50 protein-coding genes and 4 tRNA genes (2 of these 54 only partly in view) are annotated in these 57671 nt (G+C 73.5%); 38 read left to right on the top strand and 16 right to left on the bottom strand.

What is annotated here, in order from left to right; translation table 11 throughout:
- Positions 1-93, bottom strand: the start of a protein-coding gene (locus ACGFZP_RS08300; RefSeq protein WP_392929896.1) for a helix-turn-helix domain-containing protein. Its footprint begins 1146 nt before the window's first position; 93 of the gene's 1239 nt are visible here — the first part of the coding sequence; the start codon lies at positions 91-93; its stop codon lies beyond the left edge, outside the window.
- On the bottom strand, positions 90-518 hold the full coding sequence (locus ACGFZP_RS08295) for a putative quinol monooxygenase (protein WP_392929894.1): 429 nt from the start codon (positions 516-518) through the stop codon (positions 90-92). Before ACGFZP_RS08295 ends, ACGFZP_RS08300 begins: the two co-directional genes overlap by 4 nt.
- 508 nt (positions 519-1026) lie before the next feature.
- Here ACGFZP_RS08295 and ACGFZP_RS08290 point away from each other — a divergent pair.
- From ACGFZP_RS08290 to xerC, 14 genes are all read left to right on the top strand, one after another.
- A complete protein-coding gene (locus ACGFZP_RS08290) occupies positions 1027-1275 on the top strand; it encodes a hypothetical protein (protein ID WP_392929893.1) in 249 nt (82 codons plus the stop codon).
- Positions 1272-1634 carry a WhiB family transcriptional regulator gene (locus ACGFZP_RS08285; protein WP_392929891.1) on the top strand — a complete coding sequence of 121 codons (363 nt, stop codon included), beginning with the start codon at positions 1272-1274 and terminating at the stop codon, positions 1632-1634. Before ACGFZP_RS08290 ends, ACGFZP_RS08285 begins: the two co-directional genes overlap by 4 nt.
- Positions 1635-1725: 91 nt before the next feature.
- Positions 1726-2715 (top strand): DUF2637 domain-containing protein, encoded by a 990-nt coding sequence (locus tag ACGFZP_RS08280; RefSeq protein WP_392929888.1) that lies wholly within the window; start codon positions 1726-1728, stop codon positions 2713-2715.
- Positions 2712-3065 (top strand): hypothetical protein, encoded by a 354-nt coding sequence (locus ACGFZP_RS08275; protein WP_392929886.1) that lies wholly within the window; start codon positions 2712-2714, stop codon positions 3063-3065. The genes ACGFZP_RS08280 and ACGFZP_RS08275 overlap by 4 nt, the downstream gene beginning before the upstream one ends.
- A gap of 4 nt (positions 3066-3069) precedes the next feature.
- On the top strand, positions 3070-3450 hold the full coding sequence (locus tag ACGFZP_RS08270; protein WP_392929883.1) for an RRQRL motif-containing zinc-binding protein: 381 nt from the start codon (positions 3070-3072) through the stop codon (positions 3448-3450).
- 43 nt (positions 3451-3493) lie between these two features.
- Positions 3494-4273 (top strand): NUDIX domain-containing protein, encoded by a 780-nt coding sequence (locus tag ACGFZP_RS08265; RefSeq protein ID WP_392929880.1) that lies wholly within the window; start codon positions 3494-3496, stop codon positions 4271-4273.
- A gap of 84 nt (positions 4274-4357) precedes the next feature.
- The gene (gene traA, locus ACGFZP_RS08260; RefSeq protein WP_392929877.1) at positions 4358-4906 is read left to right on the top strand and encodes a plasmid transfer protein TraA; all 549 of its coding nucleotides are present in this window, start codon (positions 4358-4360) and stop codon (positions 4904-4906) included.
- Positions 4907-4924: 18 nt separating this feature from the next.
- Positions 4925-6982, top strand: a complete 2058-nt coding sequence (traB, locus tag ACGFZP_RS08255) for a plasmid transfer protein TraB (RefSeq protein ID WP_392929874.1) — start codon at positions 4925-4927, stop codon at positions 6980-6982.
- A 137-nt stretch (positions 6983-7119) separates the two neighbouring features.
- On the top strand, positions 7120-7551 hold the full coding sequence (locus tag ACGFZP_RS08250) for a hypothetical protein (protein ID WP_392929871.1): 432 nt from the start codon (positions 7120-7122) through the stop codon (positions 7549-7551).
- A 96-nt stretch (positions 7552-7647) separates the two neighbouring features.
- Positions 7648-8307: an SAM-dependent methyltransferase gene (locus tag ACGFZP_RS08245; RefSeq protein ID WP_392929869.1), complete on the top strand. Its 660-nt coding sequence runs from the start codon at positions 7648-7650 to the stop codon at positions 8305-8307.
- 104 nt (positions 8308-8411) lie between these two features.
- On the top strand, positions 8412-9266 hold the full coding sequence (locus tag ACGFZP_RS08240) for a bifunctional DNA primase/polymerase (RefSeq protein ID WP_392929867.1): 855 nt from the start codon (positions 8412-8414) through the stop codon (positions 9264-9266).
- 2 nt (positions 9267-9268) lie between these two features.
- Positions 9269-10744: an ATP-binding protein gene (locus tag ACGFZP_RS08235; RefSeq protein WP_392929865.1), complete on the top strand. Its 1476-nt coding sequence runs from the start codon at positions 9269-9271 to the stop codon at positions 10742-10744.
- A gap of 420 nt (positions 10745-11164) precedes the next feature.
- A complete protein-coding gene (locus tag ACGFZP_RS08230) occupies positions 11165-11353 on the top strand; it encodes a helix-turn-helix domain-containing protein (RefSeq protein ID WP_392929863.1) in 189 nt (62 codons plus the stop codon).
- Positions 11353-12558, top strand: a complete 1206-nt coding sequence (gene xerC / locus ACGFZP_RS08225; protein WP_392929861.1) for a tyrosine recombinase XerC — start codon at positions 11353-11355, stop codon at positions 12556-12558. Before ACGFZP_RS08230 ends, xerC begins: the two co-directional genes overlap by 1 nt.
- An 88-nt stretch (positions 12559-12646) precedes the next feature.
- Here the strand turns inward: xerC and ACGFZP_RS08220 are convergent.
- The 4 genes from ACGFZP_RS08220 to ACGFZP_RS08205 form a co-directional block, all read right to left on the bottom strand.
- Positions 12647-12720: transfer RNA gene (locus ACGFZP_RS08220), tRNA-Phe, on the bottom strand.
- A 33-nt stretch (positions 12721-12753) separates the two neighbouring features.
- A tRNA-Asp gene (locus ACGFZP_RS08215) sits at positions 12754-12827 on the bottom strand.
- Between the two features lie 54 nt (positions 12828-12881).
- Positions 12882-12954: transfer RNA gene (locus tag ACGFZP_RS08210), tRNA-Glu, on the bottom strand.
- A gap of 115 nt (positions 12955-13069) precedes the next feature.
- Positions 13070-13411, bottom strand: a complete 342-nt coding sequence (locus tag ACGFZP_RS08205; protein WP_392930999.1) for a metallopeptidase family protein — start codon at positions 13409-13411, stop codon at positions 13070-13072.
- Positions 13412-13481: 70 nt separating this feature from the next.
- On the opposite strand from ACGFZP_RS08205, the gene crcB (ACGFZP_RS08200) reads away from it, so the two are divergent.
- The 7 genes from crcB (ACGFZP_RS08200) (at position 13482) to ACGFZP_RS08170 (ending at position 23587) form a co-directional block, all read left to right on the top strand.
- A complete protein-coding gene (gene crcB / locus ACGFZP_RS08200; protein WP_392929859.1) occupies positions 13482-13973 on the top strand; it encodes a fluoride efflux transporter CrcB in 492 nt (163 codons plus the stop codon).
- Positions 13970-14344 carry a DUF190 domain-containing protein gene (locus ACGFZP_RS08195; RefSeq protein WP_392929856.1) on the top strand — a complete coding sequence of 125 codons (375 nt, stop codon included), beginning with the start codon at positions 13970-13972 and terminating at the stop codon, positions 14342-14344. The genes crcB (ACGFZP_RS08200) and ACGFZP_RS08195 overlap by 4 nt, the downstream gene beginning before the upstream one ends.
- On the top strand, positions 14341-14715 hold the full coding sequence (gene crcB, locus ACGFZP_RS08190; RefSeq protein WP_392929853.1) for a fluoride efflux transporter CrcB: 375 nt from the start codon (positions 14341-14343) through the stop codon (positions 14713-14715). The genes ACGFZP_RS08195 and crcB (ACGFZP_RS08190) overlap by 4 nt, the downstream gene beginning before the upstream one ends.
- Positions 14716-15036: 321 nt before the next feature.
- Positions 15037-15774: a hypothetical protein gene (locus tag ACGFZP_RS08185; protein ID WP_392929851.1), complete on the top strand. Its 738-nt coding sequence runs from the start codon at positions 15037-15039 to the stop codon at positions 15772-15774.
- A gap of 195 nt (positions 15775-15969) precedes the next feature.
- Positions 15970-18270, top strand: a complete 2301-nt coding sequence (locus ACGFZP_RS08180; RefSeq protein WP_392929848.1) for a DEAD/DEAH box helicase — start codon at positions 15970-15972, stop codon at positions 18268-18270.
- A 270-nt stretch (positions 18271-18540) separates the two neighbouring features.
- The gene (locus ACGFZP_RS08175; RefSeq protein WP_392929845.1) at positions 18541-22560 is read left to right on the top strand and encodes a hypothetical protein; all 4020 of its coding nucleotides are present in this window, start codon (positions 18541-18543) and stop codon (positions 22558-22560) included.
- 190 nt (positions 22561-22750) lie between these two features.
- Entirely contained in the window at positions 22751-23587 is an 837-nt protein-coding gene (locus tag ACGFZP_RS08170) for a TIGR02452 family protein (protein ID WP_392929842.1), read from the top strand.
- Between the two features lie 60 nt (positions 23588-23647).
- On the opposite strand, the gene ACGFZP_RS08165 is transcribed toward ACGFZP_RS08170, so the two are convergent.
- On the bottom strand, positions 23648-24790 hold the full coding sequence (locus ACGFZP_RS08165) for a hypothetical protein (RefSeq protein WP_392929840.1): 1143 nt from the start codon (positions 24788-24790) through the stop codon (positions 23648-23650).
- A 123-nt stretch (positions 24791-24913) separates the two neighbouring features.
- Between ACGFZP_RS08165 and ACGFZP_RS08160 the strand changes: the two genes are divergently transcribed.
- Complete coding sequence (locus ACGFZP_RS08160) at positions 24914-25372, top strand: RICIN domain-containing protein (RefSeq protein ID WP_392929837.1); 459 nt, start codon at positions 24914-24916, stop codon at positions 25370-25372.
- A 29-nt stretch (positions 25373-25401) separates the two neighbouring features.
- Here ACGFZP_RS08160 and ACGFZP_RS08155 read toward each other — a convergent pair whose 3' ends face one another.
- A complete protein-coding gene (locus ACGFZP_RS08155; protein ID WP_392929835.1) occupies positions 25402-26127 on the bottom strand; it encodes a tyrosine-protein phosphatase in 726 nt (241 codons plus the stop codon).
- A 214-nt stretch (positions 26128-26341) separates the two neighbouring features.
- Here ACGFZP_RS08155 and ACGFZP_RS08150 point away from each other — a divergent pair, with 214 nt between their 5' ends.
- Positions 26342-27055, top strand: coding sequence for a DNA polymerase beta superfamily protein (locus ACGFZP_RS08150; RefSeq protein WP_392929833.1), 714 nt, complete (start codon positions 26342-26344; stop codon positions 27053-27055).
- Between the two features lie 88 nt (positions 27056-27143).
- Positions 27144-27216: transfer RNA gene (locus ACGFZP_RS08145), tRNA-Lys, on the top strand.
- Between the two features lie 46 nt (positions 27217-27262).
- Here the strand turns inward: ACGFZP_RS08145 and aspS are convergent.
- From aspS to ACGFZP_RS08110, 7 genes are all read right to left on the bottom strand, one after another.
- A complete protein-coding gene (gene aspS / locus ACGFZP_RS08140; protein WP_392929831.1) occupies positions 27263-28579 on the bottom strand; it encodes an aspartate--tRNA(Asn) ligase in 1317 nt (438 codons plus the stop codon).
- Between the two features lie 334 nt (positions 28580-28913).
- Positions 28914-30122, bottom strand: coding sequence for an amino acid--tRNA ligase-related protein (locus tag ACGFZP_RS08135; protein ID WP_392929829.1), 1209 nt, complete (start codon positions 30120-30122; stop codon positions 28914-28916).
- Positions 30123-30289: 167 nt separating this feature from the next.
- Positions 30290-31138 (bottom strand): class I SAM-dependent methyltransferase, encoded by an 849-nt coding sequence (locus tag ACGFZP_RS08130; RefSeq protein WP_392929826.1) that lies wholly within the window; start codon positions 31136-31138, stop codon positions 30290-30292.
- Between the two features lie 71 nt (positions 31139-31209).
- A complete protein-coding gene (locus ACGFZP_RS08125) occupies positions 31210-32283 on the bottom strand; it encodes an LD-carboxypeptidase (RefSeq protein WP_392929824.1) in 1074 nt (357 codons plus the stop codon).
- Between the two features lie 44 nt (positions 32284-32327).
- On the bottom strand, positions 32328-33590 hold the full coding sequence (locus tag ACGFZP_RS08120; protein ID WP_392929822.1) for an MFS transporter: 1263 nt from the start codon (positions 33588-33590) through the stop codon (positions 32328-32330).
- Positions 33591-33671: 81 nt separating this feature from the next.
- Complete coding sequence (locus ACGFZP_RS08115; protein ID WP_392929819.1) at positions 33672-35765, bottom strand: hypothetical protein; 2094 nt, start codon at positions 35763-35765, stop codon at positions 33672-33674.
- A gap of 100 nt (positions 35766-35865) precedes the next feature.
- The gene (locus ACGFZP_RS08110; protein WP_392929817.1) at positions 35866-36879 is read right to left on the bottom strand and encodes an amino acid--tRNA ligase-related protein; all 1014 of its coding nucleotides are present in this window, start codon (positions 36877-36879) and stop codon (positions 35866-35868) included.
- Positions 36880-37512: 633 nt separating this feature from the next.
- Here ACGFZP_RS08110 and ACGFZP_RS08105 point away from each other — a divergent pair.
- Together ACGFZP_RS08105 and ACGFZP_RS08100 are read left to right on the top strand one after the other, a co-directional pair.
- The gene (locus tag ACGFZP_RS08105; protein ID WP_392929814.1) at positions 37513-38895 is read left to right on the top strand and encodes a cation:proton antiporter; all 1383 of its coding nucleotides are present in this window, start codon (positions 37513-37515) and stop codon (positions 38893-38895) included.
- A gap of 58 nt (positions 38896-38953) precedes the next feature.
- Positions 38954-40339, top strand: a complete 1386-nt coding sequence (locus ACGFZP_RS08100) for a tryptophan 7-halogenase (RefSeq protein WP_392929812.1) — start codon at positions 38954-38956, stop codon at positions 40337-40339.
- 40 nt (positions 40340-40379) lie between these two features.
- Here the strand turns inward: ACGFZP_RS08100 and ACGFZP_RS08095 are convergent, their stop codons facing one another.
- Positions 40380-41312, bottom strand: a complete 933-nt coding sequence (locus tag ACGFZP_RS08095) for a LuxR C-terminal-related transcriptional regulator (protein ID WP_392929809.1) — start codon at positions 41310-41312, stop codon at positions 40380-40382.
- A gap of 306 nt (positions 41313-41618) precedes the next feature.
- On the opposite strand from ACGFZP_RS08095, the gene ACGFZP_RS08090 reads away from it, so the two are divergent.
- The 12 genes from ACGFZP_RS08090 to ACGFZP_RS08035 form a co-directional block, all read left to right on the top strand.
- Positions 41619-41903, top strand: a complete 285-nt coding sequence (locus tag ACGFZP_RS08090) for a hypothetical protein (protein ID WP_392929807.1) — start codon at positions 41619-41621, stop codon at positions 41901-41903.
- Positions 41904-42115: 212 nt separating this feature from the next.
- On the top strand, positions 42116-42265 hold the full coding sequence (locus ACGFZP_RS08085; protein ID WP_392929804.1) for a hypothetical protein: 150 nt from the start codon (positions 42116-42118) through the stop codon (positions 42263-42265).
- A gap of 45 nt (positions 42266-42310) precedes the next feature.
- Complete coding sequence (locus ACGFZP_RS08080; protein WP_392929802.1) at positions 42311-44167, top strand: amino acid adenylation domain-containing protein; 1857 nt, start codon at positions 42311-42313, stop codon at positions 44165-44167.
- Complete coding sequence (locus ACGFZP_RS08075) at positions 44164-45468, top strand: cytochrome P450 (RefSeq protein ID WP_392929800.1); 1305 nt, start codon at positions 44164-44166, stop codon at positions 45466-45468. Before ACGFZP_RS08080 ends, ACGFZP_RS08075 begins: the two co-directional genes overlap by 4 nt.
- Positions 45469-45568: 100 nt before the next feature.
- Positions 45569-48727, top strand: a complete 3159-nt coding sequence (locus ACGFZP_RS08070) for an amino acid adenylation domain-containing protein (protein ID WP_392929798.1) — start codon at positions 45569-45571, stop codon at positions 48725-48727.
- A 53-nt stretch (positions 48728-48780) separates the two neighbouring features.
- Complete coding sequence (gene hppD, locus ACGFZP_RS08065) at positions 48781-49893, top strand: 4-hydroxyphenylpyruvate dioxygenase (protein WP_392929795.1); 1113 nt, start codon at positions 48781-48783, stop codon at positions 49891-49893.
- A complete protein-coding gene (locus tag ACGFZP_RS08060) occupies positions 49890-51017 on the top strand; it encodes an alpha-hydroxy acid oxidase (protein WP_392929793.1) in 1128 nt (375 codons plus the stop codon). The genes hppD and ACGFZP_RS08060 overlap by 4 nt, the downstream gene beginning before the upstream one ends.
- Positions 51011-52327, top strand: coding sequence for a PLP-dependent aminotransferase family protein (locus ACGFZP_RS08055; protein WP_392929791.1), 1317 nt, complete (start codon positions 51011-51013; stop codon positions 52325-52327). The genes ACGFZP_RS08060 and ACGFZP_RS08055 overlap by 7 nt, the downstream gene beginning before the upstream one ends.
- Positions 52328-52602: 275 nt before the next feature.
- Positions 52603-54366 (top strand): LCP family protein, encoded by a 1764-nt coding sequence (locus ACGFZP_RS08050; protein ID WP_392929790.1) that lies wholly within the window; start codon positions 52603-52605, stop codon positions 54364-54366.
- A gap of 293 nt (positions 54367-54659) precedes the next feature.
- Positions 54660-55445, top strand: a complete 786-nt coding sequence (locus ACGFZP_RS08045; RefSeq protein WP_392929787.1) for a VOC family protein — start codon at positions 54660-54662, stop codon at positions 55443-55445.
- A 102-nt stretch (positions 55446-55547) separates the two neighbouring features.
- Positions 55548-56300: an HAD family hydrolase gene (locus tag ACGFZP_RS08040; RefSeq protein ID WP_392929786.1), complete on the top strand. Its 753-nt coding sequence runs from the start codon at positions 55548-55550 to the stop codon at positions 56298-56300.
- A protein-coding gene (locus tag ACGFZP_RS08035) for a glycoside hydrolase family 65 protein (protein ID WP_392929785.1) crosses the window boundary here: on the top strand, positions 56297-57671 show its 5' portion. It continues 1034 nt past the right edge of the window; the window shows 1375 of its 2409 coding nt (coding positions 1-1375); its start codon is at positions 56297-56299; its stop codon lies off the right edge, out of view. Before ACGFZP_RS08040 ends, ACGFZP_RS08035 begins: the two co-directional genes overlap by 4 nt.

The raw sequence follows: 57671 nt of genomic DNA, 5'->3' as shown, positions 1-57671 counted from the left end.
GATGGCGGCAGCTAGCTGATCCTGCTTCAGTCCGCGTTCCTTGCGGAGCTGCGCGACCCGCGCACCGAAGACCTTGCGTTCGTCAGGAGTCATCGAGAGCCTTCCAGTCCAGTGCCCTTGCTCGCGACCTCGTTGAGGAACGTCACCTCGAACGACCGGAGGAACTGCCCGCGCTCCGCGAGGAACCGCTTGACGTGCGGCTGCTGCTCATGGGCCTCGAACGCGTCGCGGTCGCGGTAGAGCTCATAGAAGACCCGGACTGCCGGTTCCCCAGCGACGGTGTGGTTGGCGTACACGAGCGTTCCGGGCTCCAGCTCGTGGATGCCCCTCAGAGCCTCTGCCGCAAGTGCATCGAAGGCGTTCGCGGCCTCTTCATCGTGAGCGGTGAAGCGCACTACCAGACCGAATCCCATGGCCACAGCCCCTCTGTCAGCTTTTGGCTCCAGTGTCGCACGGTCGCTGATTCTCTGCGACTCGCAGAACTTCTTGACTCGCAGAAACACTGCGACTAACTTCATGAGTGTCGACGCGGCGGAAGGTCGCAGAGGCAAGAGGGGCCTTCTTTGGGCTGCTCTGACCTGCACAAACGCACTCATCTGGGCGGCATGACCGCGCTCGGGAGGGGTGTGAGCTGAGGCGGAGGACGCTGCAATCTCCGCAAAGGCCAGGGGATAGGGGTTCGGCTAGGTCCGGCCCTGACTGGCGAGGTGGCCCGGCGACCGCGAGCAACGGCCGGAGAGTGGGGGCGTCGTGGCCCCCCTTGCAGTGAGTTTCCCCTGATCGCTCGAACCGAGGAGGTGTCCGATGTGCTTGATCGACCGCGAGAGACATAGGTCGCCTCGCCTGGCCGTTGCCGGCCGGTGAGGCTGCTCTACCAGCGTTCACGGTTCCCGGCGTGCACCGCTTCGGCGGCGGTACGTCGGGTCCGCGCGGCCGCTCGTCGAGCGTTCGATCCGCCTTACGGCTGCGGCTCCGGTGCTGGAACACCGGAGCCGCTCAGGGCCGTCCGATCAGAGGACACGACCCATGAAACTGATTGTCGCAGGCCAGGATGCCGCGACGCCGGACGAGTTCGCGGAACTCGCGTTCGGCTTCGGGCTCGACGCCGAGTTGTTCACCGGCAGCGAGACGGAGACCGCCGAGGAGCGGCGGGTCCGGCTCGACGCCGCGCGGGACATCCTGCGGGACCTGGACCCGCCGGCCGCCCGCTTCGCGTCCGCGCTGATGCGGACCGCCGAGCGCCGCCGGGTGCAGACCTGGAGGGCCGCCGCATGACCGCCCGCCGCACACTCCACCTCACCGGTACCCGCGCCCCGCACCGGACCGCCCGCCCGGCCGCCGCCGTGCTCGCCGAGTTCGCCCCGGCGCCGGACGGCGGCCTGCCCGGCGCCGCGTGCGTCGGTGTCGACACCGACCTGTTCTTCCCGGACCCCGCCGAGATCGGTGAGCGGGCCGCCCGGTGGGCCGAGCGGCGGGCGCGGATGATCTGCGCCGGGTGCCCGGTGCGCCTGATGTGCCTGGCCCAGGCGCTGGAGCGCCGCGAGCCGCACGGCATCGTCGGCGGCCTCAACGCTGCCGAGCGGGCCAGTATCCGGCGCAGCCAGCAGCGGGCCCGGGTCGGCGGTGGCCGATGAGCACCGTCGCGCTCACTGCGCTCACGGGCGCCCTGTCCGCGCTCACCGCCCGCTCATCCCGGCGGGGGCGGTGGTCGTGGTGAGGGGCCCGGTGAGTCCGGCACAGATCCGGTCGGCCGAGCAGGCGCTGAGCGTGGGGACGTGGACGATCACGTTCGGCGCTGTCCTGTACAGCGTGCTCACGGTGACCCCGCTGATGTCCGGACACAGTCCGGCGGGCTGGGAGTGGACGGCGCCGATCCTGCCGCTGGTCGTGGACGCGGCGGTGGTGATCGTGGTCCGGCTCGACAGCACGCTCGTGCGTCTCGGCGGGGACGGCGGGCGCTGGCCGGTGGTGCTGCGCTGGATGACCGGCCTCATGACGGTGCTGCTCAACACCGGTCAGTCGGCGCTGGACCGGGACCCGGTCGGTGTGGCGGTGCATGCGGTGGCGCCTCTGCTGCTGATCGTCACGGCGGAGGCGTCGCTGGCCTACCGGCGGGCGATCGCAGCTGCGTTGGCCGCCCGTGAAGCGGCTGAGCGCGCCGAGCGGGAGGGGCGCGAACGCCTCGCCGAGGACAAGCGCCGACAGGCCCGCGAGGACCGGCTGGCCGAGTTCGCCGCGGCCGAGCGGCGCGAGCGTGAGCGCCGTGAGCACGAGGAGCGCATGGCCCGTGATCAGCGTGAGCACGAGGCCCGGATGGTGCGCGAGGAACGGGCCGAACGGTCCCAGCGGGAGGCCGCCGACCGGGTCGAGCGCGAGGGCCGTGAGCACGCGGTGAGCGAGCGTGAGCGCCGTGAGCGCGAAGCAGCCCAGACCCGTGAGCAGCGTGAGCGGGAGGCCGCCGCGCGGGCCCGCGAGGAGTTGCTGTCCGGCGGGCCGGCCGCCGAGCGGCTCCCGGAGGAACGCGCCCGCGAGATCGCCAAGGGCGCGTTCGCGGCGGGCCTGCCGCAGCGCTCGGCCGTTGAGCTGACCGGCTGGTCCGTCGGGTGGATTGCAGCCCGCTACCAGGAACTGCGGACCGCCCAGGCCGAGCGGCCCGCCCTGCACGCGGTGCCGGCCACCGGCACCACGAGCGACGTCGAGGAGAAGGCATCGTGACCACCACCGAGAACGCCGCCACCGCGACCGGCCAGCTCAGCGCGGCCGGCGCCCTGTTGGCCATCCTCAGCGCCCACACCGACCTGCCCACCCCCACCGCGGGGCTGAAGCAGTTCATGAAGCCGGGCACCGACATCCCGTGGGGTTCGTGGGGCGTGACGCTGTCGCTGCACGGCGGCCTGAGCGAGTTCGAGCAGTGGCGCGAAGCCCTGGGCCTGGACCCCGCCACCGCCGACAGCGGCGAGTGCGACACCACCCACTGGCTGACCGCATACGGCACCCGCCACGGCGTCCCCGTCGAGGTCAACGGCTTCTACAACCTGCCCGACACCGACGGCACCGGCGAGTAGCGCCATGGGCATCCCACGCTTCTGGGACCCGACCGGCGACCGGCACGGCGGCACCCCCACCTATCCGTGGCGGATGGCACCCACCGGCTACCTCACCAAGCGGCAGCTGCGCGCCCGGGGCCTGCGCCCCGGCGGGCAGGAGGTGGCCGGACAGATCCTGTGGCGCTCGCGCCGCAGCACCGGCGGTGTGCGGGCTGCCTACCTCTACCGCCTCCACCTCGCCAAGCCCGTCAGGCCCATGACCCCCGGCCGGGAACGGGCCCTGGCCGCCGCCAATCGGGCGCGCCGAACCTGCCCCGGCTGCGGCCGCGACGCCGGATACGTCCTGCCCGCGCACCTGGGCACCTGCCTCCCCTGCGCCGGCAGCACTGCCCTCGCGGCCTGAAACACACCAACCCACCTGCACCAAAGCCATCTTGGAGATCCTCGTGAGTGAGATCACCGAAACCGTACCCGCCGGACGACGTTGCTGGTCGGCGGCCTGGGAGGCGTACGCGCCGCTGGACGTCACCCCGCCGGAGCTGGAGCCGCAGGCCCTGGCCCGCGAGGTGCCCGCCTGGGCCGAGGGCGCCGCCACCCCGACCGACGTCACCGACTGGCCGGAGCGCCGGGCCGCCGCCCTCGTGCCCTTCGAGCTGGACGAGCGGGGCTGGCCGCTCCACCCGGCCGGCCGCACCGGCAAGTGCGGCAAGAACCTCGGCCGCTGGGGCGAGAACGCGGCTGCCGACCCGATCGTGGTCGCGGGCACCGGTGCCGAGCGGCGAATCCTGCTGATCACCCGGGACGACATCCGCCAGGAGGCGATCCCCGGCGGGATGGTCGACCCCGGCGAGACCGCCCCGGCCGCCCTGGTCCGTGAGCTGCGCGAAGAGACCGGCGTCGACCTGGCGGGCCACCGGCCCGTCATCCTGGGCCGGGACCTGGTGGACGACTGGCGCCAGTCGGACCACGCGTGGGTGGCCTCCACCAGCGCCCTGTACGTCCTGCCCGCCACCGTCACCGCGACGGCCGCCGACGACGCCCTGGACGCCACCTGGTACCCGGCGTGCTCGGTGGCCGATCTGGAGAGCGCCATCACCGCCGCCGGACGCACCCTGTACGCCGCCCACCGGCCCCTGATCGCCCGCGCCCTCGCCCACCTCGACCTCGACAAGCCCGTCGTCGAGCGCACCGCCGCCGGCAGCGCCGACACCGCCGCGCGGGGCTGACGGCTGCCCGTCCCTGCTCGGCCCTGACGGGTCGGGCGGGGGTGGGGAGCCGGGACAGTCCCGGCCCGCAGGGGAGGCACCGCGATGAGCGTGAACTCGACGTCGCCGAACAGCGGCACGAACAACAGCAGCGCCGGCGGCGCGCGCAACGGCTTCGGGGCCGGTGCGACGTTCGCCCCCGGGATCAGCATCAACGTCAGCAAGAACACCGCGTCCGGCGGCGCCGCCCCCGCCGGCGGTGCGCCGAAGGCGGGCGCCGCGGCGAACCCCGGCACCGGGGTCAACCGCACCTCGGCGCTGGCCCTGCCCGAGCCCGCGTTCTACTCGGCCGCCGACGTCCGCTCCTACTGCGAGGCGCTGCGGGCGTTCGGCGCCTACTCCGCGATCGAGGTGGAGGTTGCGGCCGAGATCCTCAAGGCCGCGCTGGAGCAGGCCCCCGGCGCCCCGGGTGACCACGTGTTCCAGAAGAAGATGCGGGCCCGCGCCGTCGCCAAGAAGCTCTCCAAGGCCGCCGACGCCCTGACCGATGCCGCGAAGGACGCCGCCGCCGCGTGGGCCGCGTTCCAGCGCGAGTACGCCGACGTCATGACCCCCCGCCCCGCCCCGCAGCAGCACCGCCCCTTCCAGTTCTGATCCGAAAGGAGCACGGCCGTGGCGAAGACCAACACCGACCCCGACCAGCAGCACCGCGAGAACCTCGAAGGCGCCAGCACCGGCAAGGGCGTCGCCGCGTGGCTGGCGCACCGGGCCAAGCCCTACACCCCGCCCTGGATCACCGTCGGCGCGACCGGAGTTGCCGGGACCATGGCGTGGCTGCCCGCGCACGGCTCCACCGGGTACGCGGTCGGCCTGACCCTCGGCTCGGTCGCCCTCACCGCCGGGACGGCGTGGGCGGGCAAGACCACCGGCGTCCAGCGGCGCCTGCACTCCGCGGTCACGGTAGCCGCCGGGAGCGGCTGGTTCACCGGCGTGGCGCTCGCGGGGTGGAACAGCCTGACCTTCGGCACGTTCTGGCTCGGCGGCACCGTGCTGGCCCTGTCGTGGAACGTGCGGCAGGTGATGCGCCGCAACCCCGACGCCGTCCAGGCGGCCACCGACACGGACGGCTCGCTGCTGGAGAAGGTCAAGCTCGCCGGCGCCAAGCTCCGCAAGACGGAGGTGGAGCCGAACCGCGTCACCGCCGAACTGGTCCTGCCCGCAGGGGAGCTGACCAACGACGACGTCAGCCGGGCGCTGCCGAACATCGCGTCCGCCCTGGACGTCGCCCCCACCGCCGTGCGGTACATGCCCGACCCCGACTCCGCCCGCCGCGGCGAACTGGTCGTCGTCCCGCGGGACATGCTCGCGGACGTCGTCGAGTGGGAGATGCCCACCAACGTCGGCGGATCGATCGCCGATCCGCTGGTCATCGGCCGCTACGACGACGGGGCCCCGCTGCAGCTGTGGCTGCCCGGCGACCCGCAGGCCGGGCGCAACAGCACCCACCTGCTGATCTGCGGCATGTCCGGGTCCGGAAAGGGCGACGGCGCGCTCGACATCCTCACCGAGATCATGGGCCGCCGCGACGTCATCATCTGGCTCAGCGATCCGAAGGCGTTCCAGGACTTCGGCCCGCTGCGGCCGGGCCTGGACTGGGCGGTGGAGGGCGGGGCCGAGACCGAGACCATGGTCACCGCGCTGCAGGCCGTCATCCCCGCCCGCACCCGCTGGCTCGGCGCCCACGGCTACCGCCAGTGGACCCCGGCGGCCGCCGAGCAGCAGACCGATGCGGCGCACTCCTGCCAGAGGGGCCGGGCGTGCGGCTGCGAGGGCATGCCGTTCCTCGTCGCCTGGTTCGAGGAGGCCGCGAACACCCTGCGGTTCATGGGCGAGGACGCGTTCACCGGCGCCGCCCAGGAAGCCCGATCCGCCGGAATCGCCCTGGTCGTCAGCCTCCAGCGCCCCAGCCACGACCAACTGTCCACCAGCACCCGCGCGTCGCTGCCCAGTGCGCTCGTGTTCGGCCTGGACGCCCGGGACGAGGGCATGGCCCTGCCCGGCCCGGTCCTGGACGCCGGCGCCCACCCCGGGGCCTGGGGCAACCGGCGCCCCGGCTACTGCTACCTCGTCACCCCCGGCGTCGACGAGCAGCGCTACAGCGCACCCGGCCGCACCTGGCGCTTCACCGGGAAGGCCGCCCGCGTCATGGAGCAGTTGGCCGCGTGGGCACAGCGCAACGGCGCCACCGTCGACCCCGTCACCGCGAAGGCCGCCACCGCCACCGTCGGCAACGCCTACACCAACCGCCACCACCGGCACGACGCCACCGACCACGACCAGGACGAGGACGGCGCCAGCGTGTATGTGGACCAGGACAGCGACGATGGCGCGGCCGGGCGGGTGGATCCGGAGGACGAGGGCCTCGACCCGCAGGCCGAACTCCCCCCGGTCCCGGACGCGCTCGACGGTGTGGCGTTCGGGCCGGAGTCGGCGGCCCCGGACTTCACCCCCGAGGAGGCCCGCGCCGCCATGGACGCCATCGTGGCCGCCTTCGAGCAGCACGGGGTCATGGTGATCGGCCCCAAGGACGTCATGGACCAGGCGACGCAGTTCGGCCGCTCCCGCCCCTGGGTCTCGGGGGAGTTCCGCCGCCTCGTGGAGGACGGCCGCCTGGTGCCCACCGCGAAGGCCGGCCGCTACCGGATCGCGCCCGCCATGGCCGGTGTCTGACACCTCTGACACCTGACACCCGCTGACACCCATTCCCCTAGGCAGACGGGGGTGTCAGACGCTCTGACAGCAGCCCCTGACGGCGTCTGACACCCCGCGCTGACACCCCCGCGCCACACCCCTGACGGGAGACGCACGTGGACCACATCCCCGCCCCGCAGACCTACGCCGCGCCGGTGCACTACACCCCCGACGGCACCCCCTACTACGCCGCCCAGCCCGCCCCGGCACCCCTCGCCCTCTACCACCCGCCGACCCCGCTGCCCGCGCCCGCCCAGCACTCGGCCCCGATGCTCTACGCGCCCGCTCCGCTCCCGCAGCACCTGCCCGCCGTCTCTGCCCGCGACCCGTGGCCTGCCCGCCTGGTGGCCGGCGGGGTCGGGATCGGCGGCGCCGGGATCGGGCTCGGCTTCCTCGCCCAGGCCCTCGCGGCCGCCACCACCGCGCTGGGCTTCGTGGCCGCCGGTCTCGCCGTGATCTGGCTGCTCAAGAGCACCAGCGGCGGCGGGGGCCGCGGTGGGCAGGGCGCCGTGAACGTGAGCGTGAACGTCACCAACCGCAACCGCTGACCAGGGGGGAACGCCATGCCCCGCGTGGACCCGCGCTTCACCTCCCCGGCCGCCCGGTCGCGTGCCGGATGGCTACCCGTCCGACCGTGGAACGGCATGACCGTCCTGGACACCTACGGGTGCCAGGGCGGTGCCGGCATGGGCTACTGGCTCGCCGGCTATGACGTCCTCAGCGTCGACATCGCCGACCAGCCGCGGAACCCGTTCGCGTTCATCCAGGCCGACGCCGTGCAGTTCATTGCCGACCACGGGCACCTCTTCGACCTGCTGCACGCCTCCCCGCCGTGCCAGCGCTACACCCGCTGCCAGAAGATCCGGGGCCGCGAGCACCCCGACCTCATCGCCCCCACCCGCGCCGCCCTGGAAGCCACCGGACGCCCGTGGGTGATCGAGAACGTCGAAGAGGCCCGGCCCGAACTGCGCGACCCGGTGATGCTGTGCGGGGCCGCGTTCGGCCTGCGCACCTACCGCCACCGCCTCTTCGAACCCGGCGGGGGGCTCGCCATCGCCCCGCCGCCGCACCCGGCCCACAACGCGTCGAACGCGAAGATGGGCCGCCCCGTCGCCGACGGGGAGTTCATGCACGTCGTCGGCAACTTCTCCAACGTCCCCCTCGCCCGCAGCGAAGCCGTGATGGGCATGCCCTGGGCCACCCGCGACGGCCTGCGCGAAGCCATCCCCCCGGCCTACACCCGCCTCATCGGCCACCAGGCAGCCACCCAGCTCACCGCCGGGCCCGCAGCCCGCACCGCATAGGCCTGCGCCCAGAGCACCACGAACAGCGGCGGCGGCCCCCCTTCCGGCAAGAACCGGGGCCGCCGCCAATCCAGCACCGTCATAGAGAACTGGAGAACTCCAGCATGACCCATGCGACCCACATCCGGGGAGAGCACCTGCCCACCGCTCTCTCCCTCGCGGCCGCCGGCGTTCCCGTGCTGCCGCTGCGGGCCGGGAAGGTGCCGTTCGGCAACTGCCGGAACTGCGCCAACAACGCGTGCGGCGGCCGGCCGAACATGAAGACCCCCGGCCCCTGCACCTGCCCGGCCCCCTGTCACGGCTGGGCCGCCGCCACCACCGACCCCGCCGTCATCAACTCCAGGGCGTGGGCGCGGGCGTGGCGGGAGGCGGCCGCCGTCGGATACCACCCCGGCGGCACCGGCCTGACCGTCGTCGACCTCGACAACGCCGACGCCATCGCGTGGGCGCGCGAGACCCTGCCCGCCACCAGGACCGTGCCCACGATCCGGGGCGAGCACTGGCTCTACCGGGGCGCCATGGCCTCCGCCAACGCCGTCCGGTCCGGCGTGGACATCAAGTCGTCCATGTCCTACGCCCGTTGGCTCGGCCACGGCGCGGGCACCATGGCGGCCCTGCCGGACGTCGTGCGCGCCCTGATCGTCAGGGAGCCCGCCCCGGTCCGGCCGGCGGCCGTCACGGTGCCCGCACCGGCCGGCGGCGGGACGTGCCCCCACCGCACGCCCACGTTCCTGGAGCGCGGCATCGCCATGGCCGAGCAGCGCATCGCCGAGACGGCCAGCGCCGTGCACAACACGGTGTTCGGCGCGTTCCTCGCGGTGCTCTCGACGCACGGCCGGTGCGGGTGCCTCACCCCGGCGCACACGGAGCGGCTGTTCGCCGCAGCGCAGGCCAAGGGGGAATCGCCCCGGCACTGCGCCGACGCGTGGGCCAACGCCCTGACCCGGCTGGGGCTGTAGCCGTGGCCGAGGACGAGAAGACCCCGGCGCGCGAGGTCATCGCGGACTACGCGCAGGCGCACTTCCGGTACTTCCGCACGGCGGACGGGACCGTTTACGCGCAGCGCAACGGCCACCCCGTGGCGCGCCCGATTCGCTCTCAGGGAACGACCGGCAGCCACCGCCAGGAACTCATCGTCGGCCTGTACCGGGACGGGATCGGCGTGTTCAACGGGACCGCCATGAAGGAGGCGCTCGACCTGATCGAGGCCCTCGCCCTGGCTGAGGACGTGCAGCCCGTCCACATCCGGGTAGCGCCCGGGTTCGACGGCGCCACGTGGCTCGACCTCGGCCGGGCCGACGGCAAGTCCGTCCGCATCCACCCCACCGGCTGGGACATCACCGTCCCCGACCCGCGTGAGGTGTGCTGGCGGCGCACCCAGCTCACCGGCGAACTGCCCCTGCCCGTCAAGGACACCGACGGCAAGGGCATCGACCTGTTGATGAGGCTGTGCAACTTCGCGAACGCCGCGACCGAGTGCCTGGCCCTCGCCTGGCTGATCGGATGCCTCGGCCCGTCCGTGCCGGTGCCAGCGCCGTTCCTCACCGGCCCGCAGGGCGCGGGCAAGTCCACCGGCGGCCGGATGCTCGTGCGGATCATCGAGGGCATGAGCGGTGACCTCCGCCGGGCACCGAAGGACGAGGAGAACCTGATCGCGGCCGTTGCGGCCGGATGGGTCACCGCCCTGGACAACCTCTCCCACATGGGGCCGGACCTGTCCGACGCCATGTGCTGCATCGTGACCGGCGCCGAGAGCGTCAAGCGCGCCCTGTTCACCGACGGCGACGTGTACCGCTCCGCCTACCGCCGGCCCCTGCTCCTGACCGGTATCGACGTGGGCGTCATCCGCCCCGACCTCGCCGAACGGCTCCTCCCGCTGCGGCTGGAGCGGCCCCGCGTCCGGCGCACCGAGGCGGAGCTGTGGGCGGAGTACGCGGACGTCCTGCCCGTCGTCCTCGGGTCCCTGCTCGACCTCACGGTCAAGGTCCGCGCCGCCGAGGCCGAGACCCCCACCGACCTGCGGATGGCCGATTTCGCCCACCTGTGCGCCCAGCTCGACGCGGCCACCGGTCTCGGAGCGCTGCCGGCCTACCGGGCCAGCCTCGACGACCTGAACGACGACGTGATCGAAGGCGACCTGTTGGCGCAGACCGTCCTCAAGCACGCCGAGAGCATCGAGCCCGGCACCGCGCAGCGCTGGACGTCCACCGAGTGGCTGCTTCGCCTCAGCCGTCTCTGCAGCGGCGACGACGTGCGGGCCCTGCCCAAGGGGTGGCCGACTACCGGCAAGGTGCTGTCCGACCGGCTCAAGCGCCTTCAGCCGACCCTCGCGGCCCGGGGCGTCCTCATCGACACCGGCCGCACGAAGGAGGGCCGCTTCCTCGAAATGGCCCGCCCCGCGCCCGAGCCCACGCATGAACAGCCCCGGCTGCACTGACCTGCCGCACGGACAAGCAAGAAGAGCACCGGCGCCCGGGTGCTCTTCTTGCTGTTCGGCGAAGCCGCCCAAGGGTCGTGCCGCGCAGCGGCTCCTCATTCGCTCTGAGAGGGGTGCCAAGTACTACAGGCAGCCCCACCTTTTTTCCTAAGTAGGAAGACGCTGCGTCACCTGCGTCACCCGGCCCGGAAAACAGCCCCTGACCTGCGCCGGAACCGGTGACGCAGACGGCGGCCCCTGCGTCATTCTGCGTCACCTGCGTCACCCGATGACGCAGCCCATGACGCAGCGGTGACGCACGCCCCGACCTCAGCGTCACCTAAAGCCGCAGGTCAGAAGCCCGAATGACGCTGATGACGCGGTGACGCAGAAATCCCCACCTCGGACAACACACGCCACGCACCACGGAGGGACCCGCGCATGACCACCGCCGTGCCCGAAGTGCTCACCGTCGAAGAGGTCATGGCCTCACTCCGGATGAGCCGCAGCAAGGTCTACGACCTCATCCGCTCCAAGAAGCTCGGCAGCATCACCGAGGGCCGATCCCGCCGGATCCCCGTCGAATGCCTCTCCACCTATATCCGCACCAAGATCGAGGAGAACGCCTGATGGCGAAGCGCGCCAACGGCGACGGCAGCATCAGCCGCATGACGAACCGCGACCTCTACCACGGCCGTGTCTACGTGACCACGACGTCCGGGAACGTCAAGCGCATCTCCGTGTACGGGAAGACCCGTGACGAGGTGCGGGACAAGATGACGGAGCTCCAGGCCCAGAACAACCAGGGGATCCCGACGCCCGACACCAACTCCAAGGTGGAGGAGTACTTGACGTACTGGCTGGCCGCGGTGGTGAGGGTGAACCGCCGACCGAAGACCTACCAGGGATACGAGAGCGTGGTCCGGGTGCATCTGGTCCCCGGGCTCGGCACCAAGAAGCTCCGGACCCTTCGGGCCGCCGACGTCCGGACGTGGCTCGCCCGGGTGGCCGGCGCCTGCCAGTGCTGCAAGAACGGGTGGGACGCGGCCCGGCTGAAGCCGGAGTGCTGTGCCGCGGGGGAGTGCTGCGAGACCAAGCTGTCCCGCCGCATGGTGCAGTCGATCCACGCCGTCCTGCGGAACGCCTTGGAGAACGCCGTTCGGGAGGAGCTGATCCTGAGGAACGTCGCCAAGCTGGTGCAGGTGCCCACACCCGACTACGGCACCGGGAAGGGTCTCACCGTCCCGCAGGCTCGCTTGCTCCTGAAGGCGGCCAGTGCGGACCGGCTGCACGCCCTCTACGTCCTCGCCCTCGCCATGGGGATGCGGCGCGGAGAGCTGCTGGGCCTGCACTGGGCGGCGGTGGACCTGGAGCGCGGGACGCTCATCGTGTCCAGCAACCTCCAGCGGGTGGACGGCGCCCTCCAGCTCGGCCCGACCAAGACGGCGTCCTCGCTCCGGACGCTGCCGCTCCCGCCGCTCGTCCTGGAGGCCTTGCGCGCCCACCGGGAGCGGCAGGCTCAGGAACGGGTGGCGGCTGGCGAGCGGTGGACGGAAACGGGGCTGGTGTTCACCAGCCGGGTCGGGACGCCGATCGAGCCGGACAACCTCCGGCGGAGTTGGTACCCGCTCCGGGACCGGCTCGGGCTCTCGCTCCGATTCCATGACCTCCGCCACACCTGCGTGACCCTGCTGCTGGACCTCGGCGTCCCGCCGCACATCGTTCGGCAGATCGCCGGGCACAGCGACATCGGCGTGACGATGAAGGTCTACGCTCACGCGTCCCTGGACGAGCAGCGGAAGGCCCTCGGGTCGCTGAGTGACAAGCTCGGCTGAGTCGTTGGCGTACCGGTTGGCGTACGGGACATGAAAACGGCCCCGGAGAGTGATCTCTCCGGGGCCGTTTTGCCTTTTCAGGCGGCTGTGGCCAGGGCCGGGGTCGAACCGGCGACCTTCCGCTTTTCAGGCGGACGCTCGTACCAACTGAGCTACCTGGCCGTACTGCATTTGCACCGTCTCTTGCGAGACGAGCGATCCCGACGGGACTTGAACCCGCGACCTCCACCTTGACAGGGTGGCGAGCTAACCAACTGCTCCACGGGACCTTGTGTGGCGTGAACCACTAGGTCTTGCGGCACTGACTTTACTACGGTACTGCGTGCCCCCAACGGGATTCGAACCCGTGCTACCGCCTTGAAAGGGCGGCGTCCTGGGCCACTAGACGATGAGGGCTTGCGGCCTGTCCCGCTGTTTCCAGCGTTCGGGGACGTCGAGAAGCATATGGGATCTCGGGCGGAACGCCAAAACGGGTTTCGGCCGGGTGGGGGCGGGGCCGTCGGGGGCGGGGTCAGGACCAGCCGAGTTCGTCGAGCTCGTGGTCGTCGAAGCCGAAGTGGTGGGCGACCTCGTGGATCACCGTGGTGCGGACCTCCTCGACCACCTGCTCGCGGGTCTCGCACTGCCGCAGGGTCGGACCCCGGTAGACGATGATGCGGTCGGGCAGGACGCCGGCGTACCACTCGCCGCGCTCGGTGAGGGGGGTGCCCTCGTAGAGGCCGAGGAGTTCCGGGTCGGTGGCGTCGGGTTCGTCCTCGACGAACACCGCGACGTTGTCCATCATGGCCGCGAGCTGCGGGGGAATCTGGTCGAGGGCGTCGCCGACCAGCATCTCGAACTCTTCCCGGGTCATCTCCACCGGATCATTGTCGGGTCTGGGGTGACGGTGTGCCAGGCGGTCGGGGCAGGTGTTTCATGGGCGTATGGCGACCTCGGGCGGTGCGGTGGGCGGCGCGGTGCGGACGGGGGCCGGCCCGGGCGGGGCCCCGCGGCGGCCGTCGGTGCTGCGCGGGCAGGGGCCGGCGGTGGCGGTCGTGGCGCTGGGCGGGGCGGTCGGGGCGTCGGCCCGGTACGGGGCCGGGCTGCTCTGGCCGACCGGGCCGGCCGGGTTTCCGTGGACGACGCTGCTGGTGAACGTGGCGGGCTGTGCGGTGATCGGGGTCTTCCTGGTGGTGGTCACGGAGGGGCGGCCCGCGCATCCGCTGCTGCGGCCGTTCTTCGGGACGGGGGTGCTCGGCGGGTTCACCACCTTCTCCACGTACGCGGTGGACGCCCGGCAGCTGCTGGAGGAGGGCCGGCCCGGCGCGGGCCTGGCGTACCTGGGGCTGACGCTGCTGGCGGCGCTGGGGGCGGTGTGGGCGGCGGTCGCGCTGACGCGTCGTCTGGTCCGGCGCGGGGCCGGGGGTTCGCGATGACCGGGTTGTCCGGGCCGGCGCTGCGGCTGACCGTGCTGGTCGGCGAGAACGACCGCTGGCACCACCGCCCGCTGTACAGCGAGATCGTGCACCGGGCGCGGGCCGCCGGGCTGGCCGGGGCGAGCGTGTTCCGGGGGATCGAGGGGTTCGGGGCCTCGTCGCTGGTGCACACGGCGCGGCTGCTGTCGCTGAGCGAGGACCTGCCGGTCGCGGTGGTGATCGTGGACACCGAGGAGCGGGTGCGGGGCTTCCTGCCGCAGCTGGACGGTCTGGTGGCGGAGGGGCTGGTGGTGCTCGACCCCTGCGAGGTCGTGCGGTACGTCGGCCGGGGCGGGTCGGCGGCGGAGCCGCGGGAGGGGTCGGGGGAGTGAACTGGCTGCTGGTGGTCGCCGGGGCGGTGGTGGGCGCGCCGCTGCGGTACCTGAGCGACCGGGCGGTGCAGGCGCGGCACGACTCGGTGTTCCCGTGGGGCACCTTCGCGGTGAACGCGGTCGGCTGCCTGGTGCTCGGACTGCTGACCGGTGCGGTGGCGGCCGGCGCCGCGTCCTCGCAGGTCCGGCTGCTGGTCGGGACGGGCTTCTGCGGGGCGCTGACCACGTACTCGACCTTCTCGTACGAGACGCTGCGGCTGGCCGAGAGCGGCGCCGGGCGCTATGCGCTGGCCAACGTGGCGGGGAGCCTGGCGGTGGGCCTGGCGGCCGTGTACGCGGGGGCGGGGCTCGCCTCGGCGCTCTGGGGCTGAGGCGCCGGCCCCTCCCGGCGGGGCCGCCCGGGCCGGGGAGGTTTGAACCGCGACGGTTGGGCCGGGTGGATGGCGGCCGGCGCCTTCCTGCGGCGCTGCCCGTGTCCCCCTCGGGCGGGCGCGCGTTGGGCACCGAAAGTGGCCGCGCACGGCGGGCGGCCCGGGTGGGGCGGTACGAGAGGGAGCTCGGTGGCGGCGGTGCGTGCGATGCGTGCGGTTCGGGATGCGGGTGCTCGGGTTGTGGGTGACCGGCTTGCGGGTGACCGCGACGGCGCGGCTGATCGGCGGAGGGCAGGGGTCCGCGAGGCGCCCGTCCGAGAGGTGCCGGTCCGCGAGGTGCCGGTGCGCGAGGTGCCCGTCCGGGTGCCGGATCCGCGCTCCGCGGCGGTGCGGACGGGCGTGGTGCGGGCGGCGGCGGTGCTGGCGGTGGCCGGGCTCGGGCTCACCGGGTGCATGTCGGTGGGGCCGGCGGCGGACGAGAAGCACGGCGTGGTGCCGGTCGGACAGGCCGGGACGCCGGGCAAGGCCGTCGGCGGGGCCTCCGCCTCGCCGGGCGCCCACCAGGTCGGTGCCGGGCGCTCGGAGCGGCCCGGGGGCGTGCAGGCCGAGAACGCGCCCGCGGCGGGTGCGACCCCGGCACCGGGTGAGGCGAGCCCCGGGGTGAACGCCGCGGTCGCGGGCGCGGTGCCCGTGCCGGGCGCTCCCCCCGAGGAGGCCGCGCCGGGCGCGAACGGCGGGGCCGGGGGCGTGAGCGCCAGCCCCGCACCCCATCCGGCCACCGGTACCTCCTCCGGCGGGGCGACCGGCGGCCCGGGCGGGTCGGCGGGCGGGCCTGCTGGCGGCGCGGCGGGCGGCACCGGCGGCGGTTCGGCCAGCGCCCCGGCCACCGGCCCCACCACCAGGCCCCCGGCCTCCCCCGAGCCCGAGCACACCTCGGCCGCTCCGACCGTCCCGTCCGTCCCGGAGCCCTCCGCCACCGGCCCGGGCGGCAACTCCGGCGGTAGCTCCGGCGGCAACTCCGGATCGTCGGCGCCGAGCCCGGCCGCGGGCGGACATTAGCGCCCTGGCCAGCGCATTTGCCTCTGATACCCAAGTTCGCCTATGGTGGTAGATCGTTCGTTTGATTCATTTGATTGGCGCCCTAATTCCCATCTGGCGCCCTTGGCGCGTTCCGGCGATCCGTGGCTGACCGCATAGAGGCGGTTGTGAAACAGAACCCGGACTTTGGCGCGTGCCACTTCCGGAAGGTTTTGCATGTCTCTCGTTGACGACGCCCGCTTCGCCATGCCCGCGAGCGAGTCCGCCGCCGATGTCACCACCACCGATGCCCCCGAGGTCGACCTGGTCGACATCGAGCAGGACATCGACCGAAACGCCGACCTGGACGCCGACGAGGTCGAGGCCGACGAGGCCACCGAGCCCGCCGAGCCCACCATCACCTTCGGCGACCTGGGCCTGCACGACGACGTCGTGCGCGCCCTCGCCAAGCGCGGCGTCACCACCCCGTTCCCGATCCAGGCCGCGACCATCCCGGACGCCCTGGCCGGCAAGGACGTGCTGGGCCGCGGCCGCACCGGCTCCGGCAAGACCCTCAGCTTCGGCCTCCCGCTGCTGACCCGCCTCGCCGACGGCGAGCGCACCAAGCCCAAGCACCCGCGCGGCCTGATCCTCGTCCCGACCCGTGAGCTGGCCATGCAGGTGGCCGACGCCCTGGAGCCGTTCGGCTCGGTGCTCGGCCTCAAGCTCAAGGTCGTCTGCGGCGGCACCTCGATGTCGAACCAGATCTACGCGCTGGAGCGCGGCGTCGACATCCTCGTCGCCACCCCCGGCCGTCTGCGCGACCTGCTGAACCGCGGCAGCGCCAAGCTCGGCGACGTCCGCACCGTCGTGCTCGACGAGGCCGACCAGATGGCCGACATGGGCTTCCTGCCCGAGGTCACCGAGATCCTCGACCAGGTCCCGGCCGGCGGCCAGCGCCTGCTGTTCTCCGCCACCCTGGAGAACGAGATCGACACCCTGGTCAAGCGCTACCTGAAGAACCCGGTCACCCACGAGGTCGACCCGTCGGCCGGCGCGGTCACCACCATGACCCACCACATCCTCGTGGTGAAGCCCAAGGACAAGGCGCCGATCACCAACGCGATCGCCGCCCGCAAGGGCCGCACGATCATCTTCGTCCGCACCCAGATGGGCGCCGACCGCGTCGCCGAGCAGCTCATCGAGGCCGGCGTGAAGGCCGACGCGCTGCACGGCGGGATGACCCAGGGCGCCCGTACCCGCGTCCTCGGCGACTTCAAGGACGGCTACGTCAACGTCGTCGTCGCGACCGACGTCGCCGCCCGTGGCATCCACGTCGACGGCATCGACCTGGTCCTGAACGTGGACCCGGCCGGCGACCACAAGGACTACCTGCACCGCTCGGGCCGCACCGCGCGGGCCGGCCGCTCCGGCGCCGTCGTCACCCTGGTGCTGCCGCACCAGCGCCGCGGCGTGTTCCGCCTGATGGAGGACGCGGGCGTCGACGCCTCGCGCCACATCCTCGACCACGCCTTCGACGCCGAGGTCGCCAAGATCACGGGCGCCCGCTCGCTGATCGAGGTCCAGGCCGAGAGCGCGGCCGGCATCGCCGGTGCCGCCGAGCGCGAGCTCGCCGACATGACCCGCCAGCTGGAGCGCGCGCAGCGCCGCGCCAACGAGCTGCGCGAGGAGGCCGACCGCCTCGCCGCCCGTGCGGCGCGCGAGCGTGCCGACCTGGGCATCGTGGACGAGGAGCCGGCCGCCGAGGGCGACGCGACCGCCGAGACCCCGGAGGCCGCGGCCACCGAGCCCGCCGCCCCGGCGGCGGAGGAGCGCACCCCCTCCTACCGCGAGGCGCGCACCGAGCGTCCGGCCTACGACCGTGGCAGCCGTGACCGTGACGACCGCGGCGGCCGCTCCGGTGGCTTCAACCGCGACGACCGTGGCAGCCGTGACCGCGATGACCGCGGCGGCCGCTCCGGTGGCTTCAACCGCGACGACCGTGGCAGCCGTTCCTTCGGTGACCGTGACAACCGCGGTGGCGGCTTCAACCGCGACCGTGACGACCGTGGCGGCCGTACCGGTGGCTTCAACCGCGATGACCGCGGTGGCCGTACCGGTGGCTTCAACCGTGACGACCGCGGTGGCCGTACCGGTGGCTTCAACCGCGACGACCGTGGCGGCGAGCGCGGTGGCTTCAACCGTGACGACCGCGGCAGCCGTTCCTTCGGTGACCGTGACAACCGCGGTGGCGGCTTCAACCGCGACCGTGACGACCGCGGCGGCCGCTCCTTCGGCGACCGTCCGGCCCGCACCTTCGGCGACCGCCCGTCCTTCGGCCGCGACCGCGACGAGCGCGGCGCCGGCAGCAGCGCGAGCCGTCCGTTCTCCCGTCGTGACGACCACCGCTCCGGTGGCCGCCCGCAGGCCTCCGGTGGCTTCAACCGTGACCGCGGCGACGACCGCGGTGGCCGCTCCGGTGGCTTCAACTCCGGTGGCTTCAACCGCGACGACCGCAAGCCGCGCTGGAAGAACTGACCCTTCGGGACAGTGAAGGCCCTGGGGCCCGGACCACTTCGGTGGCCGGGCCCTTCGGCCTTTCCGGGCTCCGACGGCCGGTGGTAGGATCCGCGCGCATTTGAGTGATCTTCACAATTGCTGAAGGTCGTCGCAGCGAGCGCCGCCCGTCGTCCGGCCCCACTCCCACCCCCAGGTGACCGGGCCCGGCCGCCGTCGTGTCGAGCGCCGCTGCCCGTGTCACCGGCCCGGCCCGGGCCGGTGCAGTCGCCCGCGGACCAGGGGGGTCTCGTGCCCAGTCGCAGAACCGTCGTACCCGACACCGGGAGAGGAGGGACGGCGGGACCGGCACCGCTGCGCAGGGCCCTGGCCGGTGCGGTGGTCGCCCTGGCCACCACGGCCTCGGTGCTGCTGTCGACGGGCAGCTCCGGAGCGGTGGGCATCACCACCACCCCGCCGCCCGCCGCCACCGCCTCGCCCTCGCCCGCCACTTCGGCGCCCGCCGCCACCCCGGTGCAGGGGCCGGCCAAGGCCGCTCCCGGCACGGCCCCCGCCTCCGGTGCGCCGGAGCAGCAGGCCGCCGCCCAGCCCGTCCCGCCGAAGACCCAGGCCGCGCCCCCGGTGCGCCAGCAGGACTGCACCCCACTGCCGCTCGCCGGGTTCGGCGACCCGGGCACCGCGGTCGGCCGCGGCAACCTCCCGGTGGACGGCTCCGCCTGTTACGCCGTCACCGTCGCGGGCCCCGGCCGGCTCGGCATCCGGATGACCACCACGGCGGCCACCGTGTACGACGCGGCCGGCGCCGCGGTCTGCGGCCCCTGGCTGTACGCGCCGATGGCCGGCTGCGACATCAAGACCGCCGGCACCTACTCCCTGGTGGTCGTCCCGTCCGGGGCGTGGGGCCCGACCGACCACCAGGTCGCGGTCTACCCGCTGGGTGCCACGGCCGGCTGCGGCACCCCGCTCGGCACCGGCTTCGACCGGCCGGAGATCACCGGCAGCACCGTCTCGCCGGTCCAGCTCGACTGCCGCTCGATCGACGCCAAGCCCGGTGAGCGGATCCTCGGCGCCGACGGCGGGGGCCGCTGGCTCACCGACGCCGGCGGTGCCGAGCTGTGCGTCCAGGACTTCGAGAACCCGGGCTGTGTGCTGCCCGGCAGCGGCCCGTACCGGGTGCTGTTCCACCTGGGCAGCGGCGAGCCCGGCCCGTACGCGTTCCCGATCAACCGGATCTCCAACCCGGTCGGCTGCACGTCGCTCTCCCCGCAGGCTTACGGGCTCCCGGCCGCCGCCTCGCCGACCGCGTGCTTCACGCTGCAGGCGCCGAAGGCCGGCGGCTACGTCGTCCAGTCGCCGGCCTACGGCGCGATCCTCACGCTGTTCCGGCCGGACGGCACCAGCCTCTGCGGCCTGGGGGGCAACCCCTGCCCCTTCCCCGCCGCGGGGACGTACACGGCGCTGCTCCGGCAGCGGCCCGCCTCGCTGGTCTTCCGGCAGCCCGGTGAGACCGCGGGCTGTGTGGCCGGCAACGACACCGGCCTCGCCACCGGGCCGCTCACGGGCAGCCTGGCGGACCCCTCGCAGGTCAACTGCCACCTGCTGCCCAGCGCCGCCGGTACCCGGATCGCCGTACTGCCGGGCCACCGGGACGGCTTCGTCGCCAACCCCGACGTCACCGTGGTCGATGCCACCAACGCGACCCAGTGCAGCGGCTCGGGCCTGCAGTTCTGCGAGCTCAAGGGCACCGCGCCGTACCGGCTGCTGGTGGCCGCGGGCAGCCCCGGCGGGTACGAGGTGACGGTGTTCCGGACCGCCGGCCTGAGCGGCTGCGCGCCGTTCACGCAGAGCGGGTTCCCGGGGGTGCCGGGCGCCACCGCCGCGCTGGACGCCGACCACCGGGTGACCTGCTTCCAGGTGCCGGCCGGCGGGCATGCGGCGAGCGAGATGTTCGCCTTCTCCTACAGCTCGCTCAACGGGACGCCGCCGGCCTCCCTGGCCGGCGATCTCTTCCTGCTGGACCCGTCCGGTGCGCAGGCCTGCCGGACGTACAACTACGGCTCCAGCGAGGCGTTCTGCACGCTGGACCCGGCCAAGGACTACGCCGCCCTGCTGGTCGGCGACGGTACGCCGAACGACTTCCGGCTGCTGCGGCGGGACGTCTCCCGCAGCGGCGACTGCCAGAACGCCGCCTCCAGCACGGTGGGCGGCGCGCCGACCCCGGGGCGGATCGCCTCGGACCTGGACGCCCGCTGCACCCGCGTCGCGGCGGCCCCGGCCGACCAGCTGCGGATCTCGACCGAGGCGGACGACCGCAAGACGATCGTCACCGTGCTGGACGCCGAGGGCAGGCAGGTCTGCACGGCCGGCCGGTTCACCAACTACTGCGACGTGACCGGCTCGATCGAGTACCGGATGATCGTCGAGGCGGCCAACTACGACGGCACCCCGATCGACTCCCGGCTGGACGTCTGGCGCTTCGCGACCGACTCCGGCTTCCCCGCGGAGTGCCCGACGGTCGACTCCCGGGTCGCCTTCGGCCCGCTCGCCGGCCGGCTGACCCCGGACCACCGGGCGGTCTGCGCCACCGTGCCGGTCAAGGCCAACGACCAGTTCACGGTGACCGGTGTGGCCTCCAGCTCCACCCCCGGGTACCCGCGGGTGAGCCTGATGGCGCCCAACGCCCGGTCCCAGGGCACCAACCAGTCCGACTACTGCTCGACCAACTGGGGCGAGACCAAGGCGGCCTGCCGGATCGGCTTCCAGTCGCCCGAGGCCAAGGCCGTGCTGCTGCTGACGCTGCAGCCCGGCTCGGACGCGATCGACTACAACGTCCAGGCCACCTGTGACTCCCGCAACTGCGGCGGGGCCAAGGCCTCACTGGAGTCGGTCTCGCCCTCGGCCGGGTTCACCGGCGGACCGGCGACCTTCACCCTCAAGGGCACCGGGCTGACGGCCAAGGACTTCGTCTCGGTGCAGTTCTACAACGCCCCGTCGCGGTCGGCGACCGTCAAGAGCGCGGCCGCGGACGGGTCCTCCCTCACCGCCGAGATCGACCTCACCGGGGTCGCGCCGAACCTGGCGGGCATCAGTGTCTCGCCGGACGTCTACCAGCGGAGCACCTCCCTGACGCTGCGGCAGTCCTACTCCGTGGTCGATCCGGTCTCGCCGGGGCAGGGGCGCTTCACCGCCGCCGGTCCGGTCCGGGTGCTGGACACCCGGCAGGGCATCGGTCGTTCCGGTGTGCTGCCGGTGGCGGCGCAGGCCACGGTTCCGGTGCAGGTGGCCGGTCTGGCCGGGGTGCCGGCGTCCGGGGTGAAGGCGGTCGTGCTGAACGTGACGGCGACCGACCCGAAGGGGCCCGGTCATCTGACGGCGTGGGCTTCGGGTGCGGCGCGGCCGGAGTCCTCGAACCTGAACTGGGTGGCGGGTCAGACGACCCCGAACCTGGTGGTGGTCCCGGTGGGTGCGGACGGCAGGGTCAACCTGTTCAACGGTGCCTGGGACTCGACCCATGTGATCGCGGACGTGTTCGGGTACTACTCGGACGCGGCCTCGGGTTCGACCTTCTCCGCGGTGGCGCCGCAGCGCCTGCTGGACACCCGGCAGGGCGTCGGCCGCCCCGGGACCGCCAAGGTGGCGGCCAGGGACACGGTGTCCCTGGCGGTGGCCGGCCGGGCGGGCGTTCCCGCCGGGGTGAAGGCGGTCGTGCTGAACGTGACGGTCACCGACCCGGCGGGTGCGGGTCATCTGACGGCGTGGGCTTCGGGTGCGGCGCGGCCGGAGTCCTCGAACCTGAACTGGGTGGCGGGTCAGACGACCCCGAACCTGGTGGTGGTCCCGGTGGGTGCGGACGGCAGGGTCAACCTGTTCAACGGTGCCTGGGACCCGGCCCATGTGATCGCGGACGTGTTCGGGTACTACTCGGACGCGGCCTCGGGTTCGACCTTCTCCGCGGTGGCGCCGCAGCGCCTGCTGGACACCCGGCAGGGCGTCGGCCGCCCCGGTGTGCTGCCGGTGGCGGCGCAGGCCACGGTTCCGGTGCAGGTGGCCGGTCTGGCCGGGGTGCCGGCGTCCGGGGTGAAGGCGGTCGTGCTGAACGTGACGGTCACCGACCCGAAGGAGCCCGGTCATCTGACGGCGTGGGCCTCGGGTGCGGCGCGGCCGGAGTCCTCGAACCTGAACTGGGTGGCGGGTCAGACGACCCCGAACCTGGTGGTGGTCCCGGTGGGTGCGGACGGCAGGGTCAACCTGTTCAACGGCGCCTGGGACTCGACCCATGTGATCGCGGACGTGTTCGGGTACTACTCCTGAGCCTGATCCGGTGCCTGGTTCGATGCCGGATCCGGCACCGGACCTGACGTCAGGCCGCTGACACGGCGGGCCCGCTCCACCTCGGTGGGGCGGGCCCGTCGGCGTTCCGGGCGCCTGGCGCCACGGTGTTGTTCTGTTGGTGAGAATAACCTGTGGCGCGGGGGAGGGCGCATCCCCTACGGTCTCGGACATGAGCAGCAGACTGCATCACGTGGCAGCGGTGAACGAGGAGATCGCGGAGCGGGGGAGCTACCGGGCGGCCGGGGGCGAGCTCGTGGAGCTGGGGGAGCGGCTGGCGGCGGCCCGGGCCGGGACGGTCTCGTACCCGCCCGAGGCGCTGGACGGCCTGGTGCGGGGCGGGGGCCCCGGGCCGCTGGCGGGTCCGGTGGCGGGGGCCTTGGAGGTGACGGCCGAGGGCAGCGTGCAGGCCGCGAAGCGGCTGGTCGAGGCCGGGGCCGGCCGGGTCGGGGTGCTCAACTTCGCCTCCGCGCGGAACCCGGGCGGCGGCTACCTGCGCGGCGCCCGGGCCCAGGAGGAGGACCTGTGCCGCAGCGCCCTGCTGTACACCTGCCTGCTGGAGGCGCCGGACTACTACGAGGCGCACCGGGCGTCGAGCGACCTGGCGTACAGCCACCGGGTGATCGTCTCGCCCGAGGTGCCGGTGATCCGCGACGGGAAGGGCGAGTTGCTGGCGCAGCCCTTCCCGGTGACGTTCCTGACCTCGCCCGCGCCGAACGCCGGTCAGCTGAGGCGGCGCTCGGAGCAGGTCGACGTCCGGGGCGTGCTCGCCGAGCGGGCGGTACGCGTGCTCGCGGCGGCGGCCGAACACGACGTCCGGGCGCTGGTGCTGGGGGCGTGGGGCTGCGGAGTGTTCGGCAACGACCCGGCCCAGGTCGCGGAGGCCTTCGAGGGCGCGCTGGCGCAGTACGGTGCGGCCTTCGAGCGGGTGGTGTTCGCGGTCTGGGACCGCACCCCCGTCTCGGCGAACCGGGCCGCCTTCGAGGCCCGGTTCACCGGGGCCGCCTGAGCCGTAGCCCGGGCCCGGCCGATCGGCCGGGCCCGGACAAGCCCGGAGAGCGCCTGGGTCCTAGCGGAAGGCCTGTTCGGACGGCTGGGCCGCCGCGACCGCGGCCAGCGCGGTCGCGGCCTCGGCCGTGGTGAGCACCCGCTCCAGGCGCAGGTCTCCGGAGACCTCCTGGATGAACCGCCCGGCCGACCAGCTCCGCTCGTACGGCTGCGGGTCGAGCACCAGGGTGCGGATCCCGTCCACCACGGGGATGTCGCCGGGGGTGCCCTCGTTCCAGATCCACGAGCCGTCCGGCGCGACCAGGTTGAACGAACCCTGGGCGATCAGTCGGCGGTTGCCGTCCACCTGTTCGGTGCGGCTGAGCGCGACGACCTCCGGGTCGGGTGCGGTGCCCGGCAGGTGGCCGCCGCCGATCAGCAGGTCGGCGAGCAGGGTGTGCAGCTGGAAGTTGTCCGCCAGGCCGTCCATCCGCAGCCGGTAGCCGGTACCGGTCGGGCGGTCGAGCACCAGCAGCGGCTCGTCGTCGAGGGTCTGGGCCAGGTAGGCCAGGCCCTTCAGGTCGTGCTGCTCCGCGCGGTACCTGCCGACCAGCTCCAGCAGGACGTCGGTCACCCCGGACGCCCGGGCCGAGGTGCGGACGGCCGCGTGCGAGTACACCGCGAACGAGGCCATCTGCCACAGGTGCAGCGTCCACCAGCCGGCCACGGCCCGGTGGGCGTTCCACTCGTCGAGCTGCTCCGGGTCCTCGATCCGCTGGTGGGCCTGGGCCGGACTCTCCTCGTCGGGGTCGGGCAGTCGGCCGCCGCCGGTCTCCTTCCACCGGTCGAGCAGCCGCAGGGCGCCGCTGAGCGCCTCGCGCAGGCCCGCCAGGACGGGGCCCGAGCAGGCCACCGGGTCGGCGCCGCGCTCGACGCAGGCGCCCACCATCATCGCCAGGTGCGCGCGCGGGAACGGCGGGACGGCGGGCAGCAGGGCGGCCAGCGCCGGGCCGACGGCCGCCGACTCCTGCGGTCCGGCGGGCCCGAGCCGGCTGCCGAACTGTTGGAGCGCGGTGCTGAGGCGCTCGCCGTCCGCGGCTTCGAGAGCCGCCTCCAGGTCGGCCAGCGCATCGGCCAGCGGACTGGCGAGGGTGGGTTCCTGACGGACCGACGGGTACGCGTAGGCGCTCCGCGGGTCGGGCGTGGAGTTAAGGTCGGACACCATTCGCCGCAGCATAGGCGCCCGGCCGGACGCCCCCGGCGCCGGGTGCCCGCTGCACCGCCCCGGGGCCGGGGCGCGGGCCCGCGTCCGCCGGGCGGTGTCGGCCCCCGGTGAGAGACTCCCCCCGTGACCGACCACCGCATCACCGACGGCCTCTACCGGATCCGCAACGTGGGCAGCGGGCTGCTGCTGGAGGTCGCCGACGGCAGCCGCCGCAGCGGCGCCAAGATCCGCCAGGGCGCGGAGGACGGCTCCGACGCCCAGCTCTGGCGGCTCACCGCCGTCCACCGGGGCGGCGCGCTGTACCACGTCGAGAACGCGGGCAGCGGCAAGCGCCTCGACGTCACCGGGGCCTCCCCGGACGACGGCGTGCTCATCCAGCAGTGGTCCGCCAACGCCTTCGGCGCCCAGGAGTGGCTGCTCGAACACCACCCCGACGACCCCGGCACCTACACGCTGACCAGCTTCATCAGCGGCAAGCCGCTCACCGTCGCCGATGCGGCCACCACCCCGGGCGCCCCCGTCCACCAGTGGGAGGACACCGACTCCCCGTCCCAGTGGTGGCGGTTGGAGCGCCGCCCGTAGCTCCGTCGGATACCGCCGGGCACGCCCCGTCAGGCCGACAGCTTGGCGCGCACGGCGGTGAGCTCGTCCTCGGTGGTGCCGTGCGCGGCCAGGTAGGCGGGGATGGAGCCGTGGTGGGTGTCGATCCAGGCGAGCGAGGAGGCCAGCAGCTCGGCCGAGATCGGCCGGGAGATGCGCTCGGTCCCGGTCTCGTCGAGGTAGGGGATGGGGCCGTCGAGGAGGCCGAGCCCGGCGTTGGAGAGCAGGAAGTCCTCGACGATCTCGGTCTCGGAGGCGCCGAGCAGGGACTGCAGGACGGCGATGGTCAGACCGGTGCGGTCCTTGCCGACGGCGCAGTGGACGAGCGCCGGCAGCGCCCCCGGGTCGGCGAGGCGGCGGATGACGGCGGCCAGCGAGGGCCCGGCGGTCTCGGCCATGAAGGGGTAGAGCGAGACCTGGTCCTCGGGCCAGGGGCGGTCGACGCTCTCCCGGTCCGCGGGGAGGGTCGGCAGGTGGAGCGTCTCGTGGTCCAGGCCGTGCCGCAGGTCGGGCCAGAGCTCGAGCTCGGCCGTGCTGCGCAGGTCGATGACGGTGCGCAGGCCCAGCGTCTTGAGGCGCTGGGCGCCCTCCGGGGTGAGGGTGTGGAAGGACCCGGAACGGTAGAGCACACCCCGGCGCAGGGAGCCCACGCCGCCGGCGTCGCGGAGGTTGCGCACGCCGGGAATGTCGAGGAAGGCGGACGGCAGGTCGGGTTCACGGCCCGGCAGGTCGGTCATGGCCTCCACCGTACGGGGGCGGGGAGGGCCGGGGGAAGGAATCGGGCGGGGTGGTCCGACCGGCCGGGGGCGGGCCGTTGACCGCGCCGCCGGCGCGTACCGTCCGGGCCGCCGCCGGGCCGCCGCCGGAATTCGCTGGCCCGTCGCGGGCCCCGGCGGGCAGACTCCACTGACCACCGCGCGTGACCACCACGAGGCCCGAGGAAGGCGACCCATGGCCACCGGCACCGTCCTGTTCTCCGGCACCGTCCTGCTCTCGGGCGTCGTCGGCTCGACCGCGTACGGCTTCGCGCACGCCGGTTCGGACATCGACCGCCTCGGCCTGTTCGCCGCCCCGACCGAGGAGTTCCACGGCCTGCACCGGCCGGCCGAGTCGCACGTCACCACCGAGCCCGACCTCACGCTGCACGAGGCGGCCAAGTGGTGCCGCCTCGCGCTGACCTGCAACCCGACCGCCTCCGAACTCGTCTGGCTGCCGGACGACCTGTACGAGGTCCGCACCCCGCTCGGCGAGGAGTTGATCGCGATCCGCGACACCTTCCTGAGCGCCCGCGCGGTGCGGAGCTCCTATCTCGGCTACGCGGACCAGCAGTTCCGCAAGCTGCTGGCCCGCGACACCGCCGACCCGGCCACCCGCCGCCGGGCGGCCAAGCACGCCCGGCACCTGGTCCGGCTGGTCGAGCAGGGCGTCCGGCTCCACGCGACCGGTGAGAACGTGGTCCGGCTGCCCGACCCCGAGCGCGTCCGCGACCTCGGCGAACGCATCGCCGACCGCCCCGCCACCGCCGAACGCCTGCTCGCCGACGCCGACGAACGCCTCACCGGCCCCGGCGTCCTCCCGTCCTCCCCCGACCCTCGCCCCGCCGAGGCCTGGCTCCGCCGGGTCCGCGCCGCCCACTACACCCCGCCCGCCCCGCCCGCCCGGTGACCCCGGCGCGCCCCTGCAATCCACTGGCGGAGCCCTGGGCCCTACCGGGTAGGATCACCGTGGCCCGCCCCGCACGGGGACGGGTCACGGGCCGCTAGCTCAATTGGCAGAGCTGCGGACTTTTAATCCGTAGGTTCAGGGTTCGAGCCCCTGGCGGCCCACGTGGAGAAGCCAGGTCGGAGGACATCCGACCTGGCTTCCGTGCTGTCAGGGGGTGAGGCGGTTCGGTCCGCGGAAGAGGAAGGTCGCCTCCCGGATCGAGTCGAGGCCGAGCAGCACCATCAGGACCCGGCCGAGGCCCATGCCGAGGCCGCCGTGCGGCGGGCAGCCGAAGCGGAAGCAGTTGAGGTAGTCCTGCATCGGGTCGGTGTTCATGCCCTTGTCGGCGGCCTGGTCGAGCAGGACGTCGTAGCGGTGCTCGCGCTGGGCGCCGGTGGTGATCTCCAGGCCCTTCCACAGCAGGTCGAAGCTGAGGGTGAGGTCGGGGCGGTCGGCCGGGCGCTTGTGGTAGAACGGCCGGATGCTGCTGGGGTAGTGGGTGACGAACACGAACTCGTGCCCGGTCAGCTCCCTGAAGTGCGCGGCGACGGCCCGCTCGCCCTCCGGGTCGAGGTCCTCCTTCTCGCCCTGCGGGTCCCAGCCCTTGGCGCGCAGGATCGCCTGGGCCTCGGCCATGGTGACCCGGGGGAAGGGGGTGGCGGGGACGGTCACCTCGGTGCCGAACTGCTCCCGGATCTCCTCGCCGTGCACCTCGGCCACCTTGGCGAGGGCGTGGGCGAGCATCCGCTCCTCGAAGGCCATCACGTCCTCGACGTCGTTGATCCAGGCCAGTTCCACGTCGACGCCGGTGAACTCGGTGGCGTGGCGCGAGGTGTAGGACCGCTCGGCGCGGAAGACCGGGCCGATCTCGAAGACCCGGTCGATGCCGGCCGCGATCGCCATCTGCTTGAAGAACTGCGGCGACTGGGCCAGGTAGGCGCTGCGGTCGAAGTAGCCGAGCTTGAACACCTCGGCCCCCGACTCCGAGGCGGCGCCCATCAGTTTGGGAGTGTGCATCTCGGTGCAGCCCTGCGCGTAGGCGTACTCGCGCATGCCCGCTTCGAGCGTGGTCTGCACGGCGAACAGCAACTGCGCGGCCGGGCGCCTGCGCACGTCCAGGAAGCGCCAGTCCAGGCGCTGTTCGACGCCGGTCCTCTCGTCGATCGGCAGCAGGGCCTCGGCGCGGTTCAGCAGCTCGACCGACTCGGGGATGATCTCGACCCCGCCGAGCTTCACCACGGGGTTCTCGACCACCCGGCCGGTGATCCGGACGGCGGACTCGGTGGTCAGCTCCTCCAACCCGGCCTCCAGCGCGCTCTGGTCGCGCCGGTGGGTCACCTGGGCCGTACCGGTGTGGTCGCGGACCAGGACGAACTGCATGGTGCGCTGCAGGCGCAGGGTGTTCACCCAGCCGGAGACCGATACCGTCCGGCCGATGTGCCGGGCCAGGTCGCCGACGAGAACCCGTTCGTTCGACTGGATCATTGTTGTCCTCCACACGGACATCGTCATGATCCCTTGGGAGCGTGGGCGAGAAGGGGGACTCGCGGTGCCACCACGCTTCACCGCCGCCGCCGGGGCGGGGCAGTCTCATTCGCGCCCGTGACGGGGGCGGCCGGCGGGGCATTGGGCCCGGAGGGGCCGTTCCTCCCCGCGCTCGGGAGGGTCTTGGGCAGCGGACACGAGGCCGCCTTCCCAGCTTCCGGCGGCTCTCTCGGCTCGTGCGGTCCGTGCCTACTTGTCTCCGTCAACGCTTTGCTGAGGGCCGATCAGCGCAGGTTGCGACTGATCGGTGCGGGTTGCTGCCGAACGGGGCCGGTCACGGCTCAAGGTGTCCGACGAACCGGGGGAACGGGACGACCTGGCGGATGTTCCCGAGATCCAGACACTTCGTCAGGAGCCGTTCGATGCCCAGCCCGAATCCGGTGAGCGGGGGGACCCCGCCCTCCAGGACGTTGAGGTAGTAGGAGAAGTGCTCGGGGTCGAGGTTCTGCTCCGACATGCGCTCCAGCAGGCGGGCGGGATCGATGACGCGCTCTCCTCCGTCGACGATGTCCACCTCGTTCCAGTAGAGCCGGAAGTCGTTCGCCACCTGCGCGCCGACCGCCGGTTCGTAGCGGGTCGACGAGAAGAACGCCTTGTGCTCGGCGGGCAGGTCGACCGCCCAGAACAGCGTCCGGTCCAGGTGCCGGGCGACGGCGTTCGCGTGGTAGCGCTTGATCTTTCCGCCGCGCACCAGGGGCGCGCAATCGCTTTTGGCGGTGATGGCGCAGATCTCGTCGTAGGTGACGACGGGGATGTCGGCCAGGTGGCCCTCCGGGAGCCGGGCCTCGGTGTGGGCGCAGACCGAGCGCACGATCCGGTTGGACAGGTCCATCATGTCGGCCCGGTTCCGGTAGGCGGAGGTCGCCTCCAGGATGAGGAACTCGCTCAGGTGCTGCGAACTGTGGTTGATGTCCGCCCGGAACAGCGGCGAGATCTCGAAGACCGAGGCGAAGTCACCGGCGGCGAAGGCGGTGTGGAACAGCAGGTTGCTGAGCGAGAGATAGGCCTCCTGGCCGAAGAAGTCGACCTTGAACTTCATGGTCGGGCCGTCGGTCATCCGCCCGACCAGCCGCGGGGACTGCACCTCGACGTACTGCTCCGCCGCCATCAGGTCGCGGATCGCCTTGATCGCCGTCCACTTCTTCAGCAGCCGGTCCCGGACCTCCGGGAGGCGCATGTAGACGTGCTGGTCGGGGAGGATCTCCTTGCCGTAGGGCATCTGCCTGAGGCGGGACGAGGCGATCGACCGGTTCTCCGCGACCACCTCGAAGGATTCGACGTGGACCTCCTCGGAGAACTTCCGGGACTTCTCGCTCAGCCTGGCGGTGCCGACGACGCGGACGACGCTCTCCTCGGCGATGGCCGGGCGGCCGGGAAAGACGCAGAGGTACTCCCGGTCGGGGCAGCGCAGCGTGGCGAAGGCCAGCCGCTTGCCCATCGGCCGGATGGAGAAGATCCGTCCGGTGAGGACGATCTGGGACATGGTGGGGCCCCCTTGGAATCGGGCTGACGGGCGGGCACGGGCTGACGGGCGGGCGGGCTGCTGGACGACCTGCTGGACGACCGCCGGCCCTGCGGCGCGCGGGGCCGGTCGCCGGTGTGACGGGACCGGGCCCCGCGCCGCAGGGATCAGGGATCAGGGGGCCGGGGTTACTTCGGCTTGCGCGCGACGACGAAGAGGTTGTTGCCGCGCTCGGCCAGGCCGGGCTCGCCGAGCAGTCGCAGCTCGATGCCCTTGATCCGGTCGTACGCGGCCTCGTCGGACAGCGTCTGCTGCACGGTCGCGCTGGTGCCGTCGAGCTGGGTCTCCTGGAAGCCGGGGTACACGGCGACCGGGTAGCCGGTGACGAGGGACACCGGCAGGCCGACCTCGTTGAGCGTGCCGGTGAGCTCGGTGGGCGTGAACAGGTGCATGGCCGGCATGTCCGGGGTGAACCGGCCGCGGCGCTCGAACGCCGCGCTCTCCGCCTCGTCCAGGTTGCCGGTGAAGATGTTGAAGAAGACCGCGTGGTAGCGGTTGGGGACGACCAGGACGGCCTGGCCGCCCGGCTTCAGCGCGGCCGTGATCTGGCGCAGCACCGAGGGGACGTCGTCGACGAAGCCCAGCACGTTGTGGAAGCTGATCGCCAGGTCGAACTGCTCGTCCTCGACCTGTCCGCCCAGCTCGCCGAGGTCGCCCTGCAGCACCTGGAAGCGGTCCGCGTAGCCGTGCTGGACGGACTTGGCGGCGGCGTGCCGGGTCATGTCCGGGGAGAGGTCGAACAGCACGCCCGACATGTCCTTGCGGTGGCGCAGCAGCCGGTCGCTCCACCGCCCGGTGCCGCCGCCGGCGTCGAGCAGCTTGGCGCCCTCGGGGACGGACGGCAGGACGTAGCGCTCCAGGGCCTCCCAGAGCAGCTCGTCGGAGAGCCGCCAGTAGACCTGCTCGTCGGTGCGGTCGTACCCGTCGGCCTTCTTCCGGAAGTACTGGGTGACCTCGGCCTGGTAGTTCTGAGTCATGGCGTCTCCTCGACGTGGGTGTTCTGATGAAGGGTCAGGATCGTTGGGCGGGAGCTGGGATGAAGCGGGGCTCAGCGGACCGCCGGGTCCAGCAGGGTGAGTTCGGTGCCGTCGACGGCGACGTGCACGCCGTTGGGCAGGGTGAGGATCGGGTTGGTGTGGCCGAACTCGACGTCGGTCAGCACCGGGACGGCCAGGCCGGCCAGGCACTCCGCCACCGCCTCGGTGAAGGCCTCGACCTCGGTGGCGTCCCAGCCGAGCGGGCGGCCGAGGACGACCGCCGCCACGTCGTCCAGCAGGCCCGCGTTGCGCAGGTGCCACAGGTCGGCGTCGGCGGTCGCCGGGGAGTAGGGCGGTTCGGGGGTCTCGATGAAGAGGACCCGGCCCGCGGTGTCCGGCTGCCACGGGGTGCCGATCAGGTCGCGGACGGACGGCAGGCAGACCGCCAGGACGGGACCGCTCGCGGAGCCCGCGCCGGAGCCAGGGCCAGACCCGGAGCCGGAGCCCGAACCGGAGCCCGAGCCCGGCTGCAGCAGCCCGCGGGCCGGGGCCGGCGTCCGGTCGCGCGGCCGCTGCTCGCGCTCCCGCCGGGCGTAGTCCAGGTCGACGACCTGGTACGGGATCCGGGGGAGCGGACCGGCCGGCGCCGGCTCGCCCACGACCCGCAGGAAGTGCTCGGCGGTCTCCGGGTACGGCTCCGCCAGCTCCCCGAACTGCGGGATGAGCGCCGGGCCGTAGAAGGTGACCAGCCCCGTCGCGGTGTGCACGGCGCTCAGCAGCGAGGTGGCGTCCGAGTAGCCGCAGAAGACCTTGGGGTTGGCCGCGATCAGCGCCGTGTCGAGGCCGGAGAGCAGCTGCGCGGAGTGCAGCCCGCCGATGCTGTAGAGCACCGCGTGCACGGTCGGGTCGGCGAACGCCTGGTGCAGGTCGTCCAGCCGCTCCTGCACCGTGCCGGAGGTCCAGCCGCGCACCCCCTTGGCGTGGGGCATCATCCGGACGGTGAAGCCCATCCGCTCCAGGGCCTCGGTGCCGCGCCGCACCTCCTCCACCAGGAAGGCGGTGGCGGGGCAGGCCGGTGAGACCACCGCGATGGTGTCGCCGGGCCGCAGGGCCGGCGGCCGGACGGTTGCCGGGGATTCTGGCACGTCGACTCCTGGTGGGGGTAAGGGACTTGGGGGGAGTGGCCTGGTCAGGCCGGGGATCCGACCGGCGTCGGCAGGGCCTGCTCCGGAGCGGTGAGGTACCGCTCGGCGGACCGCACGACGAGGGCGAGGACGAGGCAGGTCGCACTGAGCCCGGCGATGAACCCGCTGCCGCCGCCGCTGCCGATCACGGCGCCCGCGGTCAGCGGGCCGAGGATGAACCCGGCCGAGATCGCCATGCTGTAGGCGGCGTTGAAGCGGCCGCGGGCCTCGGCCGGGGCGAGCGCGTTGACCAGGGTCGGCATCCCGGCCGCGAAGCAGGTCTCGCCCACGGCGAAGACGGCGAGGGCGGCGAGCAGGACGGCGAACCTGGCGGTGCCGCCGGCCACCGATCCGGCCGCCTGGATCGCGGCCCAGCTGACCGCCCAGAGGGCGGCCGCGGTCGCGACCAGCCGGGCGGGGCGCACCGCGCTCAGCTGCCGGTGCAGGAACACCTGCCCGAGCAGTACGCCGCCGGTGTTCACCGCGAACAGCACGGCCAGGGCGGCGGGGCCGATCCCGAGCCCCGAGGTGAGCCGGGCCGGGAGGCCGGACTCCAGCTGTGCGTAGCTGACGCAGAACAGCAGGCCGCCCAGCACCAGCAGCAGCAGGAACCTCGGCTGCCGCAGGACCACCGCGTAGGACGTCCCGTCGGCCTTGGCCGCGGGGCGCCCGCCCGCCGGACCGGCCGCGCGCTGCAGGGCCGGGCGGAGGAAGGCCGCCCCCACGAGCAGGCAGCTGAGCGCGTCCGCCAGATAGAGCCCCCGGAAGGCGAGGTGGCTCGAACCGGCCGCCACGGCGGCGCCCAGCAGGCCGCCGACCCCGAGCGAGACGTTGGCGCCGGTGAAGCTCAGGCTGAAGACCGCGGGGTGCTGCGCGCTGGGCGCCGACCCGGCGAGCATGGTGTTCCAGGCGGCCGATCCGCCGAGGCCCAGGCCGACCACCGCCGCGGCGGTGATGAAGTGCCACCCCTGGCCCGCGGCCGCGTACCCGGCCAGCCCGAGCGCCTGGACCGCCATGTACAGCGTGACGACGAACTCGGCGCCGTGCCGGTCGGTCAGCCGCCCGGCCAGCAGGCTGCCGAGCATGACGCCCACCGAGACGGTGGCCATCGCGGCGGTCGCCACCGTGAGCGGCAGCCCGTTCACCTGGTGCACGTAGACCACCAGGAACGGTGTCACGAGGCCCGCACCGAGGTTGTTGACCATGGTGAGCAGCAGCAGCCGTCTGCTGCGCGCGGGCAGGGCCTGAATGTCCTTGATCAGCAGCATGCGGGCCGCTCTCTCCTGTCGTGGGGCGTCGCCCGGGGGTGGGCTCGGACCGGCGGGGCCGCGAAACACGGCCTGGCGGGCTCAGACCCGCAGCCACACGTTCCGGGTGAGGCAGCGCACCGCGCCGTCGGCGGCGACCAGGATCTTCACCGGCTGCAGGTCGGTCTTGGCCCGCGCACCGTCGCTGCTCCCGGCGAACTCGACCGTCCGGGACTCGCCCGCGGCGAGCTCGACGGCCGTGGTCCGGGCGAGCGTGCAGTGCAGGAGCTGCTCGTTGACGACGGCCGCACCGAGCGCCACCGCGACCGGGCGGTCCGCCGGGGCGGTGACGGTGACCCGGACGGCGAACGGCTCGCCCCGGCGGACCTCCGGCGGGCTCTGCACCGCCACCTGCGCCGCGAACCGCGCCGCGCCGGCCTCGACCTCGCCGCAGCGCACGCACACCAGGCTGTGCAGCGGCAGGCCGACGCCCGCCCCGGTCCTGATGTCGTGTCGGACGAGGGCCTCGGCGCCGCACTGCGGGCAGTCGCCGAGACCGGGCCTGGTCCGGGCCAGCCACGGCCGGGGCCAGCCGTCGGTGGCGGAGTAGAAGGAGGTGGCGACCCACCGGGTCTCGTCCGCCAGCAGCCGCTCCTGGAGCCGGGACAGCCCCTCCAGCACCTCGGCGAACGCGCCGACCGCCTCCCGGGCGGCCCGCACGCCGGCCGCCTCGGCGCGGTTGCGCACGGCGGTGGCGGCCTGGTGCCGGAGGTTGTCGAGCTGTGCACGGTTGGGCTTGAGGCCCATGCCGTCCAGTGCGCAGAGCCGGTCCAGCCAGGGCAGGGCGCGCTGCGTCCAGGCGGTGTCGAGCCGGGGCGGGGCGGGGTGCAGACGCCCGGCGCCGCGCCCGGCCGCCGTGGTGAGCACCCAGCTGGAGGCGCCGTCGGGCCGGGTCACCGCGAGCGGGCCGTCCTCGTCGTCCGCGAGCAGGTCCGGCGCGGCCGCCAGCAGGGCGCCCGGGCCCTCGGCGACCTCAAGCGCCCCGTCCACCAGCGGGAGCGGCTCCCGGGCGGACTGCTCCGGGGCGACCGGGGCGGGGACGAGTCCGGCGTCGCCGAACAGGACGAGCTTGCCGACCCCCTCAGGGTCCGCGTCGATCGCGCCGTTGGTCTCGCGCAGCGCCGCGCCGAGCGTCAACCCGCTGCGGACCAGGGCCTGGAAGAGCGGCGCGGCGTACTCGGCACCGCCCCGGGTGCCGGCCGCGACCGCCACCGCGAGGGCGGACCCCTCCAGCATGTTCAGCGGCACCGAAACGTCGGTGCGGACGGACCCCCGGCCCGCGACGGCGGTCCGGCAGCTGTCCAGCACCACGAAGGCGGCCCGGACCTGGGACGCCCGCAGGTGCTTCTCCATCGGGACGTCCGCGCGCCAGCAGCCCTCGCCCTGCTGGCAGGCCGTCACGTGCTCCGACCATTCGGCACCGATCCGCGGGAGCACGGCCAGCAGCGGCTGCTCCTCGGAACGGCCGCAGATGCCACCGCCGTTGAGGTGCATCACGCAGTCCCGGGCGTGCCCGCGGCCGGCCAGGACGGCGACCCCCTCGCCGATGACGCTGCGCAGCCGGCGCGGCGAGGCGTCCGGGCCGAAGAGCCGCCCGGGCGCGGACTCCTGCGGGGAGAGCGCGTCGACGAACACGTCGCCCAGCGCGGCCGCCGCGGGGCCGTTGAGCAGGGTGCGGACGGCGAGGGCGCTCGCGGCGCCCGTGCTGCGGGCCGTGAAGAAGCCGAGCTGAGCGTCGACCGGGACGGCCGCGAGCTCCTCCGGGCCGATGACGGACGGCCCGGCGACGACGGTGACGGGGGTGCTCCGGGCGAGCTCCACCGCCTCGGCGAAGGCGCCGTCGAGCAGCGGCCGGCCGGTGGCACCGGCGAGCACCCGGCCGACCGCCGCGTACTGCGGGTCGCAGACGAACACCGCGCCCTGCCAGGAGGGCCCGGCCGGGCCGGGGGCGTCCTCGGCCGCGGTGGGGAGCGAGCCGCACGAGGCGGTGAAGCGCTCCCAGGCGTCGGCGAGGACGGGGAGCGGCGAGGCCGTCCCCTCGACTCCCGAGGCGTACTCGGCGTACTGGGCGGCGTCGGCCACCGCTACGACGGTCCGGCCCGCGAGGGAGAGTCGGTCCGGGGTGCTGAGTGCCATGATCGCTTTCTCTATCTGCCGTGAGGTCCCGCGCTGCCAGCAGTCGTCGGGGTCGGGTGGGTCGGGTCGGTCGCCGTGCGGGCGGCGCCCGGAGCGGCCGTTACGGGGCGGTGGTGACGCCGTTCAGCCGGGGGGCGAGCTGGAGGTCGCGGATGTCCTTGTGCCCGAGCACCCACATCAGCCAGCGCTCCACCCCGAGGCCGAAGCCGGAGGTGTGCAGCGGCCGCTCCTGCTTCATCCGCACGTACCACTCGTAGTCGGCCTCCTCGACCTCGTGGTGCGCCAGCGCGGCCCGGGTCTCGGCGCCGTCCAGGTGGCGCTCGCCGCAGCCGACGATCTCGCCGAGCCCGAAGAGCAGGTCCGCGTTGCGGGCGGTGCGCCGGCCCTCGTCGCCGTACGCCTGGTAGAAGGGCACCGACAGGTGGTCGTAGTGCGTGACCCAGAGCACCGGGCTGACCTCTTCGAGCAGCCGCTGCTCGCCGCGCCGGGTGAGCGTGCGCCAGTCGCCGTGGTCGGTGACCGAGTACGGGTCGTCGCCCAGGTGGGCCACCGCCTCGTCGAAGGTCATCCGGGGGAAGGCGTCCAGGGCGAGCATCTGCTCGATGTGCGCGACGCTGCCGGCCACCGAGAGGACCGCGTCGCGGTGCCGGTCGAGGACGCCGGCGGCCAGGTGGCGCATGTAGGCCTCGACGACCTCCATGCACGCGTCGAGGTCTCCGGGGAGCTCCGCCTCGCTGTGGAAGAACTGGTTGAGGTGGGTCTCGTCGCAGTCCTCGCCGCGGAAGCTGGGCATCAGGTACCAGGCGCCCGAGGGGCTGAGCCGGCAGCCGTACTCCAGCATGAACTGCATCGAGTCGGCGAGGTAGGTGGGCTGGCCGAACAGGTCGATCAGGACCGGCAGCGAGTCGCTGCCGCGGCCCATCGGGCTGGAGATGGTGCCGGTAGTGATCGGCAGGTGGAGCGACTTGACGCCGCGTTCGGCCCAGAAGCCGCTGGTGGCGGTGGTGACCAGGTCCTGGAGGTCCACCAGGGTGCGGTACATCGGGTCGTCGAGGATGTCGAGGAACCGGTCCGGGGAGGGGCGCCAGCCGCCGTGCGAGAAATCGGTCTTCATGGTCTTGGTGACTTTCTGGTCGTCCGAGGTCGTCCGAGGATTCGGTAGCTCTGTGCATGGCCCGGGTCGCGTTCGACGCGAACGGGGGCAACCGCCGGCGCGGTCGAGAGACTTCCGGAAAGGGGTCGGAGGGGAATTCCGGGCTGCGACGCCCTTTCGTTCGGCGGTCCGACTGCCTGGACCGATATTTGCACGCGGCCGGGGGCGTGTCACCGGATTCCGCTGGCACCAAGGTGCATGGGCAGCTTCACGCCCGGGGGCCGCCGGGGGTGGCTCTGACTGCCGGAAAGACCGTTCTGAGCTGGGTGTTTGCACCTTCCGGCCCGGTCCTGCCCGGCTTCGGGGCGCCCGGTGGGCCACCGTCGCGGGAACGGCGTGCTTTTCCGGCGGTAGGGTCTTGCCTCATCGGGACACCGGCGGGGTAGGCTGCCGCCCCGGGCATTCGGAGACCCGCCGGGACAACCGTTCGGGCGCTGCCCGCCGATTCCCGGTCATTGGCCCCGGGTGAATCGGACCGGATGGTCCATATTCCTTTCCCGGATTCCCCCCGGTCATCGTGCGGTGCACTCCCGGGAGAATTTCCGGCATTTCTACCCCCCCCTGTAACTTCCTCCTCGGAAGGAGGCTGCCGCCTTGCTGGCGTCGGCACCCGTACCCCCGCTCGGATCCTCGGAGCTGCTGGTCTTCCTGCTGCAGGCCGGCGTCCTCCTCGGGGCCGCGCACCTGCTCGGGCGGCTGGCGGTCAGGTGCGCCCTGCCCTCGCTCGTGGGCGAGCTGTGCGCGGGCGTCCTGCTCGGGCCGTCCCTGCTCCAGCAGGTGCTTCCGGCGGTGTCGCAGTGGCTCTTCCCGCACCGGGCGGAGCAGTTGCACCTGCTGGACGCGGTCGGTCAGCTCGGCGTACTGCTGCTGGTCGGCCTCACCGGTCTGGAGCTCGATCTGGGCCTGGCCCGCCGCAAGGGGCCGACCGCGGCCAGGGTCAGCGCATGGGGGCTGCTCGTCCCGTTCGCCCTCGGCGTCGTGACGGCGTTCCGGCTCCCCGCGGCGCTGACCCGGAGCGACGCGCAGCCGACGGTGTTCGCCCTGTTCCTCGGTGTGGCCATGTGCGTCACGGCCATCCCGGTGATCGCCAAGACGCTCATGGACATGGACCTGCTGCACCGCGACGTCGGCCAGCTGACGCTCATGGCGGGCCTGGTCGACGACGTCTTCGGCTGGACGATGCTCTCGCTGATCTCGGCGATGGCGGGTGCCGGGCTCACCGGCGCGGCCGTCACGGGCGCGGTCCTCTCGCTCGCCGTCCTGGTGGGCGGTGCGCTGCTGCTCGGCCGGGTCCTGATCCGGCCGCTGTTCCGCCGGCTCGACCGCTCCGGCGATCGGAAGGCCACCGCGGGCGCCTTCGTGACCCTCGTCCTGCTGGGCGCGGCCGGCTCCCAGTCGATGCACCTGGAGGCGGTGTTCGGAGCCTTCGTCTGCGGGGTGCTGGTCAACGCCTACGGCAGGCCGGACCCGGACCGGCTGGCACCGCTGCGCAGTGTGACGACCTCCGTGCTCGCCCCGCTCTTCTTCGCCACCGCCGGCCTGCGGATGGACCTCACGGCGCTCGGCGGTCCGGTGGTCCTCGCCGGTGCGCTGGCCGTCCTGGGCGTCGCCGTCCTCGGCAAGTTCGCGGGCGCCTACGTCGGGGCGCGCAGCAGCGGGCTGGCGCCCTGGGAGGGGATCGCGCTGGGGGCCGGCATGAACGCGCGCGGCGTAGTCGAGGTGGTCATCGCGATGGTCGGCCTGCGGCTGGGCATTCTGAGCACCCCGATGTACACCGTGATCCTGCTGGTCGCGGTGGCCACCTCGGTGATGGCGCCGCCGCTGCTGCGCCGGGCGATGGCCCGGCTGCCGGAGACCGCGGAGGAGGCCGCCCGGTACGCCCGGCAGACCGCCGCGGGCTCCGGACCCGCCGCACCCGCCGCACCCGCCGGACCTCCAGCCGCACCCGCCGCCGCGCCCGTCGGGTCGGGCGGCTGACCCCCCGCTTTCCCGTTCGGACGGCCCGGTGCCGTCCGCCGTCTCCCGGAGCACGAACATGAGCATCGCCGTGGAAGAAGAGTTCGACGTCATCGTGGTCGGCGGTGGGCCCGGCGGGTCCACGGTGGCCACCCTGGTCGCCATGCAGGGCAACCGGGTCCTGCTGCTGGAGAAGGAGGAGTTCCCGCGCTACCAGATCGGCGAGTCGCTGCTGCCCTCGACGGTCCACGGCATCTGCCGACTGCTGGGCGTGTCCGAGGAGTTGGAGAAGGCCTCGTTCATGCCCAAGCGCGGCGGCACCTTCCGTTGGGGCAGCAACCCGGAGCCGTGGTCGTTCTCCTTCGGGGTCTCCTCGAAGTTCCCGGGGCCGACCTCGAAGGCCTACCAGGTCGAGCGGATGAAGTTCGACCAGATCCTGCTGGACAACGCCCGCCGCAAGGGGGTCGAGGTCCGCGAGCGGTGCTCGGTGGTCGACGTCCTGGAGCGGGACGGCCGGGTCTGCGGGGTGCGCTTCGACGACGCCGACGGGGTGCGGCGGGAGGCCGGTGCCCGCTTCGTGGTGGACGCCTCGGGCAACCGCAGCCGGATCCACTCCAAGGTCGGCGGCCGACGGGTCTACTCGGAGCACTTCAAGAACATCGCCCTCTTCGGCTACTTCGAGGGCGGCAAGCGGCTACCCGCGCCGAACAGCGGGAACATCCTGAGCGTGGCCTTCGACTCCGGGTGGTTCTGGTACATCCCGCTGACGGACCAACTGACCAGCGTGGGAGCCGTGTTGCGGCGGGAGTCGCTGGACCGGGTGCAGGGCGACCGGGAGAAGGCGCTGGCCGCCCTGATCGCCGAGTGCCCGCTCATCGCGGAGCACCTGGCCGACGCCCGCCGGGTGGAGAGCGGCCCCTACGGGGAGATCCGGGTCCGCAAGGACTACTCGTACAGCCACGAGCGGTTCTGGCGCCCGGGCCTGGTGCTGGTGGGCGACGCCGCCTGCTTCATCGACCCGGTGTTCTCCTCGGGGGTGCACCTCGCCACGTACAGCGCCCTGTTGGCGGCCCGGTCCATCAACACGGTGCTGCGGGAGGAGGTCGACGAGACCCGCTGCTTCGAGGAGTACGAGGCGCGCTACCGCAAGGAGTTCGGGCACTTCCACGACTTCGTGCTGTCCTTCTACGACATGCACCAGGACGAGGACTCGTACTTCTGGTCGGCCCGGGAGATCACCGCCAGCGGCGGCCCCGAGCTGGAGGCCTTCGTCGAACTGGTCGGCGGCGGCGCCTGGGACGAGCGGGCGCTGCTGGACTCCTCCGTCATCCAGTCGGTGCTGGAGGAGGGGGCCAGGCTTCAGGTCCAGGCGGCCATCGGGGAGAGCATCGACGACGAGCCGATCCGCCCGGGCGGGCTGGTCCCCTCGCCCGACGGCCTGGGCTGGGCCCACCCGGTCGGCTGAGCCGGTGCCGTGCACCAGGGGGCGGCGGGGCGGGCCGGTGTCACAGCCAGCCCTTCTCCGCCGCGCGCAGCCCGGCCTCGAACCTGCTGCTCGCACCGAGCCGGCTCATCAGGTCGGACATCAGGCGCCGGACGCTGCGCAGCGACAGTCCGAGCCGCTTGCTCGCGGCCTCGTCGGTGATGCCGGTGGCGAGCAGGTTGAGCAGGGCCTGCTCCTGCGGGGTGAGGCTGCGGTCGTCGCGCTCCTCGGGAACCCCGAAGGGGGTCGCCGCCTCCCAGAGGCTCTCGAAGAGGCCGGTCAGACCGGTGAGGATGCTCTTCTCCTGCACCACCAGGGCGCCCGCGGCGCTGTTCTCCGGATCGATCGGGAGGACGCCGAAGGCCCGGTCGATGACGATCATGTGCAGCGGCAGCGTGGGCGCGGTGCGGACCGCGCCGCCGATGCTGGTCAGCCAGGCCGCGTACCGGCGGGTCGTCGGGTCGTTGCGGATGCTGTCCAGGTAGACGGTCTGCATCTTGATGCCGCGGTCCAGCAGGTCGCTGTCCAGGTCGCGGCTGGCCTCCAGGCCGGCCGGGTCGAGCGGTGTGAACGGGATGATGCTGAGCACCTCGCGCTGGATGTTGTGCGAGAGCTCCTCGATCCGCTCCCGCACCTCCACCAGGTCGGTGAGGCGCTCGATGCTCACCGAGTTCATCGCGCTGCGGTGCTCGGAGAACTCGTCGATCAGCCGGGCGGCGGCCGAGCGCCCCTGGGTGACGGCCCGCTGCTGTTCGAGCAGTTGCGACTCCCGCTCGGAGAGCAGGGCCGACAGCCCGACCCGGGGGCTGACCGCGAACACCGATTCGGAGTTCAGCCGGGACGGGCGGACCAGGGCCAGGTCGGCCAGCTCGTCCAGGCTCTTCCGTACCCGCTGTTCGTCGTGTGCGAGATGGACGGCCAGCTCCTGAACCCCCCAACGGGGGTGGAGAAGCATTGTGCGATAGACCGACTCGGCGTGGGAGCTCAGGCCCAGACATTCCAGCATGACTACTCAGGCATTCCAGGAAATGGCGCGGATAACGGCGAAATGCATTCCGCGGCACGGTTCGACGGGTGAATCATGGTGAGCCGATCATCGGGTGGGTCGGTCGGTCAGGAGGCGCTCAGTCGAATTCGGGCGACGACCTCGCGGCGATTGGGACACCACTGGTTCGACGACCTGCCGAGCCATGGTACCCGAACCCGGTTCGCCCCCCCTTATCGTCACGCGCAGTGACATTCAGTCGAGGAAGGTTCCTTTGTGTACGTGATCATTGTGGGGATCGGCTCTTCCGCCGCCGAGCCGACGGTCCTTAACGCGGACTCGATCGCGGCCGTACTGATGGCGGGCCGGACGGCGGCGGATCCGCTTCAGCACGTCCGGGCCCGGGCCGCCCCGGCCGGCGTCGACCTGGCCCTGTTCATCAGGGCCGACTCCCGGGCGCAGGCCGAGTTCCATGCGCTGAGTGAGGTGCACGGGCTGGTCGCCGCCCTCCCCGGCACCACCGCCCGGCACCCGTCCGGAGCGGCCGCCGCGCCCGCCTGACCCCCGTCGTCCGGCCGGTCGGGCACCAAGGTGCCAGTGCTGCAAACTGCCAGGCCGGATGGCTGACAGGAACTCCGACAGCCTGCATGATTTCTCCAGACGCCCGGCGGATTCAAGTCCGGAGCGCATCACCGAACGAAATGCGAAGCGCCTTCGGCGTGCGTATTCAGAACCCTTTCGGGCCGTTTCAGAGAATCTTCAGGAGAACTCCCATGTCCAAGCTCGTCCGTATTGTCGCCATCGCCGTCGCCGCCCTTTCGCTGGCCGGCCCGGCCGCCGCCGCGAACGCCGCCCCGGCCGAGACCGCGGCGACCGACACCGCCAACACCGTCGTCGTCCTGGACAGCCTCTACTGGGGCTGAAACCCGGGCAGTACTCGGATACCCGTTTCCTGAGTGGAGATTAAATTGGCCACGAGGTCAGACTCGAAGCGGGCTGCGGCCACGCTGGTCCAGCTCTTCGAGCACAGCGCCGAGCAGTTCGCCGACCGCCCCGCGGTCAGCGACGACACCGCGTCGCTCAGCTACGCCGGGCTCGCCGGGCGGTCGGACGCGATCGCGGCCGTGCTGCGCGAGCGCGGGGTGGGCACCGACGACCGTGTCGGCCTGTACCTCGCCCGCGGGGTGGACGTCGTCGCCGCCATCCTCGGCATCCTCAAGGCCGGCGCGGCCTACGTCGCCGTCGACACCCGCTACCCGGACGCCCGGCGCGACCTGATGCTCACCGCCTCCGGCGCCAAGGTGGTCCTCAGCCACGGCGCGCTGGCGCAGCGGCTCGCGCACCTCGGCGTGGACGTGCTCGACGTGGACGCGCTCGGTGCGGACGTGCCCGGTGTCGACGTACCGGGCCCGGACGGGGCCGAGGGGGCCGTGCGGCCGGCGACGGTCGGCGCCTCGGACGCCGCGAGCGTGCTCTTCACCTCCGGGTCCTCCGGCACGCCGAAGGCGATCGTCCTGGAGCACCGGAACATCGTCTCCTTCGCCTGCAACCCGAGCCTGCCCGCACTGGTGCCCGAGGACCGGGTCGGCCAGATCTCCAGCCTCTCCTTCGACGCCTTCCACTTCGAGATGTGGAGCACGCTCGCGTCCGGTGCCGAGATCGTGGTGCTGCCGCCCGTACCGGACCTGCTCGCGGCCGACTTCCAGCGGGAGATGAAGCGGCGCCGGATCTCCGCGATGCTGGTGCCGACGATGGTCGTCAACCACGTGGTGCGCGAGGACCGGGACGCGTTCGCGTCGCTGCGCATCCTGCAGGCCGGCGGCGACGTGCTGCTGCCCTCCGCCTGCCGGGACCTCCTCGCCGGCCGGTTCCGGGGCGAGCTCCACAACCTCTACGGGCCGGCCGAGATCACCACCGCCTGCACCGCGCACCGGGTCACCGCGGCGGACGCCGAGGCGGACTCCGTGCCCATCGGCCGCCCGCTGTCCGGGGTCACCGTGCTGGTGCTCGGCGCCGACGGCACCCCGGTGGCGCCGGGGGAGACCGGCGAGATGTACGTCGGCGGCCCGGGCCTCGCCCGCGGCTACCTGGAGCGCCCCGACCTCACCGCCGAGCGGTTCGTCGCCAACCCCACCCCGGAGGGGCCGGAGCGGCTCTACCGCACCGGCGACCTCGCGCGGCCGCGCGCGGACGGCGTGCTGGAGTTCGTGGGCCGCGCCGACAACCAGGTCAAGATCCGCGGCTACCGGGTCGAGCCCGGCGAGGTGGAGCGCGGCCTGCGGCGGCACGAGGGGGTGCACGAGGTCGTGGTGCTGCCCGCCGGGCAGGGCGACGACCGCCGGCTGGTCGCCTTCGTCGTCCTCGACGACCCCCGCGCGCTCCGGTCGCTGCGCGCCTACGCCGAGGCCGAGCTGCCGGACTTCATGGTCCCCAGCGGCTTCGTCGCGCTGGCCGAGATCCCGGCGAACGAGCACGGCAAGCGGGATCTGGAGGCGCTGCACGAGCTACTCGACCAGCACCACCGGCGCCAGGAGTCCTACCTGGCCCCCGACTCGGAGACCGAGCGATACCTGGCCGAGCTGTGGGGCGGGCTGCTCGCCGTGGAGGACATCGGCCGCGACGACGACTTCTTCGCGCTGGGCGGCCACTCGATCCTCGCGTTCCGCATGCAGACCCGGATCCGCCGGGACCGCGGCGTCCGGCTGGACTTCTTCACGATCATGCGGAGCCCGGTCCTCAGGGATCTCGCCGCCGCGATCGACTCCGCGACGGACTCAACGACCGACCCCGCGACCGACTCCGCGACCCAGGACGGCGACCAGTGACCGGGCCGACGACCACCGCCACGGCTACCACCGCCACGACGGCCGACTCCACGACGGCCGACTCCACGACGGCCGACGCCACCACGGACGCCGAGCTGGCCGGTGTCGACCTGACCGACGTCGACCTCTTCCTGCGCGGCGAGCACCACGAGGTGTTCTCCAGGCTGCGCCGGAACCGGCCGATCCACTGGAACGAGGGCGCCGACGGCAACCGCTTCTGGGCCCTCACCAGCTACGACGACGTGCTCTGGGCCTACGGCAACCACGCCGCCTTCGGCTCCGCCCGCGGTGCCGTGCTCGGCGGGTCGTTCCGCAGCGAGGAGGACTCGGCCGGCGGCCGGATGCTGGTGGCCGCCGACCTGCCCCGCCACCGGATGCTGAAGCAGCGGATCCACCCGGCGATGTCCAGCGCGGTCGTCGACCGGGTCGCGGTCCAGGTCCGGCTGCTGGTCGACCGGGCGCTGGAGCGCGCCCGCAGCGCCGGCGGCTGCGACTTCGCGGAGGAGGTGGCGACCGAACTGCCCGCCGGCGCGCTCATGGTGGTGATGGGCATCGGCCACCGGGAGGCGCACGAGCTGATCGGCCTCACCCGCCGGATGATCGGGTTCCGCGACGAGGTGTTCGTCGACACCGGGGGCGACGAGCGGCTGCGGCTGGCCTGGGTCCAGGCGGAGATCTTCGAGTTCTTCGCGGACCTGGTCGCACGGCGCCGCCGGTCGCCGGGCGACGACCTGGTCAGCCTGCTGCTGCGGGCCGAGATCAACGGGCGCCCGTTCACCGAGGAGGAGATCTTCTACAACTGCATGAACGTGGCGGTCGGCGGCAACGAGACGTCCTCGTACACCGCCTGCACCGGCCTGATGGCCCTGATGGACCACCCCGAGCAGTACCGGCGGCTGGTCGAGCACCCCGGACTGCTCGGCGGCGCGGTAGAGGAGATCCTCCGCTGGAGCTCGACCAACGCGTACGTCCAGCGGGTCGCCAAGCGCGACGTCGAGCGCGGCGGTGTGGAGATCAGGGAGGGCGACTCCGTCACCCTGTGGAACGTCTCGGCCAACCGCGACGAGGCGCAGTTCGAGAACGCCGGGCTGTTCGACATCGAGCGCCGGCCCAACCGGCACCTGACCTACGGCGCGGGCATTCACCGCTGTATCGGTGCGCCGATCGCCCAGTCCGAGCTGTCGCTGCTCTTCGAGCGGATCACCGCCTCGGGGCTGCGGTTCAGGCCCGCCGGCGAGCCCCGGCGGCTGCGGTCCAACTTCATCCTCGGCATCACCCGCCTCCCGCTCGACATCGCCTAGAGCGTCCAACCCGCCGTAGACGGCCCGCCGTTCGGCGCCCGGCGTACCGCAGGCCCGCACGGCCTCCCCGGACCGGGAGCAGCACAAGGAGCAAGCACCGATGAACCCGACACCCCCCGCGGCCGGCGCCACGCACCGCGAGCCGGACCGGCACGGCGGCCTGATCCACACGCTCTTCACCCGGCGCGCGGAGCAGACCCCGGACGCCCGTGCCCTGGTCCAGGGCGCCGATGTCATGACCTACCGTCAACTGGCCGATGCGTCAGACGCGTTCGCCGCCGACCTGGCCGCGGCCGGCGTCGCCCCGGGTGACCTCGTCCCGGTGCTGATGCCCCGGTCGATCCGGCTGGTGGTGGCCTTCCTGGGGATCCTCAAGTGCGGGGCCGCGTACGCCGCGCTCGACCCCCGCTGGCCGGGCGAGCGGGTGGACCGGCTGGTCCGGTTGATGGGCGCGGGTCTGACCGTCACCGACGGCCCGCCGCCCGCCGGCACCCGGGCCGTCGCGCCGGGCCGCCGAACCCCAGGCCGCCCGGTACCGGTGGTGGAGATCGGCCCGGACAGCCCGGCCGCGGTCTTCTTCACCTCGGGCAGCACCGGCGAGCCCAAGGGCGCGCTGTCCCCGCACGCCGGGACGGTCCGGCTGTTCGAGGCCTGCCCCTTCGCGGAGCTTGGCCCGCGGACCGTCATGCCGCTCACCTCGGCCGTCCCCTGGGACGCCCTGACGCTCGAACTCTGGAGCGTGCTGCTGAACGGGGGCTGCTCCGTGGTGGTGGACGAGCCCTACCTGCTCCCGGCCGCACTGCGGGAGCTGGTCGCCGACCACGGGGTCAACTGCCTCTCGCTCACCTCGACGCTGTTCAACGTCTTCGTGGACGAGGACCCGGAGGCCTTCGCCGGCGTCGACCAGGTCTTCGTGGGCGGGGAGAAGGTCTCCCCGCGCCATCTGGCCGCCCTGCTGGAGCGCTTCCCCGGCCTGCGCCTGCTGCACTGCTACGGACCGGTCGAGACCACCCTGTTCGCCACCGTGCACCCGGTCCGCCCCGCGGACTGCGCGCTGCCCGAGGGGGTGCCGCTCGGCAGGGCCGTGCCCCGGACCGGCCTGTACGTCCACGACGGCGAACGGTTCTGCGGCCCCGGCGAGACCGGCGAGCTGCTGATCTCCGGCGACGGCCTCGCGACCGGCTACCTGGGCGCCCCGGAGCGGACCGCCCGGGCCTTTCCCACGGTGGAGATCGACGGGGTCGCCACCCGGGTCTACCGCACCGGCGACCTGGTGCACCGGACGGCGGACGGCCGGCTGCACTTCGACGGCCGGGCCGACCGGCAGGTCAAGATCCGCGGGCACCGGGTCGAGCCGGACGAGGTGGAGCGGGCCGTCCTCGCGCTCCCCGGCGTCCACCAGTGCGCGGTCGTACCGCTGCCCGACGGCGTCGGCGGCTGCCGCGGCCTCGCGCTGGCCTTCACCACCGGCCGGGCGCAGGGCCCGACCGAGGACGAACTGACGGCCCGGCTGTCCGCCCGGCTGCCCGCCTACCTGGTGCCGCACACGGTGCTCCGGCTGGACGCCCTGCCGCTCAACCCGAACGGGAAGGCCGATGTGGCCGCGCTGCTGCGCCTGGTCGAGGAGCAGCGGCCGGACGGCCTCCCCGGCGACGGGCCGGCCGACGAGCTGGAGCGCACCGTGGCGGCGGTCTTCGCCTCGGTGCTGGGCGTCGACCGGGTGCCCGTCGACGCGGGCTTCTTCGACCTCGGCGGCACCTCCCTGGGGCTGGGCGTCGTCTGCACCCGGCTCACCGCCTCGCTCGGCCTCCCGCTGCCGGTCTCGGAGGTGGTCAGGCGCCCGAACGTGCGGGAGCTCGCCGCGTGGATCGCCCTGCGCACCGCCGGGCCAGGCCCGTCCGAGCCCGGCCCGTCCGAGCTTGGCCCGGCCGGAGCACCGCTGCCGGACCGGCCTGGTTCCGCGGTGCCGCTGCGCGACGCCCAGAGCGTCTTCTGGGCCCGCCAGGCAGCCGATCCCGAGGACGTCTCCGGCCTCTGCCCGCTGCTCTGGCGCCTCCGGGGCCCGGTGGACGCCGACGCGCTGGAGGCGGCGCTGGGCGACCTGGCCGACCGCCACGAGGCGCTCCGCTCCGTCTACACGCTGGACGAGGACGCCTACGACCCCGTCCCGGTGGCCGTCCCGCGCCCGGCTCCCGCCGGTGCCGGCCAAGCCCTGCTGCGCCGGCTGCCGCCCGCGGACGGCCTGCCGACCGCGGTCGCCGCCGTGCAGCGCGCGCTGGCCCGCCCGCTGGACCCGGAGGCGGGCCTGGTCTGGCGGGCCGTCCTCCTCCCGCTGGAGGACGGCGCGGAGGCCCTGTTCGGCCTGGTGTTCCACCACATCGCCTTCGACGGGCACTCCGAGCCGGTGTTCACCGCCGAGCTGTCCCTCGCCTACGCCGCGCGGGCCCGCGGGGAGCGCCCGGTCTTCGCCGGGCCGGCCCCGGGCCTGCGCCAGGTGGAGCGGGAGACGGCCGCGCTCGCCGGGCTGGTCGACCTCAAGGCCCAGCGGTCGTTCTGGCGCGACGCGCTGCGGGACACCCCGGAGCTGCGCCTGCCGCTGCCGACGCCCGGGGAGCGGGCCCCGGCGGACCGGTCCGCCGGAGTGCTGGGCTTCGTACTGGAGCGCCCGGAGGCGGCGACCGTCGAGCGGCTCGCCGCCGAGCACGGGACGACCGCGTTCACGGTGCTGCTCGCCACCGCCTCGGCCGTGCTGGCGGCCGTCACCGGGCAGCGCGACCTCGCGATCGGGGTGCCGGTCTCGCGCCGGGCCTCCCCGCTGCTCGCCGCCGCCGTCGGCTGCCTGGTGGACACCGTCTGCGTCCGGCTGGACGGCGGCCGGGAGGGCTGGGCGGAGCTGGTCGACGGCACCAGGCGGGCGGTGACGGCGGCCCTGTCGAACCAGGACGTCTCCTTCGCCGAGGTGGTCCGCCTGGTGCGGCCGGCCCGGACCGACCGGGACCCGCTCTACCAGTTCCTCTTCGTCTACCAGGACGCCCCGCCCACGCCGCTCGAACTCGGCCCGGCCGTGGCCGTCCCGGTGCGGCTGCCCGCGGCGGAGGGCGTCTGCGAGGTGGTGACGGAGGTCTGGCCGCGCGCCGACGGCACGCTGCTGGTCGACGTCACCTACCGGGCCGACCTGGTCGCGCCCGGGTTCGCCCCGCTGTTTCGCGACCTGATGCTGACGGCCCTGCGCGACGGCCCGCCGGTCCGGCGGCGGTAACCCGGCCGACGCTCCCACCCGTCCGACCCCTCCGACGAGCAAGTGAGTCCCCCGTGCTGACAACCCCCTCGCCCGACCAGTCCACCGGCCCGTGCACCGACCCGTCCGCCGCCCCGGACCGGTCCCCGGTCGCCGACGCGGTGATCGACCACGTCGAGCTCCAGGTGGCCGACCTGGCCGCCACCACGGCCCGGCTGACCACCTCCTACGGCTTCGAGCCGCTCACCCCGGTCGCCCGCGACGGCCGGGGCGGCGAGCACCTCTCGGTGCTGCTGGGCCAGGGCCGGATCCGGCTGCTCGTCGTCCAGGCCCTCGACGCGGACCACCCGGCCCGGGCGTTCGTCGAGCGGCACGGGGACGGCGTCGCCGGGATCGCCCTCGGGGTGGCCGACCCGGTCGCGGTGCACGCCCGGCTGGTGGCCCGCGGCGCGGTCACCGTGGAGCCGCCGACGGTGCGGGACGGCCGGGCCCGGGCCACCGTGGCCGCCTTCGGCGACGTCGTCCACCACCTCGTCCAGCGCGGCGCGGAGGCGCCCGACGGCCGGCGGCCCGGCTCCGGTGCGGTCGGCCTGCGCGCGGTGGACCACTTCGCGGTCTGCCTGCCGACCGGCGGGCTGGAGCCCGCCGTGCGCTTCTACACCGAGGTGTTCGGGCTGCGGGTGATCTTCGAGGAGAACATCGCGGTCGGCCCGCTGGGCATGAACTCCACCGTGGTCCAGAACGACGCGGGCGAGGTCACCCTGACGCTGATCGAGCCGGCCTCCCAGGCCGAGGCGGGTCAGATCGAGTCGTTCCTCGCCGACCACGGCGGCGCCGGCGTCCAGCACGTCGCCTTCTCCTCCGAGGACATCGTCGCCACCGTCGCGACGATGCGCCGGCTCGGCACCCCGTTCCTGCGGGCGCCGTCGGCCTACTACGACCTGCTGGGCGAGCGGCTGACGCCCCGCCGGCACGGCGCGGACCGGCTCAGGGAGGGCGACATCCTGGTGGACGAGGACCACCACGGCCAGCTGTTCCAGATCTTCACCCGCTCCGAGCACCCCCGGCGGACGCTGTTCTTCGAGGTGATCGAGCGCATCCGGGCGCGCGGCTTCGGCAGCAACAACATCCGGGCGCTGTACGAGGCCGTCGAACTGCAGCGGTCCGCCACGGCGGTCGGGCGGTGAGCGCGCGGCCCGCGGCGCTGTCCGTCACCGACTACGCGGACCGCGCCCGCGCCGCGCTCGGGCGGGAGGCGTGGGACTGGCTGGAGGGCGGCGCCGGGCAGGAGCGCACGCTGGCGGCGAACCGCGCCGCCCTGGACCAGGTCTCGGTGGTGCCCCGGGTGCTGGCCGACGTGGCGGCCTGCGACAGCGGCGGGCTGCTGCTCGGCCGCCCGGCCCGGCTGCCCGTGGCGGTCGCCCCGGTCGCCTACCAGCGGCTGTTCCACCCCGACGGGGAGTCGGCCGCCGCCCGGGCGGCGGCGGCAGCGGGCATCCCGTTCGTGGTCAGCACGCTGACCAGTACGCCGCTGGCCCAGCTCGCGGCGACGGGGGCCGAGCTCTGGTTCCAGCTCTACTGGCCGAAGGACGAGGCCCTGCTGCTGCGGCTGGTCCGGGGGGCCGAGGAGGCCGGCTGCCGGGCCCTCGTCCTCACCGTCGACGTGCCGTTCATGGGCCGCCGGCTGCGGGACGTCCGGCACGGCTTCGCCCTGCCGCAGGGCGTGCGGGCCGCGCTGCTCGACAACCCCGGCGCGGGCGCGGCGCACCGCCGGACGGCGCACGCCTCGGCGGTGGCCGCGCACACCGCCGAGGTGTTCTCCGCCTCGGTCGGCTGGCCGGACCTGGCCCGGCTGCGGCGGGTCACCGACCTGCCCCTGGTGGTCAAGGGGGTGCTGGACCCGGGCGACGCCGTCCGGGCCGCCGAGGCGGGGGCGGCCGCGGTCGTGGTCTCCAACCACGGCGGCCGCCAGCTGGACGGGGCCGTGCCGAGCGCGGTCGCGCTCCCCGCGGTGGTGCGGCGGCTGCGTGCGGCGGGGGCGGAGCACTGCCAGGTGTTCGCCGACAGCGGGGTCCGCAGCGGGTCGGACGTCCTGGCCATGCTCGCCCTGGGCGCCTCCGGGGTGCTCCTCGGCCGGCCGCTGGTCTGGGGGCTGGCCGCCGGCGGGGAGGCCGGCTGCGCCGACGTCCTGCGCCTGCTCGGCGAGGAGTTCCGGCATGCGATGGCCCTCGCGGGCTGCCCCGACCTGGCGGCCGTCGCCGGGCTGCGGACCGCCGCCGACGCCTGCTCCTGCGGGGGCCGGCCATGGTGAGCGGTCTGCGTCCTACTGTGCCGCCCCCGGCGGACCTGCAGTTGGGGGAGCTGCACGGCTCGCTGGCGGATCCGGCGATGAACGCGATGAACTTCCTGAACGAGATCTCCGCCCGTTACCCGCAGGCCGTCTCGTTCGCGGCCGGGCGGCCGACCGAGGACTTCTTCGACCTGGAGGACGTCCACCGCCACCTGCGCCGGTTCACCGGGTACCTGCGCACCGAGCGCGGGCTGTCCGAGGCGGAGGTCCGGCGGACGCTGATGCAGTACGGCCGGACGAAGGGGATCATCCACGAGCTGATCGCCGCCCACCTCGGGGTGGACGAGGGCATCACGGCGGACCCGGAGTCCGTCGTGGTGACCAACGGCTGCCAGGAGGCGATGTACCTGGTCCTGCGCGCGCTCGGGCGCGGCCCGCGGGACGTCGTGCTGGCCGTCTCGCCCACCTACGTGGGGTTCGCCGGCGCCGCCCGGCTCTGCGACCTGCCCGTCCGGCCGGTGCACGGCGGGCCTCGGGGCGTGGACCTCGACGACCTGGCCCGGCGGCTGGCCGAGGCACGGGCCGAGGGCCTGCGCCCGCGGGCGCTGTACGTCATCCCGGACGTGGCGAACCCGACCGGGGTGAGCATGGACCTGGAGACCAGGCGGGCGCTGCTCGCGGTGGCCGCCGAGGAGGGCCTGCTGCTGCTGGAGGACAACCCGTACGGGGTGTTCGCGGGGGCCGGGCGGCCCCCGTCGCTCAAGGCCCTCGACACCGGCCGCAGGGTCGTCCACCTCGGGTCCTTCGCGAAGACCTCCGTCCCGGGCGCCCGGATCGGGTACCTGGTGGCCGACCAGACGGTGGCCGGGCCCGACGGCTCGGCCGGTCTGCTGGCCGACCGGATCTCCGTGCTGAAGAGCATGCTCAGCGTGAACACCTCGCCGCTGGCCCAGGCCGTCGTGGGCGGCGGCCTGCTCGCCCACGGGCTGAGCCTGCGGGCGGGCAACCACCGCGAGATCGCGCTCTACGAGCGGAACCGGCGGCTGCTGCTGCAGGGGTTGTCGGACCGCTTCGCCGACCGGTCCGACCTCGCCTGGAACAGCCCGGCCGGCGGTTTCTTCCTGGCCCTCACGGTGCCCTTCGAGGTGGACGACGCCCTCCTGGAGCACTCGGCCCGCGCGTACGGACTGCTCTGGACCCCGATGTCCTACTTCTACGGCGGCGCCGGCGGCCGCCGCCAGATCAGGCTCTCGTTCAGCGGGCTCCGACCGGAGGAGATCAACGCCGGGCTGGACCGGTTGGCGGCGCTGGTCGAGGAGCGCAGCCGCTGAACCGCCCCCCCCGCCGCAGGGCGGGTCCCCCTACGTCGCCGTCCACCGGGGCGACCTGATGGGGCCCCAGTAAAAATATGACCGGCTTGTATGCTCCGAGAGGGCCTGCTGCGACCGCAGAGGCCCGACAGGGGGGCTGGGGACAGCCGTGGGGGTGTGCTCGTCGGTCATTACGACGTTCGTACGTGCAACCCGGGGGCGGTCCTGCCCGTCTCTCTGTGTGCAGTGCGCCCGCTCCTGAGGGCGCCGCGTCAGCCGGTGAAAGGTACACACGGATGTCAGGTCAGTGGGGCGAGGGCCCGGGTCGTGGCGAGGACGCGCCCGGTGCGCTCACGACCGAGGGCACCGGCGGGGCCGGCGTGCCGCAGCCGCGGGCCGGTGGCCGGGCCGAGGCACGGCGGGCGGCGCAGGGCAGGGGCGGACCGGGCAGGGGCGGACCGGACGGCGGGGAGCCGGCCGCGGGCGCGGCCGGCGGCCGGGCGGCGGCGCGCAACAGCCGCAAGCCCAAGAGGAACGTCAAGAAGATCGTCGCCTGGTCCGCGGCGGGCGTCCTGGTCCTGATAGCCGGCGCCGGCGGCGCGATCTACCTGAAGCTCAACGGCAACATCAAGTCCTTCGACGCGGACGCCATCGCCACCGACCGCCCGCCGGAGGCGCAGGCCGACGCGGACGGCAACAAGCCGGTCAACGTGCTGCTGATCGGCTCGGACAGCCGCGGCAAGAACAACTCCGACCTCGGCGGCGGCGAGGACGGCGGCGCCCGTTCGGACACCACGATCCTGCTGCACGTCTACGCCGACCACAAGCACGCCGTCGGCATCTCCATCCCGCGCAACGCCATGGTGGCGATCCCGTCCTGCAAGCTGCCGAACGGCAAGTGGTCCAAGGCGGACCCCAACAACCTGTTCAACGCGGCCTTCTCGAAGGGCGAGACGGACGACGGCAACCCGGCCTGCACCCAGAACACGGTCGAGAAGCTCACCGGCATCCGGGTCGACCACACGATCGTGGTCGACTTCCAGGGGTTCTCCGCGATGACCAAGGCCGTCAACGGGGTGGACGTCTGCCTGCCGAAGCCGATCTACGAGGGGGACATCAACCCCAATCTGACCAAGAAGGGCAACGTCGTCCTGCCGCAGGGCAAGCAGAAGGTCGAGGGCCAGCAGGCACTCGACTTCGTGCGCCTGCGCCACGGCATCGGCGACAACTCCGACATCGGCCGGATGAAGCGCCAGCAGGCGTTCCTCGGCTCGCTCGCGACGAAGATCAAGAGCCAGGGCCTGAACCCGACCACCCTGCTGCCGCTCGCCGACGCCGCCACCAAGTCGATGACCGTCGACCCCGGACTCGACTCGGTCGAGAAGCTGATGTCGTTCGCCCTGTCGCTGAAGAGCATCGACATGCACGACCTCAAGTTCGTCACCCTGCCCTGGCGTTTCCGCACCCAGGACAAGAACATCGACATCGTCCAGCCGGACGCCAACAAGCTCTGGGACACCCTCAAGGCGGACCGGACCATCGACGGCCAGAACGCCACCGGGGAGCAGTCGGCCACGCCCGCCTCGCCGGAGGCGCCGGCCCCCGCCGTGCCCACGACCACCACCCCCGCCGCGGCCTCCGACACGGGCAACGCGGCCATCAAGGTCGGCGTCTACAACGGCACCACCACCTCCGCGCTGGACGGCAAGGCGACCGAGGCGCTGAAGGCGGCGAAGTTCAACGCCACCAAGATGGGCCCGGCGGCCAGCACCAAGTACGCCACCACGATGATCGAGTACGGCTCCGGTCAGAAGGCCAACGCGGAGAAGGTCGCCGCGCTGTTCCCCGGGGCGAGCGTCAAGGCCGGCTCCTCCGCCGGCATCCTCGTGATCGTGGGCAAGGACTTCGCGGCCGCCAACGGCGGCGCGGCCGTGCCCGCGGCCGGCGCGACCACCCCGGGCGCACCCGCCGCCGCGCCGACCGAGCCCGCGCCGCTGCCGTCCAGCGTCACCGGCGCGACCCGCTCGGCGGACGAGGACGTCTGCGAGGACGTCTCCTAAGGCCCGTCCTCAAACCCGGTCCGGTGCGCGTTTGCGTGCCGGGCCCGGTGCCGGTGCGGCCGGAGCAGGGCCGGAAGGGGCACGCCCAGGGGCCGCCCGCACGGCCCGGGCGGGGTGCCGGGGTACCCCTCCGGGGCGCCGTCCGGTGGCGGGATCGCGGCGGCCCGGCGATCGTGGGCGGTGTACCCGCCATCCGGCCGTGCGACGGCCACGGCCCGGGCGACCGATCCCGGCGCCCCGACCACCCGGCGCCCGCCGACCGCGGCGGAGGACCACCGCTTGGAGGCACCGCAATGCCCGTAGTCACGTCCCCGTACAAGCCCGGCACCCCGTGCTGGGTCGACCTGATGGCGAGCGACCAGCAGGCCGCAATCGACTTCTACCGCGACCTGTTCGGCTGGCAGGGCGAGGTCGGCCCGCCCGAGTTCGGCGGCTACGCCGTGTGCTCGCTGAACGGCAAGCCGGTCGCCGGGATCATGGCGCAGATGGCCCCCGAGGGCCAGCCCGTCCCGCCGGTCTCCTGGACCACCTACCTGGCCGCCGACGACGCCGACGCCGCCGCCCGGTCCATCGCCGACAGCGGCGGCACGATCCTGTACCCGGTGATGGACGTCGGGACGGTCGGCCGGATGCTGGTCGCCGCCGACCCGACCGGCGCGGTGTTCGGCGTCTGGCAGAAGGTCGACTTCATCGGCGCCGGCATCGTCAACGAGCCCGGCGCGCTGGTCTGGAACGAGCTCAACACCACCGACACCGACGCGGCCGGCCGCTTCTACCACCAGGCCGTGGGCCTGCGCCCGGCCACCATCCAGGGCATGGAGGGCTACTACTCCCTCAACGTCGGCGACCGCACGGTGGGCGGCATGCAGCCGACCGCCTCGTACCTGGCGCCCGGCACGCCCCCGCACTGGATGACGTACTTCTCGGTGGACGACACCGACTCCACGGTGGACGCCCTGGTGAAGGCGGGCGGCTCGGTGATCCAGCCGCCGTTCGACATGCAGTCCGGCCGGATGGCCGTCGTCCAGGACCCGCAGGGCGCCGTCTTCGCCCTGATCGCCTCGCCCGACTCCCCGTAGCCGCCGCGCCGCCCACCACGAGGGCGCCGGATGCCGCCCGTTCCCGCGACGCGCCGCCGGGAATGGGCGGCATCCGGCGCGTCGGCGCGTAAGACTGCACCCATGCTGGGGCTCTCGGACGACATCCGCGCTTTCCTCTTCGACCTCGACGGGGTGCTCACCCAGACCGCCAAGGTGCACGCCGCGGCCTGGAAGAGCACCTTCGACGCCTTCCTGCGGTCCGAATCCGACCGCACCGGAGAGCAGTTCGTGCCCTTCGACCCGGTCGTCGACTACGACACCCACGTCGACGGCCGCCCGCGCCTGGACGGCACCCGGGCGTTCCTGCGCAGCAGGGGCTTCGACCTGCCCGAGGGCACCGACGCCGACCCGCCCGGCGCCCGTACCGTGCACGGCATCAGCAGCGCCAAGAACGACACGGTGCTGGCCATGATCCGCGAGCAGGGCGTCCTGCCCTACGACGGCTCGGTGGCCTACGTGCGGCGGCTGCGCGCGCTGGGACTGCCCGCCGCGGTGGTCTCCTCCAGCGCCAACTGCCGTGACGTGCTGCGCGCCGCCGGGATCGAGGAGCTGTTCGACGTGGTCGTCGACGGCATCGTGGCCAAGCGCGAGGGCCTGCCGGGCAAGCCGGCCCCCGACACCTACCTGGCCGCCGCCCGGGCACTGGGCGTCGAGCCCGTGCACGCCGCCGTGTTCGAGGACGCCCTGGCCGGGGTCGCCTCCGGCCGGGCCGGCGGCTTCGGCGCCGTGGTCGGGGTGGACCGCACCGGCCAGGCCGACGAACTGCGCCGCGACGGTGCCACCGTGGTCGTCACGGACCTCGCCGAGCTGATCCCCGGGGAGGAGGGCGCATGAGCGCCGAGCAGCCCTTCGTCGTCGACCCCTGGCAGATCGTCGAACCGGGCCTGGACCTGGCCTCGATGGCCCGGGCCGAGTCGGTCTTCGCGCTCTCCAACGGCCATATCGGCCTGCGCGCCAACCTGGACGAGGGCGAGCCGCACGGCCTGCCCGGCACCTATCTGAACGGCGTCTTCGAACTGCGCCCGCTGCCGTACGGCGAGGGCGGCTACGGCTACCCGGAGTCCAGCCAGAGCGTCATCAACGTGACCAACGGCAAGATCATCCGACTGCTGGTGGACGACGAGCCCTTCGATCTCCGCTACGGCGAACTGCGCAGCCACCGCCGCTGGTTGGACTTCCGCGAGGGGCTGCTGCACCGCGAGGCGGAGTGGACCTCCCCGGCCGGGCGGACCATCCGGGTCAAGTCCACCCGGCTGGTCTCGCTCACCCAGCGGGCCATCGCCGCCGTGGAGTACACGGTGGAGGCGGTGGACGGCCCGGTGCGGATCGTCCTGCAGTCCGAGCTGGTGGCCAACGAGCAGCTGCCGGGCGGCGCCGAGGGCGACCCGCGCGCGGCCGCCGTGCTGGAGGCGCCGCTGCTCCCCGAGGTGAACCACGCGAGCGCCACCAAGGCCGTCCTGGTGCACCGGACCCGCTACAGCGGCATCCGGGTCGCGGCCGGGATGGACCACGTGATCGAGGGCCCGGAGCGGCTGGACACCGTCGCCGAGAGCGAGGCGGACCACGGCCGGATCAGCGTCACCACGGTGCTGGCGCCCGGGCAGCGGCTGCGGCTGGTCAAGTTCATGTCCTACGGCTGGTCCGCGACCCGCTCGCTGCCGGCCGTCCGGGACCAGGTGGAGGCGGCGCTGACCGCCGCCCGGTACACCGGCTGGGAGGGGCTGGTGGACGAGCAGAAGCAGTACCTGGAGGAGTTCTGGGAGACCAGCGACGTCGAGATCGAGGGCGACGTCGAGCTCCAGCAGGCCGTCCGGTTCGCGGTGTTCCACGTGTTGCAGGCGGGTGCGCGCAGTGAGGAACGGGCCATCCCGGCCAAGGGGTTGACCGGCCCGGGCTACGACGGGCACAGCTTCTGGGACACCGAGACCTTCGTCCTGCCGGTGCTCACCTACTGCCTGCCGAGCGCCGTCAACCAGGCCCTGCGCTGGCGGCACACCACCCTGCCGCTGGCCCGCGAGCGGGCGGCCCAACTCGGGCTGTCCGGGGCGGTGTTCCCCTGGCGCACGATCCGCGGCGAGGAGTGCTCGGGCTACTGGCCGGCCGGCACGGCGGCGTTCCACATCGGCGCGGACATCGCGGCCGCCGTCGCCAGGTACGTCCGGGCCACCGCGGACACCGGGTTCGAGCGCGAGTACGGGCTCGAAC

This window comes from Kitasatospora sp. NPDC048239, assembly GCF_043202015.1.
GTDB lineage: Bacteria > Actinomycetota > Actinomycetes > Streptomycetales > Streptomycetaceae > Kitasatospora.
The sequence above is the reverse complement of the archived record's forward strand: the minus strand, read 5'-3'. Positions and strand labels throughout refer to the sequence as shown.

Bases quoted from the DNA above. Each gene is read 5' to 3' on its own strand.
- ACGFZP_RS08295 (WP_392929894.1), bottom strand. From the start codon at position 518: ATGAAGTTAGTCGCAGTGTTTCTGCGAGTCAAGAAGTTCTGCGAGTCG.
- ACGFZP_RS08290 (WP_392929893.1), top strand. From the start codon at position 1,027: ATGAAACTGATTGTCGCAGGCCAGGATGCCGCGACGCCGGACGAGTTC.
- ACGFZP_RS08285 (WP_392929891.1), top strand. From the start codon at position 1,272: ATGACCGCCCGCCGCACACTCCACCTCACCGGTACCCGCGCCCCGCAC.
- ACGFZP_RS08270 (WP_392929883.1), top strand. From the start codon at position 3,070: ATGGGCATCCCACGCTTCTGGGACCCGACCGGCGACCGGCACGGCGGC.
- traA (WP_392929877.1), top strand. From the start codon at position 4,358: ATGAGCGTGAACTCGACGTCGCCGAACAGCGGCACGAACAACAGCAGC.
- ACGFZP_RS08245 (WP_392929869.1), top strand. From the start codon at position 7,648: ATGACCGTCCTGGACACCTACGGGTGCCAGGGCGGTGCCGGCATGGGC.
- ACGFZP_RS08240 (WP_392929867.1), top strand. From the start codon at position 8,412: ATGACCCATGCGACCCACATCCGGGGAGAGCACCTGCCCACCGCTCTC.
- ACGFZP_RS08230 (WP_392929863.1), top strand. From the start codon at position 11,165: ATGACCACCGCCGTGCCCGAAGTGCTCACCGTCGAAGAGGTCATGGCC.
- xerC (WP_392929861.1), top strand. From the start codon at position 11,353: ATGGCGAAGCGCGCCAACGGCGACGGCAGCATCAGCCGCATGACGAAC.
- ACGFZP_RS08205 (WP_392930999.1), bottom strand. From the start codon at position 13,411: ATGACCCGGGAAGAGTTCGAGATGCTGGTCGGCGACGCCCTCGACCAG.
- crcB (WP_392929859.1), top strand. From the start codon at position 13,482: ATGGCGACCTCGGGCGGTGCGGTGGGCGGCGCGGTGCGGACGGGGGCC.
- ACGFZP_RS08195 (WP_392929856.1), top strand. From the start codon at position 13,970: ATGACCGGGTTGTCCGGGCCGGCGCTGCGGCTGACCGTGCTGGTCGGC.
- ACGFZP_RS08180 (WP_392929848.1), top strand. From the start codon at position 15,970: ATGTCTCTCGTTGACGACGCCCGCTTCGCCATGCCCGCGAGCGAGTCC.
- ACGFZP_RS08170 (WP_392929842.1), top strand. From the start codon at position 22,751: ATGAGCAGCAGACTGCATCACGTGGCAGCGGTGAACGAGGAGATCGCG.
- ACGFZP_RS08165 (WP_392929840.1), bottom strand. From the start codon at position 24,790: ATGGTGTCCGACCTTAACTCCACGCCCGACCCGCGGAGCGCCTACGCG.
- ACGFZP_RS08155 (WP_392929835.1), bottom strand. From the start codon at position 26,127: ATGACCGACCTGCCGGGCCGTGAACCCGACCTGCCGTCCGCCTTCCTC.
- ACGFZP_RS08150 (WP_392929833.1), top strand. From the start codon at position 26,342: ATGGCCACCGGCACCGTCCTGTTCTCCGGCACCGTCCTGCTCTCGGGC.
- aspS (WP_392929831.1), bottom strand. From the start codon at position 28,579: ATGATCCAGTCGAACGAACGGGTTCTCGTCGGCGACCTGGCCCGGCAC.
- ACGFZP_RS08135 (WP_392929829.1), bottom strand. From the start codon at position 30,122: ATGTCCCAGATCGTCCTCACCGGACGGATCTTCTCCATCCGGCCGATG.
- ACGFZP_RS08130 (WP_392929826.1), bottom strand. From the start codon at position 31,138: ATGACTCAGAACTACCAGGCCGAGGTCACCCAGTACTTCCGGAAGAAG.
- ACGFZP_RS08120 (WP_392929822.1), bottom strand. From the start codon at position 33,590: ATGCTGCTGATCAAGGACATTCAGGCCCTGCCCGCGCGCAGCAGACGG.
- ACGFZP_RS08115 (WP_392929819.1), bottom strand. From the start codon at position 35,765: ATGGCACTCAGCACCCCGGACCGACTCTCCCTCGCGGGCCGGACCGTC.
- ACGFZP_RS08110 (WP_392929817.1), bottom strand. From the start codon at position 36,879: ATGAAGACCGATTTCTCGCACGGCGGCTGGCGCCCCTCCCCGGACCGG.
- ACGFZP_RS08100 (WP_392929812.1), top strand. From the start codon at position 38,954: ATGAGCATCGCCGTGGAAGAAGAGTTCGACGTCATCGTGGTCGGCGGT.
- ACGFZP_RS08095 (WP_392929809.1), bottom strand. From the start codon at position 41,312: ATGCTTCTCCACCCCCGTTGGGGGGTTCAGGAGCTGGCCGTCCATCTC.
- ACGFZP_RS08085 (WP_392929804.1), top strand. From the start codon at position 42,116: ATGTCCAAGCTCGTCCGTATTGTCGCCATCGCCGTCGCCGCCCTTTCG.
- ACGFZP_RS08070 (WP_392929798.1), top strand. From the start codon at position 45,569: ATGAACCCGACACCCCCCGCGGCCGGCGCCACGCACCGCGAGCCGGAC.
- ACGFZP_RS08055 (WP_392929791.1), top strand. From the start codon at position 51,011: ATGGTGAGCGGTCTGCGTCCTACTGTGCCGCCCCCGGCGGACCTGCAG.
- ACGFZP_RS08050 (WP_392929790.1), top strand. From the start codon at position 52,603: ATGTCAGGTCAGTGGGGCGAGGGCCCGGGTCGTGGCGAGGACGCGCCC.
- ACGFZP_RS08045 (WP_392929787.1), top strand. From the start codon at position 54,660: ATGCCCGTAGTCACGTCCCCGTACAAGCCCGGCACCCCGTGCTGGGTC.
- ACGFZP_RS08040 (WP_392929786.1), top strand. From the start codon at position 55,548: ATGCTGGGGCTCTCGGACGACATCCGCGCTTTCCTCTTCGACCTCGAC.